Genomic DNA, 57671 nt, shown 5'->3' with positions numbered 1-57671 from the left:
GGAAAGATTGGATAGACAAACGGTGCAATGTAGGGGCTCTATTCAATAAGATAGGATGACCTTTCAATATATTTTCAAGAATATCCCAGATAACATTTTCTTTCCTGTCTACTAATTTCTTGGCAGACTTTACGGTTTTTACAATGCCCCTTTCTATCAGTTTCCTAATAACGAATGGTTTGAAAAGCTCGGCAGCCATATCTTTTGGCAACCCACACTCGTGCATTTTCAGTTCTGGCCCTACCACAATTACAGAACGACCTGAGTAATCAACACGTTTACCCAACAAATTCTGACGGAAACGACCTTGCTTGCCTTTCAGCACATCGCTTAATGATTTCAAGGCACGCCCGCCTTCTGCTTTTACAGCATTAGACTTACGGCTGTTATCAAACAAGCTATCGATAGCCTCTTGCAACATACGTTTTTCATTACGCAAGATTACTTCGGGGGCTTTAATTTCCAACAAACGCTTCAAACGGTTATTACGGATAATAACACGGCGGTATAAATCGTTCAAATCAGATGATGCAAAACGGCCACCATCCAAAGGCACCAATGGGCGCAATTCTGGAGGTATAACCGGGATGTATTGCATTACCATCCACTCAGGTCGATTGGCAATACGGTCGGCACTGTCACGGAAACCTTCCACAACGCTCAAACGCTTCAAGGCATCTGCTTTACGTTGTTGAGATGTTTCGTTGGCTGCTGCATTACGCAACGAGAAGCTAAGCTCGTCTAGGTCTAACCTTTCCAATAAGCCTTGCACCGCTTCTGCCCCCATTTTAGAAATAAATTTCTGTGGGTCTTCGTCAGGCAAAAACTGGTTGTCTTTTGGTAGAGTATCTAATATATCTAAATATTCTTCTTCAGTAAGCAAGTCGCCCGGGGACAAACTTTCTTTTACGCCACCTTGCAATACCACGTATCTTTCGTAGTAAACAATGCTTTCCAATTTCTTAGAACTCATGCCTAGCAGGTAGCCAATTTTATTTGGAAGGCTTTTAAAATACCAGATATGCACCACAGGCACTACCAGCTTGATATGCCCCAAACGCTCACGGCGCACTTTTTTCTCCGTAACCTCCACGCCGCAACGGTCGCAAACAATACCCTTGTACCGGATACGCTTGTATTTGCCGCACGCACATTCGTAGTCCTTTACTGGGCCAAAAATACGCTCACAAAAAAGCCCATCACGCTCAGGCTTATACGTCCTGTAGTTGATGGTTTCTGGTTTCAATACCTCGCCAAAGCTTCTTTCTAAGATGCTGTCGGGAGATGCCAGGCTAATGGTGATTTGAGAAAAAGTTGATTTGGGACGATTGTCTCTTTTAATAGCCATATCTAAAATTGCAATTTTTTTGCTGAATATATTTTGGGCAATAGCACAAACGCACACTACTCCCAAAAATGATTAGGTCGGCAAAGGTACGGGATGAAACTTGAAAATAAAAAGTAAAATTTTGTTAGGATTAAAATATTTCGTATTGGGGACATGGAATTACAGTTTTAGTCGGTATAATTGGAATTATGCAACAAAAAACAACGTGTGCATAAAAGTTTTTAGCTTTTTTAGTAAAAATTCACCCTAGCCCAACCCTGCTACCATCCAGCCCCACTTATCCAGAAAGGTAGAGACAAACTCTTGCACGGGAAAGGGGGCAAGCAGGGAGAGGGTAAAACGAGGACATTTATACAATTTTTATACTATTACTTTTGCTTTGGGTTTTATTAAAATAGTTTCAGTTTTGCCAATTTTAGGCCTTTTATGCCGTTTCTGATTTTTTTTAAAAATCCTCGCAATTTTTGTAAAGGATTGATTATCAATAATATTAGCGAATTTTTAGCAGAAAAAACGTGTTATTTTATGATAATTTACTATCATTTATTAATTATTTATTGATAAGAAACTGATAGTAAACTAATCATTTTATGATTATAAAGTGATAATTTATTGATAAGGAATTATAATACCCAAATTTTTAGAAACTACTATTTTAATATTAGTAAAAAAAGACCTACGATTCTGATGCTTTGGCACTAGCTTTGTAAATGCTTTGTATCAAGTGCATTTATACAACAAAGATAAGGTTTTTATAAATTAGGGCACTTTTCAGTACAAATTAAAAAAGGCAGCCCAAGCGAAAAACTTTTATGCACCAAACAACTAATACATCATTTTTTTACTAATATTGCTTATACATTTATCAAAATAACTCACCAAGATGAAGAAAAATTTATTACTAGCTGCTTTTTGCTTTTTTGTATTCACTTTTGCCAAGGCACAGTTCTATTATGGGGCTGCAAATGCCTCGGTTAGTATAGGCACTTATACCGATTTAGGTAGCAAGCTACTTTTAGATTGTCCTTATATACAATAGATGGCAGGTTGGTAAAAACGGCACAACAAGGCACTCAACAACCAAGGGCGCACCAAGCAGTTTTACACATAAATGACCTCGGGTTGGTAGTTGGCAAATACATATACAGCTCACTGCAAAAGATAACAATGGGCAAACAACTGGTTATCTAAGGTAATGGAGGTTGTAAAATAGCATTTGTTGCTTGTTATATTGTGCAGGTTGTAGAGATTATGCATTGAGTGGCAATTGAAACTCCTAGCAGTCGATGTCTCATCGGCCGCAATATTATTTAATAAATTCGTAATAATTGGTAGGCCGCCAAACATTGCGAAAATAACTTACCCCAAATCAATATTTCATTAAGCAACTAGCCTTCCTCCTGTTTTCTTTGCTCATCGCATGTACTCATTGTTTTGCGCAAGATGCAGAAACAAATATCAATGCCCCTTATGGCAGTGCAGTGGTTTGCAAAGGGAAAACGGTTGTTGTGAATTGTTTTGTTTCGGAGCCAACTACGCCTTGGCAGAAAGAAGAGAAAGATTTGGTTATAGCCAAAGAAACGGCTGGCTTGGCATGGCTAAAAGCACAAGCCGTAAATTGGCGCCAGCCTGTGCCTTCATTCCAGCAGGTAAACTTAGGCTTGGAGAAAGATATTGAAGTGCCAAAAATTCAAAGCGGCACTACTATCCGCGAGATAAAAAAAATAAAAACCTTATGGGCATCATATGCATTGCATTCTACAGGGATAGGCAATATTTACCAATGGTATGATTCTTTAAAAACGCAATACGGGGCTGACAACTTAGTGGTGCTTGTTTTTGCTAATAAACAAGGGCGCAGCTACGCCCAGCCAGCCTCCAAGTCCACACCGCTAGGTTCAGAATGGTTTGTGGAAGGGGCTGTTTTATACAAGAAGATTTCTGAAACGCAGCTAACGCCCGGCAGTGCCATTATCCATGAAATGCTGCATCTTTTTGGGGCATGGGACATGTATCATGATGGGGAAAACGTGATGCGCAGCGGCGAAATGGAACGAAAAGCAAACGGAGCATTTGGAAATAGCGTTATGCTGAACCCCCGTGGGGAGCTTTCAAAATTGAATTGTATAGACCAGCTTACTAGTTGGTGTATTGGTTGGACAACCACCTACTGGTCTTGGTACGAAATGTTCAGGAATAGCCCTGAGCACCAAGTTTGGGAAGAAATACCAATTGGGGGGAACTAGCTTTATTGCCCAAAAGAAACTTCGAGTGGCTATTTCTATAAATTTGGCATTGCCGAAACGTTAAGTAACCGAATATAAAAAATTCCTAAATATGGGGGGCAAGGAGCGACATTAAAATCCTCCCCCTACATCTCATTATCATAAAAAATCTTATAAAACTTCCTTCCTTTTTCATCAACGCCCTGTTCTATTAATTCCGTATTGCCGTGGATATAGATATGGAAATTTTTATCCAGTTTTAAAACGCTTTTAAAAACCCTTGCCTGTTTTTTTACGGCTGTGTTGGAGATAGCGAATGAGTCTGGTACAACGGTATCAAATTCTTCTTCGTAGTTGCTTTTGTAGGTTTTGAAAGATTCTATGGCTTGGGTATTGTCTATTACTTCACGGGCAAATTCGTCCAAATCAAATTCATCCTTCTCCTTAAAATATTTCATGGAGCGGTTCAGCAAATCTATCTGGTCGGTTTTGGAAACGGCAAATTCGCTTTCCATTTGCTGGGTTACAAAGTTTTTATAAATACCTAGGGTGTTTTTGGTTTGACTAAAATTATCGTTGCGCACTTTCAACCGTAAAAATTCATCTACCCAATACAAAGCCTCGGTGCTTTTATTGGTTTGGTCTATCACCGCTATTTTAAAACCTTCTTCCTTGTTCGTGTTGAAAATGATACAGCCCTTGTCCAGCTTTTTAATATTGATAGCTTCCTGCTCGTAACTAACTTGGAAATTAGATTGCTGCGGATATACTTTCAGGTAAGTTTCTTTTGTTTCCGATTTAAACAAACCAATGGCATCCAACAATTCGCCATCAATTTGCAATTGTTTAAAATAGCCCACATACAACTCTCCCGATTTTATTTTGGGATGGGACGATACTTCGTACAAATGTTTGGCAATTTGTATGCTTGTTTCGTGGAAACTTGTGGGATCATCAAAAACTGTTGTTGCAAAATGATACATTTCATTCAGTTCCAAATTATCTGAAGAATGATAAAACTGGTAGGTTTCCACACTTTTTTCAAAAGGGTTCAGGAAAAACTGCTTCAAGAATTGGTTTACCAATTCATCGTCCAGCGTTACTTCTGCATTGGAAAAATGGCAGGGTTCACTTTGGGCTTGGTTGCCAATTTTATGGATAGAAATTTTATCAAGGCTTGCTTCAACATACGTAATCATACCTGCAAAGAAAGGCAGGGAATGGATTAAAGTGCAAAAGTTTTTGGGGATTTACTTTAACCACAAGGAGCACAAGGAATTTACACAAAGGGCACAAAGATTTTAAGTAAATTTTTAAAACTTAGTTAAACCAAAATAAACGTTGCTCTTTAGAACACAAAGACATGCGGCACTCTCCTATTATTAAGGTTTCAGAAATACTTTGTGTACTACAAACGCCTATTTCCTTTGTGTACTTTGTGTTTACTATTCCTTGTGTCCCTTGTGGTTAAGGCCCTTACAACAAACATTTCTCGAAAATCCATTGAATATTGCTATTTTGCCCTTAATTAGTATTTCAACGATTTTAATAAGGATAATATGAAAAATTTGCTGCTTGTTGTAGCCATAGGTCTTGCCAGTTCCGTTACCGCGCAAAACAAAATGACACCCGAATTGCTCTGGAAATTGGGCAGGGTTGGTGGCATGGGCATTACAAAAGACAAAAAGAAAATTGTATTCGCCGTTACCAAGCCCGATATAGATGCCAATAGCAGCAGGACTAAATATTTTACCATCCCAATTGAAGGGGGCAAACCCACAGAAGTAGAAGAAGCAGATACATTGTTGCCCAACGATAAAGTTTCACCAGATGGGCAATATATGTTGACCAGTGAGGATACGTTGGTAAAAAAAGTAAACGCTACAGATTTGTACCCAGATTTGCCAAAGGCAAATGCCTATGTTTATACGTCGCTCAATTACCGCCATTGGGATACTTGGGAAGATGGAAAGTTTAGCCATGTTTTTTTGGCCAACCATGTAAACGGCCGCCCGGCAGATTTGAAAGACATTATGCCCAACGAACCTTTTGACTGCCCACAAAAACCTTCCGGCGGTGGCGAAGATTTTATTTGGAACCCCGATAGCAAACATGTTTTATACGTAACCAAAAAATCTTTCGGGACAAATTATGCGGTAAGCACCAATACCGATTTGTACGAGTATGATATTTCCACAGGCAAAACAAAAAACTTGACGGAAAGCAACAAAGGCTACGATATTGCTCCAGCCTATAACAGCAAAGGTGAGTTAGCCTGGCTGCAAATGAAAAGGGATGGCTATGAGAGTGACAAGCAAGATTTAGTGGTTTCAAACGGCACTACTTCTATGAACCTCACCAGAAGCAGGGATGAAATTCATGTGGAAGGTTTTAAATGGGCAGACGATGGAAAAACAATTTTCTTTTGGGCACCTATCAATGGAACGATACAATTATTTTCTGTAGTATATCCGGGCCTTACTAAAATGTTGCCCGTAATCAGGCAGATAACCAAAGGCGACTTTGACATTACAGGCGTGGTAGGGCAAAGCGGCGACACATTAGTAGTAAGTCGCACAGATATGAACCATGCTGCCGAATTATACACTTTAAACATAGCCACAGGGGCCATGAAACAATTGACCCATATAAACGATGGCACCTATAAAACACTCGGCCTCTGCAAAACAGAACGCAAGTTTGTAACCACAACCGACCATAAAAAAATGTTGGTTTGGGTAATTTACCCACCAGGCTTTGATTCTAGTAAAAAATATCCTACACTCTTGTATTGCCAAGGTGGCCCGCAAGTAGCGTTGACACAATTTTATTCTTTCCGTTGGAACATGCAATTGATGGCTTCGCAAGGATATATTATTGTAGCACCATGTCGCCGTGGCATGCCAGGTTTTGGCACCAAATGGAACGAAGAAGTAAGCAAGGATTGGGGCGGGCAAGTAATGCGTGACTATTTAAGCGCCATAGATGCGGTGAGCAAAGAAAAATTTGTAGACACTAACCGTCGTGGTTGCGTGGGGGCAAGTTTTGGCGGCTTCTCCGTGTTTGCCTTGGAAGGATTGCATCAGGGCCGTTTTAAAACATTTATCGCACACGATGGCATCTTCGATTTTAGGAGCATGTACGGCACTACCGATGAATTGTTTTTTGAAAACTGGGAAAAAGGTGGTGCTTATTGGGAGAAAAATAACCCTGTAGCCCAACGCTCTTTCAGCCAAAGCCCCAGCAATTTTGTAGAAAAATGGAACACGCCTATCATGATTGTGCAAGGCGGTAAAGATTTCCGTGTATCTATAGAACAAGGTCAGCAAGCTTTTCAAGCTGCACAGCTAAAAGGCATCAAAAGCAAATTCCTGTACCTGCCGGAAGAAAACCATTGGGTACTAAGTGCCCAAAACGCACAAGTTTGGCAAAGGGAGTTTTACAAATGGTTAGAGGAAACAATGCCAGCGATTGGGGAGAAGTAATATAACTAAAAATACTTATTATTTCTAGTTTAACAAGAAGTTGAAGGATTAAACTTTAGAAAGGATGAAAGTTAGGAAATTAGTAAAGAGCATACTTTGGTCATTTGTAATGATTTTTGCTTTTATGAACTTGATTGCTTTTTTTCACGCTTATAAGTTTACCCATTACACAGATGAAAAAGTGATTAAAACAAAAGTTGAAAGACTTTCGACTATCAAAAAAATACAAACATTACTTTTTGGTATTGATAACCCAAGACCCGTAAATGGCATATTGCCTAAAGAGGCATTCAATACGTTTAATTTACAAAGTAATAAGGTTATTGAATGCTGGCATATACAAACCGAAAATTCAAAAGGAACTATTATTTTATTTCATGGTTATGGTGGGAATAAGTCTTCATTGATTGGGAAATCTAATGAATTTATCAAACAAGGCTATAGTACGCTGCTAGTAGATTTTATGGGCAGTGGTGGCTCAGAAGGCAATCAAACTACCATAGGATTTAAGGAAGCCGAAGAAGTGAAAACTTGTTTTGACTATTTGAAAAAAACAGGCGAAAATAATATTTATTTATTTGGCACTTCACTAGGGGCAGTAGCCATTATGAAATCAATTAATGATTATTCAATAAAGCCAAAAGGTATTATTATCGAATGCCCTTTTGGTTCAATGTATCAAACAACTTGTGCTAGATTTAGGACAATGAGGGTGCCTATTTTCCCTATGGCGGGGCTTTTAGTTTTTTGGGGAGGCATTCAAAATGGCTTTTGGGCTTTTGGACATAACCCTATTAATTATGCCAATAAAATAACATGTCCAACCCTTTTGCTTTATGGGGAGCAAGATGACAAAGTAAGCAGAGCGGAAATTGAAAATATCTACTCAAATTTACTAGGTAAAAAAATACTTAAAACATATCCACTTGCTGGACATGAAGATTATCTAATTAAGTATAAGCAAGATTGGATAGAAGATGTCTCAGCCTTTTTAAATCAGTGAACCATCTATTCTTATTTTTTCGCTGGGCGGGATGTTAGTGAAGCGCATCCTGCGTGAGCAATAAGCAGGATTTTTAATCTTTTCCCCACATGCTGCTACAACAAACACATTTTTAACCTATACACAAAAAGCCGTTCGCTATGCACCAATGGCTTTTTTAAACATAATGATGTATACTAGATTTATGGAAATAAGCTCAATTAATACACCCTATATATTTAGACCAACAATAAGAGGCATTATCATTTTAATTGCTGGTATATTATTATTTGGAACGCTATCTTATTCTTTATATACAACACGAAAAGAAATAACTGGTGTAGCTAGTTTTATAATTTTCTATAGTATTGAATTGTTTTTTATTCTTTGTTTTGCTATGTGCAACTTTTATGTTTTCAAAATAAAAACTATAATACTTGACAAAGATGGTTTACAAATCAAGTACCCACTTTTAATGTCCAAAATTGAAATTCCTTTTACCAAAATAAATAAAATCAATGCATCACCACAAATTATAAAAACCTCTACAAGAAGTGGGATAATAACAGTCTATGAAGGAACAAGAATCCTTTTGCAATTAGACAACAACAATGAAATAGACATAGATTCATATCAAACCCAAGATTTTGATATACTTTGTGATATGTTAAAAAAATATAAAATTGCTATCTAGGCACTAGGGCTTCTCCACATATAAAATAAACTTCTCCAAAAAATACTCCTCTTGGAATATATCATGGATAGGTTGTAGCCTTGGCCGGGTGGGGCTATCCGCAATTTCTTGGTGCAGGTCGCCGCCTTTCAGGCAGATAAGACCATTGGGTATAGTGGCGGAACTACCCTTCCGTAGTAAGGGTGCAGACCATTGCCACAATTCTTTTAATGGCGCGACTGCTCGGCTTACAGCAAAATGGAACTTTCGGCTTTTAATTTCCTCGGCACGGGTGTGCTGAGTGGTTATGTTTTTAATGCCTGCACCTTCGGCAACAGCTTCTACCACTTTTAGTTTTTTGCCAATGCTATCTACCAAATGGAATTTCACTTCGGGAAAAAAGATAGCCAATGGCACGCCGGGGAAGCCGCCGCCGCAGCCAATATCTATTACTTCCATGCCTGGCTGAAAGCCAGCAATGGTAGCTATGCTAAGGCTATGCAACACATGGTGCGTGTAAATATGGTCAATATCCTTGCGGGAAACAACATTTATTTTCTCGTTCCATTCCTTGTACAAGCCCTCCAATGCCTCTAGCTGTGCAATTTGTATAGGCGTGAAATCTGCAAAATATTTGTATAAAATATCCATCCGAGGGAATTATGAATTATGAGTTATGAATTGTCAATTGTCAACTATCAATTAGTTCCACGTCCTTTTGGGCTTTCTCCATAGCGAAGGCACGGCTACGATGTAATAAAAGAACATCCATATATCGAACAATATAAAAAACGGGAACAAGTCAAACTCATTCAGCTTTTTCATGCCGCCATAATAAACAAAAGCCTGTACTAACCAACGAAATGCTAATACAACCAATGCCATCCACCAAGAAAAGAAAATAGCAGATAAAAAAGCAAGTGGGTACAACAACCCAAAACTAACAGAATACAAACCTAGCCAAAGCTTATGCTTGGGCTGGTAATACTTGGTAGTGGTATAATGGCGGTACTTTTGTTTCAACCAGTCGCTCCAAGTAGCTTTTGCTTCGCTAAGCGTATGCGAGGCAGGGTCTATTAAAATGGCAGTATTGCTTTTGGTTGCTACCCTATTAATAAACAAATCATCGTCACCGCTGGGTATCATATTAATAGACGAAAAACCTTTGTTCCGCATGAACACGTCCCTTTTATAACTTAGGTTTCTGCCCACGCCCATATAGGGTATCCCCGCTAGGGCATAAGAAAAATATTGCATGGCAGAATGAAAGGTCTCGAAACGGATAATTTTGTTTAGGACGCCCTCTTTTTTATGGTATGCCCCATAGCCCAAAACAATTTCTATCCCATCTCTATAAGCATCTTGGAATTGTTTTACCCAATGCTCGGAAGCAGGCACACAATCAGCATCGGTCAGCAATAGCACTTCATGCTTGGCCGTTTTAATGCCCATTGACAAAGGGAACTTCTTACCAATTATCATCTTGGCCTCTTGCTTTAATTGCAAATGCTGCAAGGTGTCAAAAGCCTTCATAAATTCTTCGATAATATACTTGCTCTGGTCGGTAGAATTGTCATTCACCACAATAATCTCGTGCTTGTCAGGGTATTCCTGCACCAATATGCCTGGCAGGTTGTTTACCAAATTATCTGCTTCGTCCCTTGCACAGATAATGACTGATACTGGCTCCTTGTGGTTATTTGAAGGTGGTGGTGCTTGGTAAACTGCCAGCCGCCTGAACAAAAAAACATAGTAAAATACTTGGATAGCAGCAACCAAGCAAAAAATGACAAAACCGATGAGACCAATCTGATGAAAATCTAACTGCATCCTACAAAAGTAGTGTTTATAACAAAAGCTGGGGGCTTTGGTGGGTAAGTTGTATATTTTTTGCAGCTATATAATATGGTTTACACTACATGCCGTTCCTGCTAAGCACCCTGTTTTACGATACAAACTGCAACTTTTGCACAATAAGAAATTATTCTTTTATGATGGCGTCTTTTATCCCCAAAGACAGGCATAACCAGCCCGCTATAAAAAAAACACCGCCGATGGGTGTTAAAAACACCACGCCATCCAACGCATTAATATTATAAATTGTTTTGTAAGTAAGCGCATAAAGAGAGCCACTAAAGAACCCTATACCCAGCATAAACAAAATGCCAGAGGCGCTAATTAACTTATTGGGATAGGTTTTGTACAGCAGCGCAGCCAATGCCAAAGCAAACACATGGTAAAACTGATAGCGTACACCTGTTTCAAAAATGGCAACTGTTTGCTCAGTGGCAATTTGCTTTAGCCCATGCGCTGCAAAAGCCCCTAGCATTACTGACAAAGCCCCGAGGAAAGCAGCCGTTTTAATATAACCTTTGTGCATCGTGAATTATTTTGAATGTTGAATTTTAAATTTTGAGTTGGGGCTTCTTTATTTTGAATTTGCTTGCGCAAAACAAAAGAAATTTTACCACAAGGTTCACAAAGGATTTACACAAAGAACACTAGGTGAAATACGCAAAATATAGGTATTACGTTGCTCTGCCCCCAACTCCCTAAAGGGGGCAAATAAGCACAAGGCTATGCGGAAACTCAGCGGTTTTTCGAGATTGTGCAAATTCATTGTAGCTTAATATGCCTATTGTTTTTGTGTACCTTGTGTTTCCTTTCCCTTGTGTGCCTTGTGGTTAAATAAACAGCTTCAAGAAATCTTTTTCCTTCATAGACGAGTATTCTATTATATGCGTGGCTGTTTCGTAAAATGGCCTACGTTCTGCCAATTTATTTTCTAAAAAGGCATACAGTTCGTCATCGCTTAGGTCTTTTATGAGCGGGCGGTGCGCTTTTTCTGCTTTTAGCCTGTTTACAAGCACTGCCACAGGCTCATTTAGCCAAACAGTAATACCGTTTTGGTTCATCCATTTCATGTTATCATGGAAACAAGGCGTGCCGCCGCCAGTTGCCGCTACAAAAACCTTCTTCTCGGCAAACCAGCGGAGTATCTCTGCTTCTTTTTGGCGGAAATAAGGCTCGCCATCCTCTTCAAAAATCTCGGCAATTGTTTTTTCTTCCGCCAGCTCTATTAGGTTGTCAAGGTCGTAGTGGCTGGTCTTTAATTTCTTAGCCAACAGCTTGGCGCAATAACTTTTGCCGCTGCCCATCATGCCTATTAGGAATATCCTCATGAATCTTATTGTAATTAATTGTTTAACCGCAAAGGCGGCAAAGTTATGCTATGCAAAAAGGAAAAATTTAACCACAAGGCACACAAAGAATTTACACAAAGTACACAAGGTGAAAATACCCAATATTTATTTATTACGTTACACTGCCCCCAACCCCCGCCCCCTCATCCCCCTAAAGGGGGCAGCGAAAAGAGGGGCAAAAAGAAACAAGGCTATGCGGAAACCCCGCCATATATTAATATATTAGAGATTGCGCATACTTCTTGTGCCTTTTTTTTATGTCTATCGCCTTGTGTACCTTGTGTTTCCTATTCCTTGTGTCCTTTGTGGTAAAAAACTCTTTGCCTCCTTCCTTATTGCCTCTTTGCCTCCTCACACCACATTAACTTCCCTTTCCAGTACCACGCCAAATTTCTTTTCTACCGATGCGATGATTTCTTGCGATAATGCAATAATCTCCTCCCCCTTTGCCCCGCCATAGTTTACCAGTACCAAAGCTTGTTTTTCGTGGCAGCCTGCATCCCCTTTTCTATACCCTTTCCAGCCGCATTGCTCTATCAGCCAGCCAGCAGCCAATTTATAATACATTTCATCTACCTGATACGACACCAATTTGGGAAATTCTTCTACTATAACATGCCTTCGAAATTTAGAAACCGTGGGATTTTTAAAAAAACTGCCCGCATTGCCTATTTGTTTAGGGTCTGGCAATTTACTGCTGCGGATATTGATAACTGCTTGTGAAATATTTTTGATAGAAACATCCTGCACCTTCATATTTTCCAATTCCTCCTTTATTGCCCCGTAACTAATATTTAAGACAGGCTTTTTCGGTAGGCGGAAAGTAACGCTTACTATAATATATTGCCCCTTTAGTTCTTGTTTAAAAATACTTTCCCTATAGCCGAAAGAGCAATCATCTTTCCCAAAAATATCTATTGCATGGTGCTGTATATGGTATGCCTCTAATTGGTAAAACACATCTTTTATTTCAACGCCATAAGCCCCGATGTTTTGTATGGGGCTTGCACCCACATTACCTGGTATCAGGCTTAGGTTTTCAAGGCCAGCATAATTATTTTCCACGCAATACATCACCAAGTCGTGCCATACTTCCCCTGCTGCCGCTTTTATATAATAATAGTCTGCATCTTCTTTTATTAATTCAATACCCTTTAATTCATTTTTTAAAACTAGGCCTGCCACATTTTTGGTGAATAGAATATTGCTGCCGCCGCCCAACACTAAAAGGGGGGCTTGCATCCCGCCAACGGACAAGTTGTTGCGGTATTCCAATAGGGTTCCCAGCTCCTCCACACGGCTAAAACTAGCAAAGTATTGGGCAGTGGCATCAATGCCAAATGTATTATATGGTTTTAAAGAAGTATTTTGCTGCATTTGCATGAGGCAAAATAACGCAATATGAAGAAACAAACAGCAGTAATAGTTGGCGCCACTGGGTTGATAGGCAGCAGGTTGATGGAAAAATTGTTGAGCGATGCTGCTTTTGATGTGGTGAGGGTATTGGTAAGAAGGCCGCTTGCCAGCCAAAACCCCAAATTAGAAGTGCAGGTAGTAGACTTTAACAATCTAGAAGACTTTGCCCTGAAACTGGGCAAAGGCGATTGCCTTTTTTGCTGTATTGGCACCACCCAGAAAAAAATGAAAGGCGATAAAGTAGCTTATAGAAAGATAGATTTTGACATTCCCGTACATGCTGCACAACTGGCAAAAGCAGCGGGCTTTACACAATACCTATTGGTATCTTCCGTGGGTGCAGATGCAAAGGCAAAAGGGTTTTACCTGAAATTAAAAGGCGAAGTGGAAGAAGCCATTACAACCATTGGGTTCGGGAGCTTTCATGTATTCAGACCTTCGTTTTTATTAGGCGTAAGAAATGAAGTAAGATTGGTAGAAGGGATTGGGAAATTTGTTTTCAAGGCTGTATCGGCTCTACTAATAGGCAATTGGCGAAAATACAAAGCCATTGATGCCAATGATGTTGCGGGCGCAATGGTTGCTGCTGCAAAAAAAGGAGAGCAGGGAGTAAAGGTTTATTATTATGATGAGATGATGGGGGTTTACTAAGATGTTTTATCTAGCCCCTCATATATCCCATTTAATTTTGCCCCTATTACTTCATAACTAAACAACCCAACTGCTTTTTCAGCAATGGCTTTTCTTTTGTATTTATTTTCAACTGCCATTTGCAACATAGCCTTGGTACAGGCTGCTTCATCAGCAGGTTCTATTAAAATGCCATTTGCATCGTTTACAATCTCGGCAATGCCCCCTACCATTGTGGCTATTACAGGCAGGCCGCAACATTGCGCCTCGGCAATAACGCAGGGCATGTTCTCGTAAAAACTAAACAGTACCAATGCCTGGCTTTGCCGCAATAAACTGGCCACGTCTGATTGGTTTACAATGCCTGTAAACACCACAAAATGTTGAATGCCCAATTCCTTTATATAAGCTATCAATGCTGGCAAGGGATTGCCAATCATGCGGAGGCGGAGGGCTTTGTTTTGTTGAATCGCCGCTGCAAAAGCCCTTAGCAGCCCTTTGGGATTTTTTTGCTCGGTGAGCATAGACACATGGGCAAACCAAAACAAGCCCTCGGCTTCATAAGGCTGGTAACAAAATAACCGAGTATCTACCACATTAAACAGTACAGTGTATGATGTTGGCAGCACCAATTTATTTACAGCTTCGCCTAGATTTTTGCTCACGGGCAAAAAAACATCTGCTTGGCGGAACACTTGCCGCGTTACATATTTAAACCAAAGGCTACGTGTGGCATATTTGTCTGGGGCATTATCGTTGTAAATGCTCCAATGCTCCGTTACCAGCATGGGCAGTTTTAATTTTCTTTTTAACCAAAGGCCAATGCTGCCCGCCTTCACTGGCACATGCACATGTACCATGGCTGGCTGCTGCTGCAAAAGACACCTTTTTACTGCTTTTGTAAAAAATCGGTTATAGTTGTATTGGTCTATGATTTTATTTAGCGGAGCGATGGCATCCGATTGCCGAAGGTAAATAATCGTTTCTGTAAAAAAGTCCTGATCTACATTTTCTACAACGCACAATTGCTGCTGCCAGGTTGCAGGCACCAATTGCAGGTGAATAACATGCAGCCTACAAAAAGGTGCAACAGCCATGGCGTGGCGTTGAATAAAATCCCCATTGTATTGGTCGTACCTGTTTGGGTACCAACTCGCCAGCCATAATACTTGTAGCATCTAAAACCCTTATTATTCAAATGAAAAACGGACTGCACGAATTAAAACCAATTCGGGGTGGTTTCCAAAAAAACTGTGGTTTTGCAATATAAAATACAACATCTGCCGTAGCAACAAAATTATTGCTATTGAAATTGCAATAATTATTTTGCAATAAAATAAATTATGACAATTTTTTTATTACAAATTTGTCATAATATTTTAGTAATAAATAAAATTATTACAAAAGAATTATTACAAATGAAACAAGGATTTAGAAATGAAATTTCATTTTGTTTTATGTATTATCCTAGCTATGCCTTTCCAGTTCTTGTATCAATTCTTGCCTTGGTCATTCTTTCCCTTAATCCTCCTTCATTAATAAATGCCTGTTCCAGCGATTTCATTTGTTGTGCCAAAAGGTAGGTAGTTACTTTTATTAGGCAAATCATCACGTTGGAACATATTTCCGGATCAGTATTTTCTATTGCTCGTTTAAAAGTTTAGTAATTGGCATTGGGTGTTTTGTTTAATTCGCTGAATCGTAAAGAATGGCGGTTGTCCCTTTCCCATTTATTTAATTTATTGGTCCTTAAAAAATCTTCATAGTCAATTAGTAGTTCCTCCAAGCTGGCACGGGCAACATTGGTTAGTTTTATTTCTGTTTCTTTTACGTGGCAGATGCCATGCTGGCTTCCGCAATATTTTGTTTGCCCGAGCGGGTTGCCTGCACCATTTGGCCGATAGTCGTGTCGTATTTTTGGAAAAAGTGGTTTGTAAAATAAACGGTGCCGTCGTAAATAATCTCCGACTTTTGGAAAGTTAGTAAATTGCGATAGCCACCGTGCGGAGGGATAAAACCTTTGTTGTTGTTGCTGCTGTCGTTTTCCATGGGTATTTTTTTAGTTTGTATTCTTTTGGGGACTTTTGGGACACCAGCGACAAAGGTCATCCAAGTCCTAAATGTCCCCAAAAAGCTCATGCAAAATAATACAATCTTTTATTTCTTTTAAGGCAGATTTTCAGTTAAACAAACATCAATGAATAAAACGGAGCTATTACAGCTAATAGAAACCATCACCCCTTTTGATGCAGTGGAAGCAGGTTTTGTAAACCAGATGCGGTGTTACCTTTTGCAAACAGAGGATTATTTTGATAGGAATAACCCGCTTGGGCATATCACTGCCTCTGCTGTGCTTACCAATAGTGATGCTACAAAAATATTATTGCTATGGCACGAAAAATTACAACGGTGGCTGCAGCCTGGCGGGCATGTGGAAGCCGGGATAGACAGTTCTATCCAGCAAGCGGCTTTGCGAGAATTGCTGGAAGAAACAGGATTATTGGCGCATCAGGTAAGCTTGGTTTCGGAAAAGGTTTTTGATTTTGACATCCATTTAATACCCGCCCGAAAAACCGAAGCCGCACATTTTCACTATGATTTCCGTTTTCTTTTTACTTTAACCGATGAGCCAATAGAACTATCTGGTTTTAAATGGATTGACATTGCAGAGATAGTTGAGTTTACTGATGATTCGATGAGTAGGTTTGGGAGGAAGTTGTTGGAGAGGAACGAAACAAGAAAATTATGAGTATATTTAGAGTTCAAGTTTTCAAATAGACTTGACAATAGCATAATATAAAAACTGTCATTTTAATTTTAAAAGCTAAATGAGACGACAAATTATTCTTATTGCATTTCTTTTTTTTAGCAATTTTCTATTTGGGCAAAAACATTTTTGGGAAACAACCCCACAAGGAGTACCTACGGAGAAAGAAATGAAAGCCGAGAGCAGAAACCATCACTGTGTTAAAAAAACAAATACCTCTTTAACGCTTCGGCTTAAACATTATCCATTTAACCTAGCTACGCAAATACAACTCGTTTCCTTTAAAGGAGGCGTGGATACTTCAAAATGGCACGACATGGCAGGCTATACTGATAGCTTACCACGTTTAAATGACACCGTTTGTTATTCTAAATTGATTGAGATAAAACCAATAACCTTTCACCAAGTGGATAAGTTAACAGATATACTTTATAACTATGGTTACGCCGGACCTATACATGTTGGCAGCATCCCCCTTTGCCATAACCCAAGAAATGCAATTTTATTTTTAGATACAAAAGGTAAAGTATTTGCCTATGTAGAAGTTTGCTTTGAGTGCAGTAATACAAAAGAAAGTTCGCCAAAAATATCTTTAGGTCAAATGTGCGATGAAAAAATGAGGATGTTAAAAAACTTTTTCAAATCGGTTGGCATTGAATATGGTATTTTAAGAAATGATTAGATAAATCAATTTTAACCCCCACTTACCCCATCCATCCCTCTATCAATGCATATCCTTTTGGCAATTGTTTTCCATCCTCATCCATAATCCCTTGCTTCAGCAGCCATTGCTCAAATTCAGGGGCGGGGCGAAGGCCTAGGAGTTTCCTTAGGAACAAAGCATCGTGGAAAGAGGTAGATTGATAGTTGAGCATAATATCATCGGCACCGGGAATGCCCATTATAAAATTGCATCCTGCTGTGCCTAACAATACCAATAGGTTGTCCATATCGTCTTGGTCGGCTTCGGCGTGGTTGGTGTAGCAAATATCTACGCCCATAGGCAAGCCCAACAATTTAGCGCAGCAATGGTCTTCTAAAGCAGCACGGATAATTTGCTTTCCATCAAATAAATATTCAGGGCCAATAAACCCCACGACAGAATTCACGAGCAATGGATTGAATTTCCTAGCCACTGCGTAAGCCCTTGCTTCGCAGGTTTGTTGGTCTATACCGTGGTGTGCATTGGCCGAAAGGCTGCTGCCTTGTCCGGTTTCAAAATACATCAGGTTGTTGCCCAAACTGCCACGCTGCAAGCTTAGGCCTGCCTCGTAGGCTTCCTGCAACATATTCAAATTAATCCCGAAACTGCTATTGGTTTTTTCCGTGCCACCGATGGATTGAAACACCAAATCGACAGGTACATTTTCTTGTATCAATTGCATAGATGTGGTTACATGCGTCAACACACAAGACTGCATAGGGATTTCGTATTTTACACGCAAATCGTCCAGCATATACAATAATTTGGCCACCGCAGCTGGGCTGTCGGATGCGGGGTTAATGCCTATTACCGCATCGCCGCTACCATACATCAAGCCATCCACAATGCTGGCGGCAATGCCTTTGGCATCGTCAGTAGGGTGGTTGGGCTGCAAGCGGGTAGAGAATCTGCCTTTTAAACCAATGGTATTTCGGAATTTGGTTACCACTTCGCATTTTTGTGCCACTATTATCAAATCTTGGTTGCGCATCATTTTGCTTACAGCGGCCACCATTTCTGGGGTTAGTCCCGGGGCTATTTGCTGAAGGGTGATAGTATCTGCCATATCGCTTAGCAACCAATCCCGCAATTGCCCTACCGTAAAATGGCTGATGGGTGCAAAAGCATTACTGTCGTGGCTGTCAATAATCAATCTCGTTACCTCATCTTCCTCGTAAGGAACGAGCACTTCGTTTAAAAAAGTTTTCAATGGCAAATCTGCCAAAACCATTTGCGCCGCCACCCGCTGCTCATAAGTAGTGGCCGCCACGCCTGCCAAAGCATCGCCACTGCGGAAAGGGCTGGCTTTTGCCAGCAAGTCTTTCAAGTCTTTGAAATGATATGTGTGATTGTTTACGGTAAACTGCACTATTTACTATTTTGAATTTTGAGTTTTAAATTTTGAATTGGAACAGCTTTTTGCCACTAAGGCTAGAAAGCTCAAAGTAGCAAAAAGGAAAGAAAGAAAGAAAAAAGAATTGCTCATTTTTATGGATTAAAGAAAGGTGGTACTTATAGGACGCCTGCGGCACTTAAAAACCCATCAATTTCCCATGTATTTTTTGTAGAGTATTTTCTACAACAGCTTTCATTTACCGACATGTTTCTAGATGCAAGCCCCCTAGGATTTTGGCTACCATCTGCTTGCAGGTGAGGCATGATATTGGTTTCACTAAAGTGCGTAGTTGCACTAGGGATTGGATTTCCACTAAAAGCTTATTTGTACAATGAATTTATTCGAAAAAAACAAACCTTCACGCAAAATCAACATCACTGGCATCCTGCCCTATGCGTTTGCTAGCTTGAAGAAAAATATCATTGCCCCCATTTTTGGGGGCAACCTGCTGGATAAGTACAAGGATGAACTCCCCCCCTTCCGTGCCGATTTATTTACACTGGAGCAAATAGAGCAATATGCCCAGAAACTGGCCAAAAGCCATGTGCTGATTGAAGGCAAACCCTCCGAGCATTTGCTGGAAAGGCTTTCGGAAAATGAAGGTATCCTGTTGGAAGTACACCAACTGCTCACGGAATCTGTAAAGCAAAGCCATCCCATAGTGCCTGCGGGCGAATGGCTGCTGGATAATTTTTACTTGATTGAAGAGCAGGTTTATACTGCCAAGAAGCATTTGCCCAAAGGCTATAGCAAAGGCTTGCCCCAACTGGCAAAGGGTGCATCGGAAGGTTTACCAAGGGTGTATGACATGGCCATAGAAATGCTGTCGCACACGGATGGGCGTATTGATTTGCAAACCCTAAACCGATTTATAGAAGCGTACCAGAAAGTAACAACGCTACGGATTGGGGAATTGTGGGCATTACCCATCATGTTCCGCTTGGCATTGTTGGAAAACCTGCGCCGCTTGTCTACGCAGATTGCTACGAATATCCTGAACAAAAACCTAGCAGACAAGTGGGCAGACGAGATGACGGAAACAGCCGAGAAAGACCCGAAAAACCTAGTGCTGGTGATAGCGGACATGGTGAGAAGCAACCCGCCAATGGATAGTTCCTTTGTAGCTGAGCTAACTAGGAAACTCCAAGGGAAGGGGCCTTCGCTTGCGTTGCCGCTAAGCTGGGTGGAGCAAAACCTATCGGAAAATGGGCTTACAAGCACAGACCTTGTGCAACTAGAAAACCAAAAGCAAGCGGCAGACCAGCTTTCTATAAGCAACAGTATCGTGAGCCTGCGTTTCTTGAACACGACTAACTGGCGCGACTTTGTAGAACAAGGCAGCATAGTAGAAGCAATTTTGAAAAAAGACCCAGCCAATGTTTATGCCAGCATGGATTTTTTTACCCGGGACAAGTACAGACATGTGGTAGAAAAAATATCAAAGCATAGCTTGCTATCGGAGCAGGACGTAGCCAAGCTGGTGGTAAAATGTGCCGAGAGGCAGGAAGAGGAAAACGCCCCGCTCCGCTGCACGCACGTGGGTTATTACTTAATAGACAAAGGGCTGGCACAAGTAGAAAAAACAACAAAAATAAAGCTGCCTTTGCTGGATAAACTTAAAAAAGTTTTCTGCAAAAGCCCTCTGTTTTTTTACTTGTCAGGCATTGCATTGCTTAGTTTTTTGTTTACCAAAATACTGGTGCATCAGGCATATATAGATGGCCTGCATGGCAAGTATATTTTTGTACTTGCTGCTATTTGCCTGATAGCCGTTAGCCAAACGGCGCATACGCTTATCAACTGGCTAGCTACGCAACTGGCAAACCCGTCTTTGCTGCCCAGCATGGATTTTTCAAAAGGGATTGCGGAAGATTTGCACGCCTTGGTAGTAGTGCCAACCTTGCTTACAAGCCTAGATGACATCGATGGTTTATTAGAGGACTTGGAAGTGCGTTTTTTGGGCAACAGGGACAAGAACCTGCATTTTGCATTGCTTACAGACTTTAAGGATGCCGACAGCGAAACGCTGGCGGAAGACAGCAACCTAGTAGGAACCCTTAGCAATAAAACAATTGCCCTGAACAAAAAATACGGCAGTGAAAACAACGGCTTTTTCTTTTTGTTCCACCGCCCACGCAAGTGGAACGCACAAGAAAAAAAATGGATGGGCTATGAACGAAAAAGGGGCAAATTATCGAATTTGAACGCATTGCTAAGAGGCATTGGGCGGGAGAATTTCATAACTATAATAGGCGATGAGACCATTTTTCCATCCATAAAATATGTAATAACCTTAGATACAGACACCAAGCTACCAAGAGATTCGGCATGGAAGATGGTAGGCACCATGGCACATCCACTAAACCATCCCTTGTATTCAAAAGAAAAACAAAGGGTGGTAGATGGCTATACCATTTTACAGCCAAGGGTTTCCAACAGCCTGCCGGATGCAAGCAGTTCTTTTTATGCAAAAATACATGGCAACGAACCCGGCACAGACCCCTATACAAGGGCGGTATCGGATGTGTACCAGGATTTGTTTAAAGAGGGTTCGTTTATAGGCAAAGGCATTTATGATGTGGACGCTTTTGAGCATTCGCTAAACGGCCGCTTCCCGGACAATAGGATATTGAGCCATGACTTGATAGAAGGCTGCTATGCACGCTCTGGCTTTATAAGCGATGTGCAGTTGTATGAAGCATACCCATCCAATTATAATGCAGACATCAAACGCCGCCACCGCTGGATAAGGGGCGACTGGCAAATTGCCAGGTGGCTGCTGCCCAAAGTACCTGCACCTGACAAGGAGTTTAGGAAAAACCCATTGACTGCTCTTAGCCGCTGGAAAATATTTGATAACCTTCGCAGGAGCATGGTGCCGCTGTGTATCACGTTTTTGCTGCTGTTTGGCTGGGTTACGGGTTCGTCATGGTTCTGGACTGTTAATATCATTCTGCTGTTTATCATTCCTGCTGGCCTCAATTTTGGGTGGTCGCTCTGGCGTAAGCCAAAAGAAATGGTGATGTACCAGCACCTAATGTACACTGTGAGGGGCAGCATGGAAAGTTTGTTCCAGCAAATACTAGACTTTGCTTTTTTGCCTTACGAAGCCTACATTAATACAGATGCCATTTTGCGTACCGCTTGGCGGATGATTTTCTCCAAAAAGAAATTATTGGAGTGGAACCCATCTACCAATACCATTAATACCATCCCCAAAAAAATTGTTTCCACTTTTGGTGCCATGTGGGTAGCCCCATTACTATCCACTGGCACTTTGTTTTACCTATTCTGGCACGCTTCTGTTGCATTGATTATACAGTTGCCCGTATTGCTCCTATGGTTTTTTTCGCCCTTGTTAGCATGGGTAATTAGCCAAAATGAGAAAAGCAAGGATGTTGTACTTGACGAGAAACAAACCATTTACCTGAAAGCACTTGCTAGGAAAATATGGGCATTCTTTGAAACTTTTGTAGATGCAGGCGACAACTGGCTGCCGCCAGACAACTACCAAGAACATCCTGTACAAAGGATAGCACACCGCACATCGCCCACCAATATCGGGCTTTCGTTATTGTCTAATTTAACAGCTTATGATTTTGGCTATATTTCCATAGGCAAGTTTATTGAACGTACTACCAATACCTTCAATACCATACAAGCCTTGGAAAAATACCGGGGGCATTTATACAATTGGTATGATACTGTTTCTTTAGCACCCTTGAATCCACGCTATATTTCAACGGTGGATAGTGGCAATTTTATTGGCCATCTGGTAACCTTGAAACAGGGCTTGCTACTGCTCCCGCAACAAAAAATATTTAACCCAAGGGCATTTGACGGCTTGATGGACACAGTGAATGTATTGATGGAGGCTCATGACAATAACAAACTGATAGAATCTTTTAAAAAAGAACTGGAAGGCATTATGTCATCTTACCCCGAGACATTGCCCGATGCAAAAGGCTGCTTGCAATTTTTGGGGGACGAGTATGCAAAAATTGTAGCTGCTTATAATTTTAAAGAAGTAGCCAAAGAAGAACTATTGCTATGGATTGATTTGCTGGGCAGGCAACTAAACGATATACACAACGACTTGAACTCGCTAGCACCTTGGGCATCGCTGGCTTTGCCTTCTGCAAAATTCAACGATATACTATCCTTGGTATCCAACATCCCAACGCTTCAAGAATTGGCTAGGGTGCATATTGAGTTATTGCCCCATATCAAATCTAAATATTCGCCCGACAATACACAAGTGGAAACGCAATGGCTGGATGCGTTTACAAACGCCGTGATTGAAGCTGGCAGACGGGCAAAAGACAGCATACAAACGATAGAAAGGCTGGTACAAAAGTCAACGGATTTTGTCACTGTTGACTATGACTTTTTGTACGATAACAAACAGCATTTGTTTACCATTGGCTACAGCACCGTGGACCACAGGCCAGACAATAGCTATTACGACTTATTAGCTTCCGAGGCAAGGTTAGGCATTTTTGTTTCCATTGCACAAGGCAAAATACCCCAGGAAACATGGTTTGCACTGGGCAGGCAGCTAACCAGCATGGGCAGTAGCCCTGTGCTGATTTCTTGGAGTGCATCAATGTTTGAATATTTGATGCCCATGCTGGTAATGCCTTCGTATGAAAATACCTTGCTGAATCAAACCCACCATGCCATTGTACAAAAACAAATAGACTATGGCAGGAAAAGGGACGTTCCATGGGGCATTTCAGAATCGGGGTATAATATTGTTGACTCTAACCTCAATTACCAATACCGTGCGTTTGGCGTGCCGGGGCTGGGCTTGAAGCGTGGATTGGGCGAAGACTTGGTCATTTCCCCCTATTCTACTATCATGGCATTGATGGTAATGCCTGAAGAGTCGTTCACTAATTTAAAGCGGATGAAAGGGGATGGTTTTGAAGGTAATTATGGCTTTTACGAAGCGGTTGACTATACTGCATCCCGCTTGCCAAGAGGGCAAGAAAATGTGGTAATCCGTTCTTTCATGGCTCACCATCAGGGCATGAGCTTTCTTTCCCTAGCTTATTTGCTTTTAGGAAAGCCCATGCAAAAAAGGTTTGAGGCAGACGTCCAAATACAAGCTACTTTGTTGCTGTTGCAAGAACGCATACCAAGGGTTTCTACCTTCTACTCCCCAGGCGTGCATGTGTCCGATACCAATATAAAGGAAGAAACCAACGAAGTGCCTATACGGGTTATCACCACGCCGCATACGCCCGTGCCAGAAGTGCAACTATTGTCAAACGGCAGGTACCATGTGATGGTTACCAATGCAGGTGGCGGCTACAGCCGATGGAAAGATATAGCCATAACAAGGTGGCGTGAAGATGCAACAAAGGACAACTGGGGCGCATTTTGTTTTATAAGGGATTTGGAAAGTAAAGAAGCATGGTCCACGGCCTATCAGCCTTTGTTGCTAGAAGGCGATGGGTACGAAGCGGTGTTCTCGCAAGGCAGGGCAGAATTTAGGAGGAAGGATTACCAATTGGAAACGCATACCGAAATAGTGGTTTCGCCCGAGGACGATGTGGAATTGCGGAGGGTACATATAACCAACCGTTCCCGCAAGAAAAGGACAATAGAAGTAACCAGCTATGCAGAGGTAGTACTGACCAATCAAAATGCAGACGTGGCCCATACTGCGTTCAGCAACTTGTTTGTACAAACAGAAATTGCAGAGCAGCGCAATGCCATTATCTGCACACGCCGCCCACGCAGCGAAAGCGAACACCACCCCACGATGTTCCATTTGATGAAAGTGCATAATGCGAAGGAACAACACGTAAGCTACGAGACCAACAGGGCAAAATTTATAGGAAGGGGCAATACCATCCACGCACCATATGCTATAAAAAATCCTGAACCGCTGTCAAATTCGCAGGGTTCTGTGTTGGATCCTATTATCAGCATCCAATACAGGATAGAAATTGAACCCTACCAAACAGTAATTATAGACATGGTAACCGGCATAGCCGAAACCAAGGAACAAAACAACCTGTTGATAGAAAAATACCAAGACAAGTTTATGGCCGACCGTGCCTTTGAACTGTCATGGACACATAGCCAAGTAGTATTGAGGCAAATAAATGCAAGCGAGCCAGATGCGCAATTGTTTGGCAAGCTGGCAAGTTCTGTTATTTATACCAATGCTGCCATGCGAGCGGATGCCAGCATTATCAGCCAAAACACCCGTGGGCAATCTGGGTTGTGGAGTTATTCCATTTCGGGCGACCTCCCAATAGTGTTGCTGCAAATAGAAAGCCTAGGCAATATACAACTGGTAAAACAAATGATACAAGCGCATGCTTACTGGCGTTTGAAAGGGCTAATAGTTGACTTGGTAATCTGGAACGAAGACCATGGCGATTACAGGTTTACCCTGCAAAACCAAATAATGGGCTTGATAGCCCCAAGCCTAAGCATGGACATGAAAGAACAGCCGGGCGGCGTGTTTATCCGCTCTGCCGACCAGATTTCTCAGGAAGACAGGATATTGTTCCAAGCAGTGGCAAGGCTGGTTATCAGCGATAAATTTGGCACGCTGGATGAGCAATTGAACCGCCGTTCAAAATTAAAAACAATTATACCTTATTTCACGCCAACCAAGTTCCACCCATCGGTTGCAACATCTGTAAAAATACCTGACGATTTGCAGTTCTTCAATGGCATGGGTGGCTTTGCCAACAATGGAAAAGAATATGTGATAGTAACCAAGCCCAACCAAATAACCCCTGCCCCTTGGTGCAATGTGTTAGCCAATGCCAATTTTGGCAGCATTGTTTCCGAAAGCGGGCAAGCCTACACATGGATAGACAATGCCCATGAATTCCGCTTGACACCATGGAACAACGACCCTGTAAGCGACCTTGCAGGCGAGGCATTTTATATAAGAGACGAAGAAAGCGGCAAATTTTGGTCGCCCACGCCATTGCAAGCCCGTGGCAAAACGCCCTATATTACCAGGCACGGCTTTGGGTACAGCAGTTTTGAGCATAGTGAAGACGGCATTGGTAGCCAAATGACCGCTTTTGTAGATGCGGAAGTGGCGGTGAAATGTATCATACTCAAATTGTACAACCAATCTGGCAGGCTAAGGAAATTATCTGCAACAGGGTATGTAGAGTGGGTAATGGGCGAAATAAGGCCAAAAACGCAGATGCACACCGTTACAGAAACCGATATGCACCTATCTTGCCTTTTTGCAAGGAACGCTTACAATACAGAGCTGGAGGGCAGGACTGGCTTTTTGGAAGTAGACGACACAGTAGCTAGTTTTTCTGCAGACAGGGCATTGTTTATAGGCCGCAACGGCACTTTGCAAAACCCGGAAGCAATGTACAAATCGAAGCTATCGGGAAGATCCGGTGCAGCATTGGACCCATGTGCTGCCCTGCAAGTAGTTTTTGACATAGCTGATGGCGAAGAATATGAAATTATCTTTAAGCTAGGGGCTGGCAGGAACAAGCAAGACGCAATAGAAATTATCCAGCAGTTTAAAGGGCGTGATAAAGTATATGCAGCCTTGGAAAAGGTAAAAAATTACTGGCAGCAAACATTAAACGTGGTGCAGATAGAAACACCCGATGCCGCATTGAATATATTAAGCAATGGCTGGCTGAACTACCAAGCGTTGGCCTCCCGTATTTGGGGACGAAGCGGGTTTTACCAATCTGGCGGGGCATTTGGCTTTAGGGATCAATTACAGGATGTGTTGTCTATTATGCACAACAAGCCTGAAATAGCAAGGGAACAAATTTTGCTAAATGCTTCACGCCAGTTTAAAGAAGGCGATGCGCAGCATTGGTGGCACCCACCAGTGGGCAGGGGCGTACGAACAACCTGCTCGGATGATTACCTATGGCTGCCCTTTGTAACCGCAAAATATGTGCACCATACGGGCGACGTGGCTATACTGGATGAAAATGTACATTTTCTTGAAGGCAGGCTGCTGAACCCGGGCGAGGAGTCTTCTTATGATTTACCCTCCAAATCGCAACAAACAGCCAGCTTATATACCCACTGCATGAAAGCCATAGAAAATGGACTAAAATTTGGCGTGCATGGCCTGCCGCTGATGGGTTCGGGCGACTGGAACGATGGCATGGACAAAGTGGGGGAACATGGCAAAGGGGAAAGCGTATGGCTGGCTTTTTTCCTTTATGATACTTTGATGCGTTTTAGCGAAGTGGCCACTATGAAAAACGACTTGGTTTTTTATACCCATTGCATAGATGAGGCAAAAAAATTGCAAAGCAACATAGAGCAAAATGCTTGGGACGGCAACTGGTACAAAAGAGCGTTTTTTGATGATGGCACACCATTGGGCTCCGTGATAAACGATGAGTGCAAAATTGACTCCATTGCCCAAAGCTGGAGCGTGCTTTCCAAGGCTGGCAATGAACAGCATTCTATGATAGCCATGAAGTCAGCAGCAAAGTATTTAGTGCGGAAAGAGCAAGGCTTTATACAATTGTTCAACCCGCCATTCGACAAATCGACACTGAACCCAGGCTATATAAAAGGCTATGTGCCTGGCGTACGGGAAAACGGGGGGCAATATACCCATGCCGCCATCTGGCTAATCATGGGTTTTGCAGCACTTAAAGACAGGCAAAGGACATGGGAATTGCTAAAAATGGTAAACCCTATCAACCGTGCTATTGACCAAGGCAGTGTGGCAATGTATAAAGTAGAACCCTATGTAATGGCTGCAGATGTATATGCAGAGCCATCGAACCTTGGGCGTGGTGGATGGACATGGTACACTGGCTCGGCAGGGTGGACTTATCAATTGATTATAGAGTATGTGCTAGGCTTGCAACGCAAAGGCAACGAACTGCATTTTGAACCTTGCTTCCCAGAAGAATGGGCATGGTACAAAATAAGCTACCAGTACAAAACGGCTACCTATCATATCCATTTTATCCAGCAAAGAGAAACGGATAAAAAAATGACTATTTCAATTGACGGGATAGAACAATCAGAAATTTTTGTTACCCTGTTAGATGATAATAGCACCCATGAAGTAGTGGTGAGCTTAGGAGATGGTGGGTAAGGATTGGGATAGAATACTATGGAGAGGGACTAACCATAGGTGATACACCGTCAAATAGCTAGTGCTAAGTTTAATTTTTCAGCCCACATTGCTTCTAAAATGGAAATTGCATACATTTAAGTTATCAATTACAATATTATGTTAGCAGAAAACTGCGTTTTTAAAAACGGAACAATAAAAATGGGCAATGGCTACTCTTCTCAGAAACCCGAGAAAGTAATTTCCAAATTCCTGCGGATAGAGGTATGAGTCATGGTTTCCCAAAAGCTAGTCGCTTTCTACGAACTCTTTCTTGAGCATGTTTTAAAAATGTGTTTATTACAGATGATTATAGGGAAAAAAGATTAAAAATATTGCATACCCATAATCATTAGTATCAAATATTAAACCTAACGCACTCCCTTGCCCCCCACAGGAATATGCGGCTTTTTCTCATATTGTACTTTTACTCTTGCCCCATATGCTTCTACCGAATCGAATAGTATTTTCATTTCCAACGGGTGCATCTGGTAGTATTTGTAGCTATTGTAAAATTGCTCACGGGTAGTATTGTTATGTTCAAACACTTTTTGGTAGAGGGCTATATTTTTTTTCTGCGGCCTGGCAAGCGAGTCTTTTATGGCCATTTGCCCAAATAGGTTATCGGCCATTACCATATCCCACATTACAAATTTCATGTCGGGTATTTGCAGCACCGTATTGTTTTTATTGCCGCAGGCAATGCCAAATAACAACAATAATAAGGTGCAATTTATAAAGCGTTTATCTAATTTGTAATTCAAAATTTAAAATTTAAAATTCAAAATTACTTAGTCTCATCTTTGTAGCGTTGCGCATTCGTTATATCTAGCTTGGCTAAAATATCCACAGCTTTTGCTTTATCATCTGGAGCGGCTTTTTTAAAAACCCCTATCAGCTCGTTTGTTTTGCTCTGCATAAAAAACTGGACAATAGCAGTATTTGCATTTTCGTTATTAAAAGCCTGGAGCTGGGTGATGGACTGGAGTATATTTTTCCTTGCTTCTGCATCGCTGGCATACAACTTATCCAACCCAGAACGATAGTAAGAGTAAAACACATCATGCACAATGCTGTACTTGGTGTTTACCAAGTTTTCATTCAGCCAATACCTGTTCCGCAAGCCATCAAATAATTTCCATCCATTTATATTACTCGATTCTGGGGCGTTGTTCACAATATTCAATGCTTTCTGATAATACTTGTCGCCGCCCTTGGGTGAATAAGAATCATAATCCAAGCCCAAAATGGTATAGGCATAATATGCAAAAACTGCAGACAAGTTGCCAATCATTGGGTCGGAACCTTGTACCCTGCTTTCATTAAAATCTATAGGTTGGTACTCTACATACTTAAATGATATGTCTGGATCCTGTAAATTTATCAGGGCAGACTGGTAGCTGCTGCTGTGTACAGGCCTTCCTGCTTGTATAATCAATGACCCTTTGTAAACATTTGTTTCTACAATACTTTCTACATTCAGCAGAAAGCTACAGGATATTTTTTCGTTCTGCTTAAAATCGTCACCTGTCCATTTACGGTTATTCATAAAGTTATTCAACTGGTTTTGCAGTGTTACGAATACCTTTTTGTCCACCGTACTGTTGATACGGCTAGCATTCACGGTTACTTTTACCTGCAACTCTTGTGCATGTAGAAGCACGCAAAAAAGTGATGATAAAATGCTTATGGCTATTTTCTTACTCATTGATTTTTTGCAATATAAATGATACAATGTCTTTTGCAACGGCTGCTTTGCTTTTCAAGCCAAATTCAATCATCTCGCCCGACTTATGCAATAATGTTATTTTATTAGTATCGTGTCCAAAGCCTGCCTTTTCGTCTCGAAGTGAATTCAAAACTATGCAATCTGCATTTTTTGCCTTCAATTTTAGCAAGGCATTTTCTTTTTCGTTATTGGTTTCCAACGCAAACCCAACCAAAAATTGCCCTTGATGCTTCTGCAGGCCTACTTGGTACAAAATATCTTTTGTTTTGTTTAGCTCTATTTGCCAAGCAGCCTCTTTCTTTTTTACTTTTTCAGTAGCTACTGTTGCAGGCGTATAATCGGCCACAGCAGCACTCATTATTATGATATTGCTTTCAGCAGCCGGCCCCATGCATGCGTTATACATATCATTTGCCGATATTACATCTATCCTTTTTATACTAGTATAGGGCAATTTTTCCTTTGATGGCCCCGAAACAATTGTTACGTCAGCACCCTTTTCAAACAATTCCTTTGCGAGGGCAAAGCCCATTTTACCAGAAGAATGGTTGCCGATGAACCGTACGGGATCAAGTGCTTCGTACGTTGGCCCTGCCGTAATCAGTACTTTTTTGCCAGCAAATTCGTTTGTCCTGCAAAAATGTTCTTTTATATAAACCAATATTTCTTCGGGCTCAGCCACTCTGCCCTCCCCTACAAGGCCACTTGCAAGCTCACCGTTTTTCACAGCAATTACCTTGTTGCCATACGCTTTTATAGTAGCTATATTTTTCTTTGTGGCAGGGTGGTGCCACATATCTTCATCCATTGCCGGGGCAACCACAATAGGGCAAGTAGCCGAAAGATAAGTGGCCATCAACAAATTATCGCAAATGCCATTTGCCATTTTTGCCAATGTATTGCAGCTAAGCGGCACTATTACAAAAACATCTGCCCACCTGCCAAGCTGAACATGGTTTGCCCACTCATCGTTGGTGGCCAAATCCTGCAATACTTTGTTTTTAGAAAGCGTGGCCAACACCAATGGCGATACAAATTCTTTTGCAGCAGTAGTCATTACTATTTTTACTTCTGCGCCTTCTTTTACGAATAAACGGGTAAGCAGTATGGTTTTATAAGCCGCAATGCTGCCGCTAACCCCTATTAATATTTTTTTTCCTGCCAGCATCGTTTAGAAAATTTTAAATTTTGTATTTTAAATTTTAAATTTAAATACGTTGCTACTACTAAATACCTAAATGGTGAAATTATACCCGATTAGTAAAAAATACTTTCTACTAATTGCCTTATTATGATTGCTAATTTATTGAAAAGATGAAAATAACAAAAAACGACAGTATTGCTACTGCCGTTTTTTGTTAAATATCTTCACACATTTAATTATCTAAATAAGTCATTGTCATTTTTACGATAATATATTTTATCATCCATAAATTCATATAGTGCCAAAATAGGTGCGTTGGGTATTTTTTCATACACTTTAGAGATTTCAATTTGCTCTTTGTTCTCATGTATCTCTTCAAGGCTGTCTGTGTGGCTTGAAAATTCTTCTAGCTTGTTGTGCAATTCTTCACGGATTGATATATTTATCTGGTTGGCCCTACGTGAAGCAATAGCGATTGATTCGTAAAGATTGCCAGTTTTGGCTTTAATATCTATCAAGCTTTTGGTTTCAATTACTGCTGGCATATTGCCAACATTGAAAGGTTTTTTTGATTTACTCATTTTTTTATACTTTTTAAAAAATTATTTGCCTGCGATTTATACTCGTTTATACTACTTAACAATTTACTATCTGGGTAGCGCTCTTTAAAATCTGCACATTCTGATACTACTTTTTCAAACCGTTCTTTTTGTTTTTCCTCATAACTAAGCTCGGCATACTTATAATATGCTTTTATTGCAGTCAACTTATACTCCTCCCCATGCTTTGAATCGGGGTAATTTTCTAATAATGTGCCGAAGGAAACTGCGGCACCCTTGTAGTAGCCAAGGCTATAATACAATTCTGCTGCTTTATAATCTTTCAACTCCAGCTTTTCCCTGCAGGCATCTATTAAATCAGTTGCTTCTTTTACCCTTGCTGATGAAGGGTGGGTACTAATAAAAGCCTGAAAAAGGCCTGCCGCCTTTGTTGTGTTAGCCTGATCTAAATCTACTTTTGGCGATTGCTTATAATATGTATAAGCACGCATATAGTCGCATTCTTCCGTTCTATTGCTTGCAGGGAATGTTTCGGTAAATGTTTTAAATAAATTTTCAGCATTCACATAATCTTCCTGGTAATAATAACTATACGCTAGCATATAAAACAACTCCTCATATTTTGCCGTACCCCTAACATAAGGAGTTAGCGATTCAAATAACTGTTGGGCGAAGGTGTATTTTTTTTCTTTGTAATATTCCTCAGCCATTTTGTATTTATACTCAAAATCATTGCTTTTTTGAATCCTAGCAAACTTAGAAGTACAGCTGCCTAAACAAATTACCAGACTAAAAAAAATAAATATCCTGAGCATATTTTCAAAAAATTCAATTGGCTGCAATGTATCATTCTTACAAAGAAATAAACATTACCGATGGTTAATGATATGCCAAAATGCAAAGTTATACATTTCAAGCTACTTTATTTCTTAAAATATTTAAACCTAACAAGTACTAAAAAAAGCTGCTTGGCAAATGCCAAGCAGCTTTTAACTATTTCACCTAAAATATATTATTTTTTAGATTTTAAATTTGGGTGTGGTGCTGGTACTGTGTTAGGTCCTTCTTCTGTAGTTCCTTGAAGATCTACAGTATTTGCATCGCCATCTTGACCATAAACAAATATTACCCTGCTTTCAGAAATACCGTTTTTCTCAACTAAATATTTAATTACAGCACTTACTTTTTCATAGCTCAACTGCTGTGCAGCTTTGCTAGAAGCACCATAACCAATTACTTTTACTTTACAACCTGGGTTTGCTTTCAATTGAGCAGCAGCAGATGCTAAAATCGTTTCTGCATCTTTAGTCAACTTAGCACCATTTTTGAATTGCACGCTTGGCAATGAAGTGATATTGCAATCGCCGCTACCGCCTTTCAACAAACCTTCTTTTTTAAGTTTTTCCAGTTCGTTCCTTACATCAGAGCAGCAAGTTGATTCTGGGCAACTGCCAACACCGTCTGCATTTACAGGGAAGCATTTAGAAGGTGTCAATAATTCTTTGTCTTTATAATCAGGTACACCATCACCATCCGTATCCCTTGCTACACCACGCGAATCTACTGGAACACCAGCCGGGGTATTTGGTTCCAAATCAAACTGGTCTGGTATGCCATCCTTATCCGCATCTGGAAGTGTAACTTTTGGCATTTTCATGTGCGTAGGATTGTTCAACTCACTATATACATAGTCGTTGGGGTTAATCCACCACAATGGCTCGGTTTTTTTTGAGCCAATTGTTTTTTGTGCAAAGGAGCTAATTGAAGATAATGCAATCAATCCTGCAATTAAGAGTATTTTTTTATTTGTCATTTCCTTGAAATTTAAATTTAATAAATTGAGTTAAAGTTGTAAATAATGATTAAATCAATATTTTACAGGTTATAATTTATCTTAAGTGCTGAGTAACTATAAATATCGCTTCCACCTCCTTCAGTATGGTATGCATCAATGTAATCAAATTTAAGTAGAGGTGCTGTAAAGCGTTGTTCTACACCAATGTTCCATTTTGTATTTACCTTGAAAGCTAAGCCAACTCCATAGCTATATCCTAAGAACCAAGCCTCATGACCAGTTTTGCTAGTCCAAGGCAATAAATTTCTACGTGGGAAGTTTCTAAGATCTTGGTATTTACCGGTAACTTCATTTTTAAATTGTGTAGCAGAAGCTATCATATCAAGCCCTCCTAAAACGTAAATATTTGCTTTTGGATCACCACGATAATTGCTAAAAGTATTCAAAGAAGCAAGAAAATCAATTGCAATTGAGTGAGTAATATTTTTGTAATCATGCGTGTAGTAGCTTGGCGTATTTCCAAAACCAAGATCATTGATACTGGCATAATTGTTTTTAGATGCTTTACCTGTGTTATATGAACCAAAATAACCCAACCTGTAGGAAAAAGTGTTATTGATTGCTTTCCTTAGTGTAAGGCTTCCACCCAAACCTAAGCCAAATTTAACATCTCCAAATATTACAGATGGTCCACCTGCAAGACTAAATTCCCAAGCATTGCGTGGCTTTGGAGGGAACGGGTTTTTGTTTTGCAAAAACTCTGTAAATTGTGTTGTGCTGTTTGGATCTACAACAGAAGAATCTTTCCAATCCCAACCTGATGTTTGTGCGAAGCTTGCTACTTGTAATGTTAGCAACAAAGCTACTAATACTGCGTACTTTTTGTTTACCATAATTATTGTTTAAAATGTTGAACGTATAAATTTTAAAAAAACTGGGCGAAAATATATAAATCAATGTAATTAATAAGTTTCGAGCCAGTGTTATACATTATGACAAACAGAGAACTATAAATGCTGCTTTGTTTTATTTATTCTTTTTCACAAGTATATTGCACCCATTATTTTATATGGAATTAGCCAAAAAAATCATATCGAAAGAGTTGGGTTTGTTCGAAGCGCACTTCAGGGATGCAGTACGGAGCAGGGTTGCATTGCTAGACCGCATCATGGAATACATCGTGAAACGCAAGGGGAAGCAGCTAAGGCCTATGTTTGTGCTGCTATGCGCCAAAATGGGTGGCCCCATCACGGAGGCAAGCTATAGGGCTGCATCACTAGTGGAGTTGCTACACACTGCCACACTGGTGCACGACGACGTGGTGGACGAAGCAGACGAAAGGCGTGGCTTTTTTAGCATCAATGCCCTTTGGAAAAATAAAATTGCAGTATTGGTTGGCGACTACCTGTTATCGAAAGGGTTGCTGCTTTCGCTGAACCACAAGGATCATCAAATATTGCAAATACTTTCAGAGGCTGTAAAGCTGATGAGTGAAGGGGAGTTGCTACAAATTGAAAAATCACGCAACCTAAACCTAAAAGAGGCCGTTTATTATGACATAATCAATGGCAAAACAGCTTCTTTGCTTGCTTCTGCCTGTGCAGCAGGAGCTTGTAGCACGTTTGACAAAGCCGAGGATATAGAAAAAATGCGGCTATTTGGCGAAAAGGTGGGCATGGCTTTCCAGATAAAAGACGATTTATTCGATTATGGAAATGCTGATATTGGCAAGCCTACCGGTAATGACATCAAAGAAAAGAAATTGACCCTGCCCCTGATTTACACTTTGAACAATTGTGAACCCCTTGTTAAAAAGAAAATTATTTATATCATTAAAAATCAAAACACAGACAAGGAAAAAGTAGCGTATATTATTAATGAGGTAAAAAAAGTTGGGGGCATTGACTATGCCACTACCAAAATGTTTGCGTTTAGGGACGAGGCACTTGCCCTATTGCATAGTTTTGAGAAAACAGAAACGAGGGAAGCACTCGAGGAACTGGTACGCTATACTACCGACAGGGCTTATTAAAAAATTGGTTGAGTTTATTTTTTTGTTATTATTCAATACCTTGTTTTAAATGGTGAAATAATGCCTTAGACCTAAAATGAGGCGGTTGTTGGCATTGCTGCCATCGGCTTCTTATAAAACCAAACCACACCTACAAAACTTACATTTACGTGGATTGGAAATCCATTTTATCTCTTTACACGACATGCCCTGCTGAAGATTTTTCCCAGCGGACTAAACCTGGATTTTGCAGTTAAAATCTATTGCAAGCCCCAACTACTTTAAACACCAGCATTTGCTTGAGTTTTTGGCCTTGCAATAGTACACTATGTTTTCGACCAAAAATTCGGCTCAAATACTTGTCTTTATTGCATTTGAGCCTTTCATAACGAAGTCAACTGCAAAATGCGGGTTAAATCAATCATTTTTTGTTTTGCTAAAAATTCTCCCAACTCCACTTGTAATAATTTTTCTGTAATAAAACCAACTATTACAAAATTTTTATTACAACTTTGTAATGAAATATCGTGAATAAATCAAATTATTACAATAAAATTATTACAACATGAACTGGTTGCAGGAATTGCGGGAAAAACATGGCTTATCGCAGGAAAATTTAGCGTTTTACTTATCTGTTTCGCAAAGCACAATTGCCTTGGCCGAGAAAAACCTACGAGAACTACCCACGGCTGCCATGCTGCAACTAGCGCCTCTTTTGAAAGAAGAGGAAGCAGGTGCATTATCTGGCATCCTAGCGGCTTTAGTAGCTTCGCAGCAAGCTGATGATGAGGTTTTGGCAGCTAAAATATGGTCAACACAAATGCAAGAAAGCAAAATGAAACTAGACAGGGCAAAAAGAAAATTGGCTGCCATGCAGCAAAAATGCCTGCAGGCCAGCCAAGCCTTGCTATTGGCCAATCGCTTGGCTGGCCAAGCTAGCAAGGAGCAGCGCACGAAGGCTTTTGTAGATTTGATAACGATTGATGCTTTTGAAACCTTAAGCAAAAATGGCAAGGCAGAGCAGGCAAAACTGCAAATAGACATTAAAATGCACGAAGCAATAATTGATTAATAATTGATAGTAACATGCTTAGAACACAGCTAGTAAAAAAAGAGTTATTACCTAGGTGCAATTGATGACAACATACCAGTAAGTAACTTTTTCAAAATAACTTTCCCCATTATTGGCACTTAACTATCATGGCTAAAGCCATTTAGCCAAAAACAAGATATTATTTACATCGGGGAAAGTTATTTTGAAACTATTACTAAGAAACAAAAGAGGCTCAAAATTTTAAGGGAAAAGAAAAATAAAGCGTTTAATCCTTTTTTGTTTGTGTACCCTAGTGCTTTCATGCCTTTGTGGCTATATAAATGGCTAGTAGCAACAAAAAGGCTAAAGTTGTTTGAAAGTTTCACTTACTTTGTTGCATTCAGGAAGCATTTTGTTATTTTGCCCGCCCTATATAGTTTCAACCCATCTAAACCCAGTATCGAGACTGCTTTTTGGGCAGTTTTGATAAAAATAAAGCAAAATGCAGAAAAAATGGAACATACTTGCAAGCAACCACAGCAAAACCCAAACACTGTTTGAGGTGCTGAAGGTGAGCAAAACACTATGTGCCATACTGGTGCAGCGGGGCATAGATGATTTTGAAAAAGCAAAGCAATACTTCCGCCCGCAATTGGCAGGCTTGCACAGCCCATGGTTGATGAAAGACATGGAAAAAGCAGTGAACCGCATATTGAAGGCGTTTGAACAAAAAGAAAAAATACTGGTCTTTGGCGATTACGACGTGGATGGAACCACAAGCGTGGCCACCGTTTACCAATTTCTAATTCATATATACAATGAGGTAGCCTATTATATACCCCACAGGTACAAAGAGGGCTATGGGGTAAGCAAAATGGGCATTGATTATGCTAACGAACAAGGCATCACCCTTATTATCTCGCTTGATTGTGGCATTAAAAGCATTGAATTAATTGATTATGCCCAAACATTGGGGATAGATTTCATCGTGTGCGACCACCATTTGCCCGATGCAACCCTGCCAAAAGCAGTGGCCATTTTAAATGCCAAGCAAAAAGAATGCAACTACCCTTACAAAGAATTGTGTGGCTGCGGCGTAGGTTTCAAGCTATTGCAGGCATTAGCCGAAAAACTGCAACTTCCAGCTGAAAACTATCTGCAATACCTAGACTTGGTTGCCACGGCCATTGCTGCCGACATAGTACCTATAACGGGCGAAAACAGGATATTGGCCTATTACGGCATAAAAAAAGTAAACGAAAACCCATGCCCAGGCATCAAAGCACTGCTGCAACTGTCTGCCATTAAAAAAGAAATGCACGTAACCAACCTTGTGTTTGTAATTGCCCCCCGCATCAATGCTGCTGGCCGAATGGACGATGCAAAAAAAGCCGTGCAGTTATTTATTGAGCAAGACATTACAAAGGCTTTGGCCATTGCAGAGCTATTGCATAGCGACAACACAGACAGGCGGGAAGCTGATGCAAGCATAACGGAAGAAGCGCTTGCCATGCTGGAGGCCAATGAAATAGGGAAAACGAAAAAATCGACCGTTGTGTACCAGCCGCATTGGCACAAAGGCGTGGTGGGCATTGTAGCCAGCAGGTTGATAGAAACTTATTACCGCCCCACGGTGGTGCTTACCCGCAGTGGCGACTTGGTTTCTGGCAGTGCCAGGAGTGTTACCGGGTTCAATTTATACGAAGCCGTACACGCCTGCAAGGAGCATTTGATAGGCTATGGGGGGCATTTTGCTGCCGCGGGCATGACATTGCTACCAGACAATGTAAACCCTTTTATACAAGCGTTTGAGCAGGTAGTATCCAGCACTATCTCGCCCGACTCGCTTGTGCCAGAAATTATTATCGATGCAGAAATAAAACTAAACGACATCACGCAAGGTTTTTTTAAACTAATTAACCAGATGGAACCTTTTGGCCCAGACAATATGCGGCCCGTGTTTATTACCCGCAAAGTAAGCGAGACAGGCTTTAGCAAAATAGTAAAAGAGCAGCATGTGCGTTTTGTGCTGAAACAAGGAAACGTAATAATGAATGGCATCGGCTTTAACATGGCAGAAAAATTCACCTTGTTGCAAATGGACGAGCCTGTTGACATTGTTTATACCTTGGAACTGAACGAATGGAACAACGAAACCAACATCCAGCTAAAAATGATAGACGTTAAATTGAGTTTTGATTAGGAGCAATGAATTATAATTGAGACGTAGGATTTGAGGTTTGTGAATAGTTGCTATTTTATTGTTACAAAGTTGAAAACACATGGCTCTCATTTCTTTTTTTGCCACATTTCATTTAATTTTATACCATGAAAAGAATATTACCTTCTGCTTTGTTGCTGGGTCTTTGTTTTGCTGCCTGTATCCATCACAAAGCAAATGCAACTAATGCCGCTATAGTTGCTGGCAACAAAAAAGACACAATACCTCTGGCTAAACAAGCTAGCCATGCTCAAAGCACAAGCCCTGTTTTAAAAGATACCATAACGCCCCAGTACATGGGCTTGGCCTTCCCCGACTTTCGTATTTTGCAATCGGTAAACAAAAAAAGCAAGGACAGCACTTGGTTTAGCCCTAAGGATTTGCCTACAAAAAGGCCATTGGTTATTACTTATTTCAGCCCAGAATGCGGCCATTGCCACCACGAGATGAAAGAAATACTGAAAAACATGGACAGCCTGAAACAAGCTTTCTTTGTGTTTGCAAGTTTTCATGATTTAGATTCTATCAAAGGGTTTGCAGAAAAATATGAGCTAAGCAAGTACAGCAATATAGCCATGGGGCGGGACACAAAATATTATCTCCCGGTTTTCTATCATGTAAAGTTCACTCCGTTTGTAGCTGTTTACGATGCCGACAGGATGCTTGTTAAAGTGTATGAGCAAGGGGCAGATATGCACGAAATGATACAATTAGTAAATGCGGCACCTGCCGGGAACGCAACCGATAAAAAAAGCAAAAAAAAGGCTGCCACCAACTAAATGCACATTACTTTTGCACCGCAAATAAAAATGTTCATTTAACTAAAGATTATTGTATGAAAATTACTGTAGTTGGTGCAGGTGCCGTGGGTGCAACTTGCGCAGACAACATTGCCCGCAAAGAGCTGGCCACCGAATTAGTATTGCTAGACATCCGTGAAGGTTTTGCAGAAGGCAAAGCACTGGATATGACCCAAACGGCTGCCCTGCTAGGGTTCGATACCAAGATTACAGGCAGCACCAACGACTACTCCAAGACTGCTGGCAGCGATGTAGTGGTAATTACTTCTGGCTTGCCCCGCAAACCCGGCATGACTCGCGAAGAACTGATTGGAACAAACGCAAACATCGTAAAAAGTGTTGCTGAAAATATTTTGAAATATTCGCCCGATGCCATCATCGTGGTTATCTCTAACCCAATGGATACCATGACATATTTGGCTTTGCAAAGCACTGGCTTGCCAAAGAACAAAATCATTGGCATGGGTGGCATCTTGGACAGTGCAAGGTTTAAATGCTACCTAAGCGCAGCTTTGGGGGCTAACCCAAGCGATTTAAACGCTATCGTAGTAGGTGGCCACGGCGACACGACAATGATACCTTTAATCCGTTACGCAACTTGGAACAGTGCTCCTGTTACTGATTTCTTGACGGAAGAACAACAACAAAAAGTAGTAGCCGACACAATGGTAGGTGGTGCAACCCTTACCAAATTAATCGGTACTTCTGCTTGGTATGCACCAGGTGCTGCCGGAGCTGCATTGGTAGAAGCAATAGTACGTGACGAGAAAAAACTATTCTCTTGCTGCGTTGCCCTTGATGGTGAATACGGTCAGTCTGATATTTGCTTGGGTGTACCAGTAATCATCGGTAAAAACGGTGTTGAAAAAATTATCGATTACAAACTGAACGAAACCGAACAAGCTGCCTTCGATAAGAGCGCCGCTGCAGTAAGGAACATGAACGATGTATTGAAGACTTTGTAATTAAATCTTTGATTTGCATATAGTAAAAAGCCCCTAAGCCAAAATGGTTTAGGGGCTTTTGTTTATATCCAATTTTGTATAAAGAAAGCAAAAAAAGAGTAAATAACTATCCTATGGGGTTATTGGGTTCTTAGCTGCTACTACATGAGCCAAAATTTCTTGGTCTAATCCTTTCTTGTGCTGGTTTAATAAATTAATAAGCATTTGCAGGTTTGGTTCATGGATAAGGGCTAAGTTGAAATTTATTTTTTGCTGGTTATAACGCTCCTTATTGCCGTATTCTTTTAAAAGTAGTTCTATATTTTCTGGAATGAAGAATGTTGCTTTTTCCTTGAGATGCTTTTTAAATTCGGTTACATAAATTCCAATCCCTGCAAAGTCGTAATCGCCAAAGTGCAAATAGGTGTTTGGGATGCGTTGCAACCATTTTATTAAATCCTTGCTTTGGTTTTGAGGGTATCGGCTAATGAACAAGGGGGTAATGTTTTTAAACAGATATTGCTGCCGCTTAATATACCTGAAATTTTCCGGGTTCTCAATCCCTACGATGGTTGTTTCTATTGAGGGAATGAAGGTTTCAAAATCATATACAAAGCTAAAACTACCTTCTTGAGGATGAATGGTAAAAGGTTTGTTGTTTAGGGTTGCTTGTATGGGCAAGTAGCTATTTACCAAAAAGCCTTTAAAAGTCCTTACTGCCTTTAATTTTGAATCTGCCGAGACAGTAACAAAGTCTGCCCGGGAGGCGTTTTCATTTTTTAGCGTTTCAATATAAGTAGCTAGGTCTGTAATGGCGCATTGGTTTTGCAGGTACAAATGCAATGACTGGCTGTTTCGTAGGGTTAGTGTTTTTTTAATCCGGCCTTTTCTTTCAAGGATGGCTTCTGTTACCAAATCGTCTATCAAAATGTGCCTTGCCTCGCTTCCATTAATGGCTTTACCATTTAACAATAGCAATAATTTTTCAGCAATATGCAAGGGTATCTTCATAACAATGTTTGAAAGGTTATAGCTATATTTTCTTGACTAGCCTTTTTACCAAGGTTGCATTTTTTGCATCCTTGGCTAATAGATAAGTATATTTATAATCAATAGCGTTGTAAGATGTGGGAGAGCTATTGATAAGGTAAATATTGCGGTCGTTTGCAAATTTCAAAATGCCTTTTACGTTTGTAGGGTGCAGCTTCCCTATTTCGTCCATCATGCAATGCAGTATAAAATCATCCTTTTGTTTTTTAGATGCCCGCTCTTTAAACACGTTTAGTAGCATGATATTGATCATGGCTTTTACCAGCACATCCGTCCCGTCCGAACCTACGTTTGATAATTTTTCTACCCAATCTGTGTCGTTGTCATTCTCCACGATACGGAATTGCAACTCAAAGGAATCGGACAGTGTCATTTTTTTTTCTTTGGTGGCGGACATTTCTTTTATCAGTTGTTTCAATAGGCTGATGGCTTTTTCGTTCTTGCTTGCTTGGTTGCCAGACGAAAAAAGGTTGGGCTGGCCAAGTTCAAAGGCATTTTCATCATTGAATATTTTGATTTCTTCCAGCAACTGGAAAATTTTATTGGCACTTTTTACCGTTCGTAACTCCATCCTTTTGATTGCACCTACAAAATTTCGGGAAACAAAGTCTTTGTTGATGTCTGTGATAACCCCATGTATTTCGCCCTCTTTTGCTATTAACTCATTTGTTTCCTTGCCTATCTGCCGGATAATGTGTGCAAACCTTTCCTGTACCCTTTTTACATATTCGCCAATTTTATCTTCTTCCATGAATATTTTCAATAGCTCGGCAAATGCAAAATATTCATCCTCGCTACTGAATTTTGTTTTGAAATTGAAAATGTTGTTTTCCTGAAAATTCCCGGCAAATTTGTTTATGGCTTCCTTTAACTCATCAGTTCGACTGATACCGTCATAATATTTTTGAGTAAGTTCCTCTATAATGGCTTTGCACCTTTTGCTGGTTTTATTGGCTTCGCTAAATGTGTCAATATAATTACTAATGGGTTGATAAGCTTTTGAACGTTTGAATTCCTCATAAAGCGCCACATCTTCCTGAAAAGCATTTAATATATTGGCAAGCCTGTTTATTTTTGCTGTTGTTTCATTGATACTATTTTGCAACTCCCCTTTTGTTTTATTGTAGTTGGCAAGTTCAGTTTCCAGTTTATCTTCTGCTAATTTCTTTCGGATTTTAAATTCGTCAAGATGGTCAAATAATTCACTCTTGTCTTTCTCATAGTTATAAACTACTCTAAGATTCGCGTCAATATAGGCCAACTCTTTTTTGATTTCAGCCAGTGCTGTTTCTATTTGGCTAATCCTTTTGGTATCAGCACCTTTGTTATCTAACTCAGCCTTTTGTTGTGCTTTTAATTCAGCAGCCCTTTTTTCTATTTCTATCCTTTTTTCACGGATGTTGTTGTCAATTAAAGCAACGATTTCTGCCAGCTTCTTTTCTTCGACCTTTATCTTGCTTTCTTTCTCTTTTTTCTTTGCATCTATCTGCTTGTTGATGTTGCCTTCTAATTGGGCTAGGTTCTCCTTTGCTTTTATCAATGCCTCGCTTGCTTCCGCAATGGCATTTTCTATTTTTTGGAGGGCCTCTTTTTTCTCCGTTTCTGCACGTTTGTTCCAATCCGCTAATTGCACCGTATAGCTATCCAATTGTTGCTGGCTTTGGCTTATGCCGTATTCCTCTGTTTGTATGCTTTCTTTCAACTCCCTGATCTTGGGCTGGAACTTCTTTTTCAGTTTTTCCAAGTTGTCGTTCAGTGCTTCATCCAGCGAGGCAATGTTTTTTCTTCCGGCAGCTATTGCTTCGTTTAGCCCTTCTTTTTCACGCTGGTAGTCCGCAACTGTTTTTACGGTTTTGCTTATCTCTACTAGGTCAATGTTTACGCCATAAAAGTTGGCTTCGCCCGTTGTTGCTTTTTGGGGGCTTAGGCCGGGATGGAACAATACATTTTCCTCATCTATTATTTTCCCAATATTGTTTTCCCAGCCAAGCATTTGCTCATTTAGCCAACCATATAAGGAATCCTTGCTATTTTCAATTTTAAGGTCAATTGCGATTGCCTGTTGCTTGTATTTTTCTAGTGCCTCATTTTGTTTGTCTATGTTCCTGTCAAAGTCGGCTTTGGTTTTGGTTTCCTCCAACCCCCATTCCCTTTCGGTATTTTTGCATATTTCGCCATTTTGGCGGATGGTATGCTGTGCTTCTGCAATGCTGGCTTTTTTTGCAGCTATGTCCGCTTCACATTCTTTTATTTCATTTTCATAATGCCGCTTATGCCTAGCTTCAGCTAGTTTAATTTTAAGGGAAGATATAACCGAGTTTTTTTCATCAACAAAGACCCGTGCAGTTGCCAATGCTTCTGTCTGTTGGCTTCTTATTTCCTCATAAATACCCTCATATTGTTTGCCAAGCCTTTCTTTAAATGTGTTTAGCTGGCTTTGCCCGTTATTCTTCTCTGTTTGTTTTTCGTTGGCAAAACTTGCCAAACTGTTCTCCAATTGTTGCAATAATGCACTATACCGTTGGTCTATTTCCATGAAATTGGAAGTAAGGATAGTTTTTTCCTGCTCTAGCTGTTGCTGCTGTGCCACCCAGCTATCTTTCCTGGCAACTTTGGCTATTATGGTCTCAATATCTATTGCCTTATATTCAGTTTGTTTGGTTCTAATCTCTTTTAGTTTGCTATCAATTATATTAAGTTCCTTATTTATCTTTCCTTCCTTTTCTTTGAAAGCCTCACCTATTTTGTATAATCGTTCTTGCAGTTGTTGTTGCTCATCTTCCCTTTGCCTTTTTTCTTTTGCATATTTTGGTTGTTCCACTTCCATGTTGGCTAATGACCAGCCGAGTTGCCCGGCCAGTTCATTTTTCTGGTTATTCAAATATCGCAGTGCTAAAAAAACAGTTGAAACGGCATTTGCTTGTTTGTGCAATTGATTTTCGGCATTCCTGTTCTTGTCTGTCCAAAGCCTGATGTCGTTCAGGTTTGCCTCAAAATCTTTTAGGTGCGTGTGCGAATACGTGGTGAGGTCTATGGTGGTTTCCTCCTCGTTCAGCGATTTGATGATGGTTTCTTTAATAAACTCAGCATCCAGCTTCGCATTCAGGAATACATTTTGGATGGTGCGGGGTATATTTTGGTACTGCTTGCTTTCTAATATGGCATATTTCCTATATTCCGGTGGCAGCCCTTTGTTGTTGCCATACAAGATGTTGCGGTATTCCTCGTAACTATTGATGATTTTGGTGTAATTGATATGCTTGCCAAAAATATCTCTTGTTTTGTCCCATGTGGCAAATACCATCCCCTCACTATCGATAAAAAAGGCTGGTGAGTATGCTGCATCAAAAAAACGGAACGCTACCCTGCCTTGCGATTTGAAAGCCAATATGCAAAAGGACCCAGTATCTTTCATTACTTCATAAATGATATAGGAGTTGGGGTAAGGGAAATAATGCTCGTCAAAAGTTTTCTTTTCTTTCGGTATGCCCAGCCGCAGCTTGTCTGCATTGTAAAAGAATAAGATTGCTCGCAGCAACGTGCTTTTTCCTACTCCTTGTGTGCCAATAAAATGCACGTTCCCGTCCAATTCCACCTCGGCATAGCGGATGGAACCATTGGCACTATTGATAAAAATGATTTTACTTAGCGATGTCATTGATGATTTCTTGAGGTATATGAATGCACATTATCAATTCTTCCATGTACTTAAAGGAAGCCAATACCTTATAAGTTCCCGAGTTTGCGTTTTCTATTTCTATAAAACAATCCTTTTCCAATATGTCGAAAATCTTTTCCAGTATTTCGGTATTCTTTTCTTTGTCGGTAATTTTTTTGAGCCCATATAGTTTTGTTTCCAATTCTGCATCCGTTTTTAGCCGAACGATTATCTCGGCAATGGAAACCCGGTAACCCGAGCTAAAGGCATTGTCGTAGGTTTTTAGGAAATCTAGTATATCAATCCATTTTTCGGCTGTTTTTATTTTTCTTTCCAAATCTGCTTTCGATTCCTCCCTGCTGAAATAGAAATATTCATCGCCTTTTTCCAAGGCAAAATTGATGTGCTTGAAATAGTTGTACAATACCTCATGGTTTTCTTCTTCCTCAATAATGGAATAAAGTTTCCTTTTGGTACTGTCTGTACTGTTGGAGCATATAAATTGCCCTTTGCTCAGTATGTCAAAAATATCGGCTGTTTGTGGCGGCATTTGCATGTTCAAATCATTTATTTGGGGTAAACCATCGTCAATTCGGTTTGGTTCTTAGTTTCTATTTGCTGCGATATTTCAAAAAGGGCTTCAAACTGCGATACCATCTGGCAATAAATGGTTACGCTTTCGTCAAATGAAACCTCTTTTGCAAAAGTGTAGCTACTAATGAAATCGAACAAGTTATTACCCGATGCAAGAAAGCTGTTTTTTACTTCTTCCAAGTTTATGAAAATTTCCTCTGCTATTTGTGCCCCTAGGTATTCAGGGGCAATATTGCCTGCAAGCGCTTGTTTTATGGTTGCCCCAGTTTTATTCCGGGAGGCAACTTTTTCGATGATCAGGCGTACTTCCTCATCCGATAGCAGGTAACCAATCGATAATCTTAATGGATAAGAAGGGTTTGGTTCAAAAACAAGGGCATTTTGTTGTGCCAGCACCATTTTAAAATTAGTATTTGCCTCAAGGGTAAACTGGTCTTTCAGGTATTTAACTTGCCGTAGTTTTTCTATAATGCTACTTTGATATTTTATTTGGTTCAGGAAGTCTATAATTTGCTTTTCTATATCTATTAGGTTGTGCGTGCATTTGCCCAATTGCAACCTTAACTGCGTAATGATGCTGCCCAATTCCTCGTCCAATGCCGACTTGAAAAAGGTAACTTCTTCATTCGTTACTAGTTGCTCGGTTTGTTCTATTAAGGCACTAATGTCCAACCGCTTCCTGTCCAAGGTTTCCAGTTTCGCCTTTTTTATTTTATAGTTGGGCTCGTTTTTAAAAGTAGTTTCCAGGTTCCGCTTCAAGTCCACCACATTTCGCAGTGTGATAGCCCCTATTTTCCTGAGTGTGTTTTTAATGGTGCGCAGGTAGTTGTACTTGCGTTGATCGTTGTTTTCCTCTAAATAATAATTGATATTTTGTTGTACGCTCTGGATATTTTCATTGATGTAGGAAACATTTATTTCGTCGTTCACTTCCAATATTTGCTCAAAGAATTGTAGGAACTGGTCGTCAATTTCCAGGAATTGCCCATTTTGCCTAATAACGGCATGGTCAATCAGGTAATCCAGCCTTTCTTGTTTATGCTCTAATAGTTCGAGTGCAAAATCTAGCTTATAGGAAAGGGACGTGCGTTTTTTAAACATTTCTGCAAGTAAGTCCCGCTCCCTGTATAAGGCTGATAATAATTCTTTTATATTGGAAAAAGTATTCATTTAATAAGTCACAAAATAAGGAATTAGATTGGATTTAAGAACTTAAAGGCATTATGTGCTTGTTACCTACATTTTTATGATGCTTATTGAATATGATGGTTTATCCATTAGTAATGATTAAACTATTTGTTACTACTCACAAAATTGAATATGCTTTTTTGCACGAAAGGCACAAAAACACGAAGAGGTAGGTTAAAAGGTATTGCTAATATAAATCTTCTTCTTTTTTCTTCTTCCCTTAAAACTTCGTGCCTCTTTTTGCTTTCGTGCCTTTGTGGCAGATAAACCAAATTTGCATCAAAGTACTAACCACTATTTAAACTGCATCGACAATGAAATGATATTGGACACCAACTCCGTTGATTGCGTATAATGCCCATACCTCAACTCCAATGAAGTTAGATGCGTTTTCAAAATACCATCGGGTGGCGTAAGCTTTATGCCCGCACCCATGTACTGGCTAGTTAAAGCCGATAAGGCATAATTGCTGGTGAAATAGGTGTCTGTAGCTAAGTGCTTGCCATACGCCGCAAAATAGTCTACTGCTGTTTGGGTATAAAAACGGTAAAAAGGCGATACGGAAAAGAAAGGGGTAATCTTTACTGGTATTTCTACCTCAGCGGTATGGGCGGTTAATCCCCAATCATCCTTGTAAAAACGGTAGTAACTACGTATAATAACCCTATCCCCCGCAAAATAATTCAGGCGTAGCCCTATGGGTACTTTCAGCCTATTGGAAGGCAGATTTTCTACTCTTTCTGAATTGTCAATAAAAAATACCCTGTGGAAAGGCAAACCCAAGTATCCGTTTTGCTCCACTACATCCACATTAATACTGGCCTGCATCCGTTTATTGATAACCTGCGAAAAGGTGCCCGATGCCGAAAAAGTATTCCGAGCAGAAGATGGGATATTGCTTTTTCCTTCTCCTCCACTGCTGGCGGAGCTAACTACTGTGCTTGCAGGTACCAGTTCCGATGGATAAATCATTTTTACCTGGTCTAAGTAGGCATTTACTTTACCATCAAACTGACCATTATGTTTGTTCTTTTTAGAAAAAGACATATCCAAACCAAAGGAGTGGTAATTGTATTCTGCTGAATAATAAGCGCCAATACCAAAGCTGCTGCCTTTGTCCTCATTTTCCCGCAACCATTCCAAAGAAGGGTATACCCTTGTTCCATCTTTTTTAGATGCCCCTGTTTTAGATACATAAGCCTGCGAAGCAGCCGTATGGTGGTCCAGCCCAAGTCCCGCAGTAATAGTATGCTTAATATTAGACATATCCCTGCCCACAAACTTCACACTAATCCCATTCGCCAAATCTGTTACATGCTCATTGCCAATCCCACCAGTAACGGCAGAGTGTATACCTTCCTGGGTATAATAGCTGGAAACCAGGTTTACTTCTTCCAGTTTTAACGGCTTCGATTCGTATATGGTATCAGGCAAACTTTGCCCAAAACCCCTAAACATGGAAAAATAAATACCCACCAGCGCCAAACATATTTTCTTTTTAGACATAATGAATTTGTATCAGGATTGAAATAATCAAGAATAAAAAACAACTTAACCAAGGAATGCTTCCTTCCAAGCGAAGGCTTCCATAAGCGTACAACTTAAAACGTATAACGTACCACTTACGCCTTATCCCTTATGCCTTACGCCTCAATTACACCCACACCCCCCGCCACTCTTCCCCCCATTGGCACCCGAAGCACCTTCACGGTAAGTCATGGCATTCAGTTCGTTCTTTTGTACCGCTCTTGCGGACAAGGTCATTTCAGAATCATTGATCCTGCTTTTCTGATATTCTTTTACCTGACTACAAGATGAGGCTGCAAGGGCTGTACCTGCGGTCATGAGTGCGAAGAATAAGGGCTGTTTTTTGTTCATGTTGCTTAATTAAAATGGATGTTTTTTGAGGTATATATCTTATTGTTGTCGTCTATCACAATAGCTTCTATGTTCTTGATTTGATTAATCATATCCAACCCTGCACGGATGCCCATGATGGTTACCGGGGTAGCCATGGCATCGGCAATCTCGGCATTGGTGGAAATGATGGTAACACTCTTGATGCCTTTAACTGGCAAGCCAGTGCGGGGGTTGATGGTATGCGAATATTTTTTGCCTCCTATCAATACATATTTTTCATAATTGCCCGAAGTAGCCACCGCCATATTGGTAATATCCATGTAAGAAAAAACATGCGCTGAAAAATCTGGGTTGGCAATGCCGATTGTCCACCGCGAACCATCTGGCTGGTAGCCCCAAGCGGTAAGGTCGCCCGAAGCATTTACTATGCCACTTGCCACGCCCGCTGCCTTCATTGCATCTTTTGCACGCTCGGCAGCATAGCCCTTGCCAATACCTCCAAAACCTATCCGCATCCCCGGTTCTTTTAAAAAAATACTGCACTGTTCATTGTCCAATATGATATTCCGGTAATTAATCAGCCGTACCATTTGTTTGGCAGTCTCCTTATCGGGGAGTGCTTGCATGGAAGTATCAAAATTCCATAGCTTCTTATCTACTGACCCATAACTAATATCAAACGCCCCTTGCGTCACAGATGATATGCGTAGCGACCGCTCCACCAATTGAAACATTTCCCTACTTACCGCCACGGGCGCAATCCCAGCATTGGCATTAACCATATTGGTTTCGCTATCATCGCTATAGGTGGTTAGTAACGTTTCTATCCGCCTTATTTCGGCAACACCTACTGCTATCTTTTCATTCGCCCATGCCTCATCATCTGCCACCACACTTATTTCAAAATGGTTGCCCATCAGCTTCATGCCCTGCTTATATGTTTGCAATTGGCTCATTATTGTGGGTGCTTGTCATTGTCTATGGCCTTGGATATATCCAGTATAAAATCATCTATCGTACCTTTGGGAAAGCCATCCCATTGTTTCACCACCTTGCCGTTTTCATTGGTAAGCACCGTAAGGGGGAAACTGCCTTTGGCATTGTATGTATCCGCCAGCCCATCGTTTATTTTCTGTTGCGCTTCGCTCAATTGGTTCTTCTTCTGACGGGGGAAGTTGGCATTCACCATTACCAGCATGGTATCGGCAAACTTTTGGAAGCCATCGCTGGCAAAAATTTCCTTGTGCATCCTAATGCAAGACCCACACCAGTCAGACCCGGAAAAATTCAGCAAGATATATTTATGCTCTTTTTGGGCAAGCTGCTTGGCTTCGTCAAAATTGTAATGCCAGTTTACAAAAGACGAAAGGAAAACAAAAAGGACTAGGACAAAAGCTATTCTTTTCATACTAAGTAAGGGATTAGTGAACAATCTTATTATTAAGAGGTTCAAGGTACAAACATTGATGCCTAGGGCAACGTTAAGAATTACTTAAGTAATTGACATTTCTGATATTCCGTAAAAAAATAACCCAAAAAAACCTCGCTGAAATACAATCATTCATCGTTACAATTCAGTGTTTTTTTGCATTATAGAGTAAGCATTCCCCGATATGAAAAAGTTATACTTCATTCTTTTATTCATTACCACAATTGTCAAAGGCCAGCAAGCCGACATCCTCATTAAAAATGGTAAAATAGTAGATGGTACAGGCAATTCGTGGTTATATGGCGATATAGCTGTGACGGATGGGAAAATAATGGCAATTGGACATCTTGAAAATTGGAAAGCTACCAAAACCATAGATGCCACTGGCCTTATTGTTGCTCCAGGTTTTATAGATGTACACACGCATATAGAAAATCAGGAAAAGAAAGACCCAGAAGCTAAGAGTTTTATCTATGATGGCGTTACTACTGTTATAACGGGCAATTGTGGCGATTCGCATACCAACATCAAAAAATATTTTTCCTTTTTGGATAGTTTAAAAACCTCTATTAATGTTGGTTCTTTTATTGGTCATAACGATGTGCGAAAGGCTGTGATGGGTACCTCTAACCGGACCCCTACCGAAGCAGAAATGCAGCAGATGGAAGGCATTGTTGAACAAGCGATGAAAGATGGTGCGGTTGGATTTTCCACAGGCTTAATTTATATACCTGGCACTTACAGCAAAACGCCTGAAGTAGTTCGCCTTGCCAAAGCAGCAGCCAAATATCATGGTGTGTATGCCAGTCATATACGCAACGAAGCTGATAGCGTAGTCGCTGCTATAAATGAAGCGCTGAACATTGGTCGTGAAGCACATATGCCCGTGGAAGTTTCCCACTTTAAATTGGTTGGCGAACAAAACTGGGGCAGAAGCAAGGAAACGCTGCCGCTGATTATAAAAGCAAGGGAAGAAGGTATTGATGCCACCATAGATCAATATCCTTACACTGCCAGCAGTACTACAATAACAACTATGCTTCCTTCATGGGCATTGGCAGATGGGCAGGACAGTATAAAAGCCCGCTTACAAAACGAAAACAGCCGCAAGCGGATTATAGCTTTTGGTATTAAAACTTTAAAGAAACGAAGTCTGGAACATTTCAGCTATGCCGTGGTGGCCAATTACAAGGCAGATACTAGCTACAACGGAAAATCAATAGAAGAAGTGAACCAAATGATAGGCCATCCGCATACCGCCGAAGAAGAAATGAAAACCGTGATGGATATTGTTATAAATGGTGGCAGCAGTATGGTTTTTCATGGCATGTGCGAGGAAGATGTGCAGAATATTATGAAATACCCGTTCAATATGTTTGCAAGCGATGGTGGCATAAGGGTTATTGGCGAAAGCGTACCGCACCCCCGCTCCTACGGCACCAATGCACGGGTTCTGGGAAAATATGTAAGGGAATTGAAAATAATACCTTTGGAAGAAGCCATCAGGCGTATGACGAGTCTACCCGCCCAAAAATTCCAACTAAAAAACATGGGCCTTTTGCGTGAAGGGTACAATGCAGACATTGTACTATTTGACGAGAAAACAGTAAGCGATATTGCCACTTACGACAAGCCGCACCAATATTCTGTAGGTTTTAAATATGTGATTATCAACGGTAAACTAACTGTAGAAGATGGCAAACATAATGGGACAAGAAGTGGCAGGACGATAAGGAAGGGATAAGTATAAAAATATTGGCATTTCCTCTTGGATAAAGTCACTTGCTATCTATATGGATTTTTAGAAGGATTAATCCTTGAATCGTACATATTCAGCAATACAAGTCTGTTTTTAGATACTTTATAATATAGCCTGTTGTGTTTTGTTATCAAAATACCTCTAACATTAACTATTTTGGGCGACGCAACCCCTAGATATGGTTGTAATTTTAGAATATCTATCTTGGAATAAATTGTTTTAAGAAAATTGGCAGCCACAACTTCCCCCCATTCTTTTTCCAGATATTGGAATACAGCTTCAAAACTCTTTAAAAATTGTTTTTTATAGATTACTTCATAAGCCATTTGGCAGTAGCTTTTTTAAATTCATTTTCAGATAGGGTATCTTTGTCATCTGGCTCATTTGCTAGGTTTTTAAGTTCCTCAAGCTGATTAGGTGTTAAACCCACCGTAATATCACTACCATTATGTTTAAAATAATCAATATCATTTTTTAATACCTGTAATAATGCCTCGTCCTCAATGTCCTCTACCATCCCAATCACTATTTCTTTTAATCCAGATGTCATAACTATTGTTTTTAAATATGAACTGCTTATAGCAAAAAGTATTTACTAATACAAATATAATACAATGACAAAGATTATTTATAGCCTTTTAAACAAGCTTTAAATCCAAAACTACTGTTTTGCAATCAACCCCAACAACGCACTAAAATCAATATTGGCAACAGCTTTGTCCATCAAATCCTTTCCTCCTTCCATTTTTATAATGATGTTATATACGGTTAACTTATTGGCATTAGCAGGGTAAACAGCATTGGTTGTTTCTGCATCAAAGCCACCGCCAGATTTGCCCATTAGCGGGTTGGTAAATTTACCTAAATAAATGGCACACCTACTCTTTGTCCAGTTGCCATCATCTTCCTTAATAATAGGTGAATAGATTTCAAAAGCAGCCCCATTAATGGCGTGGGTAACTACTGTTTTGTCTTTGTCGGCTAGTTTCAGTTCCGTTTCTGTATTGTTGGATGGGTTGATAATTACGGTAAGGTACAGGTTGCTTTCTGCTTCCAGTTTCTTGAGGTCAGGGGCATTTTGATTGATATTAGCTGCAAAATCCTGTACAGCCTTAGTGTATTCCTGCATGGATATTTTCTTTGCCTGCATTAATTTGCTGATGGAATCTATCATTGTCAATTGCTTTTTCCTGTTGGCATCGGCATCTTCCGTGAAGCCCATCTGGCTGTTGTCGGGTATTTTTATAAAGCGTAAGCCGTAACGGTCATCGCTGGTAAATAGCTTTTTGTGCGCATCAATACCTGTCAACCAGTTATGGTAATAATCCGATGAGCAGTAAGGTCGTTGCTTTACCGGCACATCAATATTTGTACATCCCGCCATCATTGTAATATTGATGGCACCTGCTGGTAGAGGCCTTTCCGGGCTATTGTAATTTACATTGGTAAACAAACCAGACATTGACTTTTGCACAGCATCAAATATTTTATTGTTCAATGCTGTTTCACAAGCGGAGGTTGTCCTTACATTATTTTCTTGGTCATATACCGTAGCATAAATGGTAGGGTCGCAATTACAACCTGGCAATATATCAGACTTAATGAATTTAGGTTCCCGATAAAAATGCCCTGTGCCTGTAATAGTACCAAAACCCAGCTTTTCGCCATTGCCTATTGAGTTGCTCATTTCTGCAGTGCCACTAAGTGCAAATGAAATTTCAGCGTTGGTAAAACTATTGATGTGTACATGCAGCGGTTTGTTTTTATCGCCTAGTTGCACATTGTAAGCGGGTGCGGTAATATAATAACCTGCATTTTGCAGCATGATTGCATCCGAGTCGTTGGATGTTAAGGTATAAAAGTCAAAATCATTGGCTGTTTCGTTGAAAGTGAGGAAGCCCACATTAAAATTGGGCACATCGCCATAACCTTGGTCGGGCATAGTGTTAAAATGCCTGGCACCTGTGTAGGGGTTTACAAACCAATAGCCATGCGGATTATCAAACTTAAACAATGGTTTTGTAAAAGATATGGTTACAGGTTTTACGCTGGTGTTTTGCGGCGTGAAAGTAGCAGTGAAGCTACCCGTTTGTGCCATGCAGGTATTGCACAGCACAATTACCAATAAGCAAAAAAATATAGGATTAGGCAACAATCTAAACTTTCCCATGGCTTTAAGGTTTATTGTATTCGTTAATGATATTCCACCAAACTTTTAAACGGTGGTCGTCTGTAGAAAAAGCGGCATAGAAAACGCTTTTGTCTTTCTTTTTAATCTTTGCTGCCAGGTCTGGTTTATCCTGCACCATCAGGCTAACTTTTTCATCAAAATGCGGGCAGAAAATATTATCCTGAAATCCGTACAACACATCTTCTTTACCACTAGGCAGCGATAAAAGATATAATAGCTGCGTTTTTAATTCCTTTTTGCCAGTAGTGGTATTAGGTTCAAGCGTTTTGCTTTCGTATAGGTACATTTTAATTCGGCTATCCGGCGAAGTAAGCAATTTTACAATCGCCTTTTTATTCGTGCCAATGGCTATGCCGGGTACATTAATAAACTTGGTTTCAAAAAAATCGTCACCAATCTGGAAGTTTTTTACATCTTCTGGCTTGTAATAATCAAACTTGGGAGAATCGCCTTCGGCAAAGCGGATACATACATCATTGTTAGGATTGTAAGGTTGTTTTTCAATGCTAAGCCAGCCGTCGTGTTTTGTATTGTCGTTAAAATACAAGGTTGCTTTTTCTGCACGCCTAGCACTTATTGGATATTGATTATTATTCCCTTGTCCACCATATTGGGTGTTACTATTGGCTTGCCAGTTTGGGTCATCAAACTGGTAAATCTTAATCGTACTGGCATCTGCCGGTAAATGTTGCTGTGGGATAAAATTGGCGCCATACTTTACTGAATTAGACAATCTGGCACTTCCAAAAACAGCTGCGGAAGGGAAGTTTGTATTGTTGTACGCATTGCCTGCCCAAGCAAAACCCATGGATACTGCCCCAAAAGCTAGGGGTATTTTATCCGTAATCAATTGCCTACCCGAAACAAGCGAGCCTATCTTTTGCCCATCTACAAACAAGTTTACGTTGATGCCATCGTTTACTGCGGCAATATGATGCCATTGATTATCATTTATTCGCACCCTATCGGAAAGGAAAATCTGGTCGCTATTGTTGCTGGAAAAACCTTCCCACATGCCTATATAGCCATAATTAGTATTGATGGAGAAATCGCCGGAGTTATAGCCATCGGTGATATTGCCAAACAAAGCAGGCCGCTGCCAGTAAGTATTGCTGCCGCTGTTTTCTGTTGTTTTTACCCAAAACTCGAATGTAAAAAAGCTAGCCCTATTAAATAACCCAGTTTCGGTTATAATGGGCTGCGCATCTGCTTTATTGTATTGCGCAGATGCATTTATCAAACAAAGCATACCAACTATTGAAAAAAGGACAACCGCCATTTTCTTCATACTTGTACATTGTTCCATAACAAACGTTTTACCAAATTTATAGGAAATTATAGATATTGTTATTTTTCTTAACCCAAAAACTTTCGTTTTTATCGGCCTTGGTTATGCATGCTCCGTCAACGAAGCGAGGGGTACGCGCCATAAGCACGCACCAGCAGCACGAAGTTTGACGTGCGCAAGCGGGGAACTACAGCCGAAGGTTTCAACGTCCTGCCACACTTGTAGCAATACCCCTGTTGTGTGCTATACTTCTCTCTTACATGAATAGCTGTTATATTTTGTCAACCACCCAATTTTTAAAATCCTCTATGGTATAGAATAATTGATCTGGTTCTAGCTCTTTTAATTTTTCAGGCTCAGCAGTGTTAGCCCATGCTGCTGCAACAATCGGTACTCTAACTTTTTTACTGGCTAAGATGTCACTGGGTGCATCTCCTACATAAATTACTTCATTGCTCTTTATGTCTTTTAGTAAGTTTAAAATAATCTGAATGCCTTCTGCTTTTCTTGCTCCACTTGGCGAACCAGTTTCAATGATTTCAAAAAAATGAGTAAGGTTAAAATATTTTAAAGAAATTTTTGTACTGTGTTTTCCTTTACCCGTTACCATTGAAATATGAACTCCTTTACTTTTCAAAGCCTCCAGGACTTCTTTGATGCCATCAAAAGGAACAGGACACATTTCGTGTAGATTTTCATAGAAATGCAAATAGTCTGAAACTCCTTTGTCGTAGTGATTAGGTGCCAATGCCATAATCGTCCCCTCTTCAGAAGGTCCAAAGGTTGCAATAATTTCAGCGTCAGAAATAGAACGATTAATAAGAGGTTCAACCGATTGTCGAAATGCCTGAATGCAAAGAGGCAAGGTATTACCTAAAGTTCCATCAAGGTCAAAAATTACAGCTTTAATTTTTTGCATTTGATTTTGAGGTTAATTTTAAATAGAATATGACACCAGATAATGTCGCCGTAATGCCATTGGCTATCATTAAGGGTGTGTCTTTAATAAATATACCGTAAAAGAACCAACATATAGTTCCAAAAAAAAGCATTGAAAAAGTGCTTATCGAAAGGTCACTTGTTGATTTTGTTTTTATTGTCTTGTAAGCTTGGGGTATATAAGCACCAGTCGTTAAGATAGCTGCTATTATTCCTAAAATTGAGATAGGGGTCATATAAATTATCAAAAGTTTGAGATGTCAAATAGTATAGCACACAACTAAAAAGGCTTGGCGTTTGTTGGGGAATTAGAATTCCGTCAGCCCATAACCGAAGCCCAATGATTGCAATATTGCTGATGTTTTATTCATAAGCCAAATTTATAACGTCAAGCCCGAACTGAAGCACAATAATGAACAAATGTTGAAGCTATATTCTTCAAGCCCCAATAATGCCAAACCTAGTTATTGGCTGCAGCCCTTCGTTTTTTGTAGGTTGTTGTCAATTATAATACTATTCAATGTCAATATTGTATTTCATAAGTAAGCCAACAATGCCAGCTGATGAAAATTTGGCTTTCTTTATTTTGTTTAACTCAGGGTCAAACGAATAATTTAATGCACTCCGAAAATCAGTTTTTTCAAGATTTGTTCGCATAAAAGAGGTATTGAGAAGGTCACAATTTTTAAAAACTGCCATTGATAAATCTGTTTCAGAAAAATCAACTTCTTTTATAGAACAGTCAATAAAACTTGTCTTCTTCATTTTCATTTTGAAGAAAGAAGAATAGTCAAGATGACAGTTCAGAAACCCAACTGACAAAAGGAAACTATTACATTTGCTAAAATCTATACCCATTAATTTACAGCCAAAGAATTTTATATTTTTTAGTCCTGCATCTTGCAATATTGTTAGAGAAAAATTACAATTTTGGAAATTGCAATCCATAAAATCATTATTACTCAAATCACTTTTTGTGAAGTTACAATTTATAAATTCACAGTTAAGAAATTGTCGATTAGATAATTTCTTTTCAGAATAGTCAATATTTTCAAACTTTTTGTCTTCGTATAATACTATTTCCATTATTAAAATTAAAAAAACAATTTTTTAGTGTCCAAATGGGGTTGCATCCAACTCATAAATATACGCACCTCAATTTCGCCAATCATCCAAAAATAAGTGTATTGCTGCATCTTTTAAAAATCTGCACCTTATTATTTTAATATCTGTTACTTGCTGCCAACTCTTCGCAGCGTACCCTCAACCCTTCACCGCCCACTTCCAATTATCGGCAGCGTTTCCCCAACAGTTCGCAGCTAACTTCCAACCATTCGCAGCACCCTTCCAGTCATCCGCAGCCCACTTCCAACCGCTGGCAGTACGCTGCCAATCATTCGCAGCGTTTCCCCAACAGTTGGCAGTACGCTGCCAATCATCGGCAGCCTTTCCCCGTTTTAGCCACGTGCACTAGCTGGGATTTAAACTTTTTTATTTCTGTGCTTCTACAACTTGTGAGCGACCTAAGCGAATCCACACGCCACAGG

48 protein-coding genes (1 of these 48 running past the window's edge) are annotated in these 57671 nt (G+C 40.2%); 15 read left to right on the top strand and 33 right to left on the bottom strand.

What is annotated here, in order from left to right; genetic code table 11:
- A protein-coding gene (gene rpoC, locus ACHFIY_RS08220; RefSeq protein ID WP_410845597.1) for a DNA-directed RNA polymerase subunit beta' crosses the window boundary here: on the bottom strand, positions 1-1348 show its beginning. 2936 nt of this gene lie to the left of the window's left edge; only the first 1348 of its 4284 coding nucleotides appear in the window; the start codon lies at positions 1346-1348; its stop codon lies off the left edge, out of view.
- Positions 1349-2231: 883 nt separating this feature from the next.
- Between rpoC and ACHFIY_RS08215 the strand changes: the two genes are divergently transcribed.
- Together ACHFIY_RS08215 and ACHFIY_RS08210 are read left to right on the top strand one after the other, a co-directional pair.
- Positions 2232-2387, top strand: coding sequence for a hypothetical protein (locus tag ACHFIY_RS08215; protein ID WP_410845596.1), 156 nt, complete (start codon positions 2232-2234; stop codon positions 2385-2387).
- 370 nt (positions 2388-2757) lie between these two features.
- Positions 2758-3594 carry a hypothetical protein gene (locus ACHFIY_RS08210; RefSeq protein WP_410845595.1) on the top strand — a complete coding sequence of 279 codons (837 nt, stop codon included), beginning with the start codon at positions 2758-2760 and terminating at the stop codon, positions 3592-3594.
- Positions 3595-3719: 125 nt separating this feature from the next.
- Here the strand turns inward: ACHFIY_RS08210 and ACHFIY_RS08205 are convergent, their stop codons facing one another.
- Positions 3720-4772 carry a nucleoid-associated protein gene (locus ACHFIY_RS08205; RefSeq protein WP_410845594.1) on the bottom strand — a complete coding sequence of 351 codons (1053 nt, stop codon included), beginning with the start codon at positions 4770-4772 and terminating at the stop codon, positions 3720-3722.
- 360 nt (positions 4773-5132) lie between these two features.
- On the opposite strand from ACHFIY_RS08205, the gene ACHFIY_RS08200 reads away from it, so the two are divergent.
- The 3 genes from ACHFIY_RS08200 to ACHFIY_RS08190 all read left to right on the top strand — a co-directional run bounded on the left by ACHFIY_RS08200 (position 5133) and on the right by ACHFIY_RS08190 (position 8734).
- A complete protein-coding gene (locus ACHFIY_RS08200; protein ID WP_410845593.1) occupies positions 5133-7058 on the top strand; it encodes a S9 family peptidase in 1926 nt (641 codons plus the stop codon).
- A gap of 64 nt (positions 7059-7122) precedes the next feature.
- Positions 7123-8061: an alpha/beta hydrolase gene (locus ACHFIY_RS08195; RefSeq protein WP_410845592.1), complete on the top strand. Its 939-nt coding sequence runs from the start codon at positions 7123-7125 to the stop codon at positions 8059-8061.
- A gap of 184 nt (positions 8062-8245) precedes the next feature.
- Positions 8246-8734, top strand: a complete 489-nt coding sequence (locus ACHFIY_RS08190) for a hypothetical protein (protein WP_410845591.1) — start codon at positions 8246-8248, stop codon at positions 8732-8734.
- Between the two features lie 3 nt (positions 8735-8737).
- On the opposite strand, the gene rsmG is transcribed toward ACHFIY_RS08190, so the two are convergent.
- The 5 genes from rsmG to murB form a co-directional block, all read right to left on the bottom strand.
- The gene (rsmG, locus tag ACHFIY_RS08185; protein WP_410845590.1) at positions 8738-9364 is read right to left on the bottom strand and encodes a 16S rRNA (guanine(527)-N(7))-methyltransferase RsmG; all 627 of its coding nucleotides are present in this window, start codon (positions 9362-9364) and stop codon (positions 8738-8740) included.
- 51 nt (positions 9365-9415) lie between these two features.
- The gene (locus ACHFIY_RS08180; protein WP_410845589.1) at positions 9416-10543 is read right to left on the bottom strand and encodes a glycosyltransferase; all 1128 of its coding nucleotides are present in this window, start codon (positions 10541-10543) and stop codon (positions 9416-9418) included.
- A gap of 151 nt (positions 10544-10694) precedes the next feature.
- Positions 10695-11093, bottom strand: a complete 399-nt coding sequence (locus tag ACHFIY_RS08175) for a DUF423 domain-containing protein (RefSeq protein ID WP_410845588.1) — start codon at positions 11091-11093, stop codon at positions 10695-10697.
- Between the two features lie 304 nt (positions 11094-11397).
- Positions 11398-11895 carry a shikimate kinase gene (locus tag ACHFIY_RS08170; protein ID WP_410845587.1) on the bottom strand — a complete coding sequence of 166 codons (498 nt, stop codon included), beginning with the start codon at positions 11893-11895 and terminating at the stop codon, positions 11398-11400.
- Positions 11896-12267: 372 nt separating this feature from the next.
- Positions 12268-13293 (bottom strand): UDP-N-acetylmuramate dehydrogenase, encoded by a 1026-nt coding sequence (murB, locus tag ACHFIY_RS08165; protein WP_410845586.1) that lies wholly within the window; start codon positions 13291-13293, stop codon positions 12268-12270.
- Positions 13294-13317: 24 nt separating this feature from the next.
- On the opposite strand from murB, the gene ACHFIY_RS08160 reads away from it, so the two are divergent.
- A complete protein-coding gene (locus ACHFIY_RS08160; protein ID WP_410845585.1) occupies positions 13318-13983 on the top strand; it encodes an NAD(P)H-binding protein in 666 nt (221 codons plus the stop codon).
- Here the strand turns inward: ACHFIY_RS08160 and ACHFIY_RS08155 are convergent.
- The 3 genes from ACHFIY_RS08155 to ACHFIY_RS08145 form a co-directional block, all read right to left on the bottom strand.
- Positions 13980-15140, bottom strand: a complete 1161-nt coding sequence (locus tag ACHFIY_RS08155) for a glycosyltransferase (RefSeq protein ID WP_410845584.1) — start codon at positions 15138-15140, stop codon at positions 13980-13982. The two genes, ACHFIY_RS08160 and ACHFIY_RS08155, sit on opposite strands and share 4 nt — an antisense overlap.
- A 293-nt stretch (positions 15141-15433) precedes the next feature.
- Positions 15434-15571, bottom strand: a complete 138-nt coding sequence (locus tag ACHFIY_RS08150; protein WP_410845661.1) for a four helix bundle suffix domain-containing protein — start codon at positions 15569-15571, stop codon at positions 15434-15436.
- Positions 15572-15789: 218 nt separating this feature from the next.
- Positions 15790-16011, bottom strand: coding sequence for a hypothetical protein (locus ACHFIY_RS08145; protein ID WP_410845583.1), 222 nt, complete (start codon positions 16009-16011; stop codon positions 15790-15792).
- Between the two features lie 148 nt (positions 16012-16159).
- Between ACHFIY_RS08145 and ACHFIY_RS08140 the strand changes: the two genes are divergently transcribed.
- Both ACHFIY_RS08140 and ACHFIY_RS08135 read left to right on the top strand, forming a co-directional pair.
- Positions 16160-16711, top strand: a complete 552-nt coding sequence (locus tag ACHFIY_RS08140; protein ID WP_410845582.1) for an NUDIX hydrolase — start codon at positions 16160-16162, stop codon at positions 16709-16711.
- A gap of 334 nt (positions 16712-17045) precedes the next feature.
- The gene (locus tag ACHFIY_RS08135) at positions 17046-17411 is read left to right on the top strand and encodes a hypothetical protein (RefSeq protein ID WP_410845581.1); all 366 of its coding nucleotides are present in this window, start codon (positions 17046-17048) and stop codon (positions 17409-17411) included.
- 22 nt (positions 17412-17433) lie between these two features.
- Here ACHFIY_RS08135 and ACHFIY_RS08130 read toward each other — a convergent pair whose 3' ends face one another.
- On the bottom strand, positions 17434-18801 hold the full coding sequence (locus ACHFIY_RS08130) for an ethanolamine ammonia-lyase subunit EutB (RefSeq protein ID WP_410845580.1): 1368 nt from the start codon (positions 18799-18801) through the stop codon (positions 17434-17436).
- A 358-nt stretch (positions 18802-19159) separates the two neighbouring features.
- On the opposite strand from ACHFIY_RS08130, the gene ACHFIY_RS08125 reads away from it, so the two are divergent.
- A complete protein-coding gene (locus ACHFIY_RS08125) occupies positions 19160-27913 on the top strand; it encodes a GH36-type glycosyl hydrolase domain-containing protein (RefSeq protein ID WP_410845579.1) in 8754 nt (2917 codons plus the stop codon).
- A gap of 389 nt (positions 27914-28302) precedes the next feature.
- Here ACHFIY_RS08125 and ACHFIY_RS08120 read toward each other — a convergent pair whose 3' ends face one another.
- From ACHFIY_RS08120 to ACHFIY_RS08090, 7 genes are all read right to left on the bottom strand, one after another.
- Positions 28303-28695 carry a DUF4296 domain-containing protein gene (locus tag ACHFIY_RS08120; RefSeq protein WP_410845578.1) on the bottom strand — a complete coding sequence of 131 codons (393 nt, stop codon included), beginning with the start codon at positions 28693-28695 and terminating at the stop codon, positions 28303-28305.
- 23 nt (positions 28696-28718) lie between these two features.
- Entirely contained in the window at positions 28719-29639 is a 921-nt protein-coding gene (gene porD / locus ACHFIY_RS08115) for a type IX secretion system protein PorD (protein ID WP_410845577.1), read from the bottom strand.
- Positions 29632-30828, bottom strand: a complete 1197-nt coding sequence (gene coaBC / locus ACHFIY_RS08110; protein ID WP_410845576.1) for a bifunctional phosphopantothenoylcysteine decarboxylase/phosphopantothenate--cysteine ligase CoaBC — start codon at positions 30826-30828, stop codon at positions 29632-29634. Before coaBC ends, porD begins: the two co-directional genes overlap by 8 nt.
- Positions 30829-31040: 212 nt before the next feature.
- A complete protein-coding gene (locus ACHFIY_RS08105; protein ID WP_410845575.1) occupies positions 31041-31385 on the bottom strand; it encodes a DNA-directed RNA polymerase subunit omega in 345 nt (114 codons plus the stop codon).
- Positions 31382-32179 carry an outer membrane protein assembly factor BamD gene (locus ACHFIY_RS08100; RefSeq protein ID WP_410845574.1) on the bottom strand — a complete coding sequence of 266 codons (798 nt, stop codon included), beginning with the start codon at positions 32177-32179 and terminating at the stop codon, positions 31382-31384. Before ACHFIY_RS08100 ends, ACHFIY_RS08105 begins: the two co-directional genes overlap by 4 nt.
- A gap of 197 nt (positions 32180-32376) precedes the next feature.
- Positions 32377-33177 (bottom strand): OmpA family protein, encoded by an 801-nt coding sequence (locus ACHFIY_RS08095; protein ID WP_410845573.1) that lies wholly within the window; start codon positions 33175-33177, stop codon positions 32377-32379.
- Positions 33178-33239: 62 nt separating this feature from the next.
- The gene (locus ACHFIY_RS08090; RefSeq protein ID WP_410845572.1) at positions 33240-34052 is read right to left on the bottom strand and encodes a hypothetical protein; all 813 of its coding nucleotides are present in this window, start codon (positions 34050-34052) and stop codon (positions 33240-33242) included.
- A gap of 176 nt (positions 34053-34228) precedes the next feature.
- Here ACHFIY_RS08090 and ACHFIY_RS08085 point away from each other — a divergent pair, with 176 nt between their 5' ends.
- The 5 genes from ACHFIY_RS08085 (at position 34229) to mdh (ending at position 40189) form a co-directional block, all read left to right on the top strand.
- On the top strand, positions 34229-35191 hold the full coding sequence (locus ACHFIY_RS08085) for a polyprenyl synthetase family protein (protein WP_410845571.1): 963 nt from the start codon (positions 34229-34231) through the stop codon (positions 35189-35191).
- Positions 35192-35735: 544 nt separating this feature from the next.
- The gene (locus ACHFIY_RS08080) at positions 35736-36242 is read left to right on the top strand and encodes a helix-turn-helix domain-containing protein (RefSeq protein WP_410845570.1); all 507 of its coding nucleotides are present in this window, start codon (positions 35736-35738) and stop codon (positions 36240-36242) included.
- 463 nt (positions 36243-36705) lie between these two features.
- Positions 36706-38406 (top strand): single-stranded-DNA-specific exonuclease RecJ, encoded by a 1701-nt coding sequence (gene recJ, locus ACHFIY_RS08075; protein ID WP_410845569.1) that lies wholly within the window; start codon positions 36706-36708, stop codon positions 38404-38406.
- Between the two features lie 125 nt (positions 38407-38531).
- Positions 38532-39203 (top strand): peroxiredoxin family protein, encoded by a 672-nt coding sequence (locus tag ACHFIY_RS08070; RefSeq protein ID WP_410845568.1) that lies wholly within the window; start codon positions 38532-38534, stop codon positions 39201-39203.
- Positions 39204-39259: 56 nt separating this feature from the next.
- Positions 39260-40189 (top strand): malate dehydrogenase, encoded by a 930-nt coding sequence (gene mdh / locus ACHFIY_RS08065; RefSeq protein WP_410845567.1) that lies wholly within the window; start codon positions 39260-39262, stop codon positions 40187-40189.
- Between the two features lie 111 nt (positions 40190-40300).
- Here mdh and ACHFIY_RS08060 read toward each other — a convergent pair whose 3' ends face one another.
- The 8 genes from ACHFIY_RS08060 to ACHFIY_RS08025 all read right to left on the bottom strand — a co-directional run bounded on the left by ACHFIY_RS08060 (position 40301) and on the right by ACHFIY_RS08025 (position 49926).
- Positions 40301-41179 (bottom strand): DUF7281 domain-containing protein, encoded by an 879-nt coding sequence (locus ACHFIY_RS08060; RefSeq protein WP_410845566.1) that lies wholly within the window; start codon positions 41177-41179, stop codon positions 40301-40303.
- A 22-nt stretch (positions 41180-41201) separates the two neighbouring features.
- Entirely contained in the window at positions 41202-44876 is a 3675-nt protein-coding gene (locus tag ACHFIY_RS08055) for an ATP-binding protein (protein WP_410845565.1), read from the bottom strand.
- Positions 44860-45426 (bottom strand): condensin complex protein MksE, encoded by a 567-nt coding sequence (locus tag ACHFIY_RS08050; RefSeq protein ID WP_410845564.1) that lies wholly within the window; start codon positions 45424-45426, stop codon positions 44860-44862. Before ACHFIY_RS08050 ends, ACHFIY_RS08055 begins: the two co-directional genes overlap by 17 nt.
- Positions 45427-45443: 17 nt before the next feature.
- On the bottom strand, positions 45444-46640 hold the full coding sequence (locus ACHFIY_RS08045; protein ID WP_410845563.1) for a hypothetical protein: 1197 nt from the start codon (positions 46638-46640) through the stop codon (positions 45444-45446).
- 312 nt (positions 46641-46952) lie between these two features.
- Positions 46953-48164 (bottom strand): DUF3570 domain-containing protein, encoded by a 1212-nt coding sequence (locus ACHFIY_RS08040; RefSeq protein ID WP_410845562.1) that lies wholly within the window; start codon positions 48162-48164, stop codon positions 46953-46955.
- Between the two features lie 144 nt (positions 48165-48308).
- On the bottom strand, positions 48309-48503 hold the full coding sequence (locus tag ACHFIY_RS08035) for a DUF4266 domain-containing protein (protein ID WP_410845561.1): 195 nt from the start codon (positions 48501-48503) through the stop codon (positions 48309-48311).
- 38 nt (positions 48504-48541) lie between these two features.
- The gene (locus ACHFIY_RS08030) at positions 48542-49474 is read right to left on the bottom strand and encodes an FAD:protein FMN transferase (protein WP_410845560.1); all 933 of its coding nucleotides are present in this window, start codon (positions 49472-49474) and stop codon (positions 48542-48544) included.
- Positions 49474-49926, bottom strand: a complete 453-nt coding sequence (locus ACHFIY_RS08025; RefSeq protein WP_410845559.1) for a thioredoxin family protein — start codon at positions 49924-49926, stop codon at positions 49474-49476. Before ACHFIY_RS08025 ends, ACHFIY_RS08030 begins: the two co-directional genes overlap by 1 nt.
- A gap of 205 nt (positions 49927-50131) precedes the next feature.
- Here ACHFIY_RS08025 and ACHFIY_RS08020 point away from each other — a divergent pair, with 205 nt between their 5' ends.
- Complete coding sequence (locus ACHFIY_RS08020; RefSeq protein WP_410845558.1) at positions 50132-51691, top strand: N-acyl-D-amino-acid deacylase family protein; 1560 nt, start codon at positions 50132-50134, stop codon at positions 51689-51691.
- Positions 51692-51732: 41 nt separating this feature from the next.
- Here the strand turns inward: ACHFIY_RS08020 and ACHFIY_RS08015 are convergent, their stop codons facing one another.
- From ACHFIY_RS08015 to ACHFIY_RS07985, 7 genes are all read right to left on the bottom strand, one after another.
- Entirely contained in the window at positions 51733-52032 is a 300-nt protein-coding gene (locus ACHFIY_RS08015) for a type II toxin-antitoxin system RelE/ParE family toxin (RefSeq protein ID WP_410845557.1), read from the bottom strand.
- Complete coding sequence (locus ACHFIY_RS08010) at positions 52017-52256, bottom strand: hypothetical protein (protein ID WP_410845556.1); 240 nt, start codon at positions 52254-52256, stop codon at positions 52017-52019. The genes ACHFIY_RS08015 and ACHFIY_RS08010 overlap by 16 nt, the downstream gene beginning before the upstream one ends.
- A gap of 111 nt (positions 52257-52367) precedes the next feature.
- Complete coding sequence (locus ACHFIY_RS08005; RefSeq protein ID WP_410845555.1) at positions 52368-53876, bottom strand: hypothetical protein; 1509 nt, start codon at positions 53874-53876, stop codon at positions 52368-52370.
- A 4-nt stretch (positions 53877-53880) separates the two neighbouring features.
- Complete coding sequence (locus tag ACHFIY_RS08000) at positions 53881-55203, bottom strand: LamG-like jellyroll fold domain-containing protein (protein WP_410845554.1); 1323 nt, start codon at positions 55201-55203, stop codon at positions 53881-53883.
- 253 nt (positions 55204-55456) lie between these two features.
- Positions 55457-56104 carry an HAD family hydrolase gene (locus ACHFIY_RS07995; RefSeq protein WP_410845553.1) on the bottom strand — a complete coding sequence of 216 codons (648 nt, stop codon included), beginning with the start codon at positions 56102-56104 and terminating at the stop codon, positions 55457-55459.
- Positions 56091-56360 carry a SemiSWEET family sugar transporter gene (locus ACHFIY_RS07990; RefSeq protein ID WP_410845552.1) on the bottom strand — a complete coding sequence of 90 codons (270 nt, stop codon included), beginning with the start codon at positions 56358-56360 and terminating at the stop codon, positions 56091-56093. Before ACHFIY_RS07990 ends, ACHFIY_RS07995 begins: the two co-directional genes overlap by 14 nt.
- Before the next feature lie 277 nt (positions 56361-56637).
- The gene (locus ACHFIY_RS07985; protein ID WP_410845551.1) at positions 56638-57210 is read right to left on the bottom strand and encodes a pentapeptide repeat-containing protein; all 573 of its coding nucleotides are present in this window, start codon (positions 57208-57210) and stop codon (positions 56638-56640) included.
- Positions 57211-57671 lie beyond the last annotated feature (461 nt).

Source organism: Parasediminibacterium schistidii, assembly GCF_046546515.1.
Taxonomy (GTDB): Bacteria; Bacteroidota; Bacteroidia; order Chitinophagales; family Chitinophagaceae; genus Parasediminibacterium.
Note: the sequence above shows the minus strand (reverse complement) of the source record. Positions and strands in the feature narration are given on the sequence as shown.

Bases quoted from the DNA above. Each gene is read 5' to 3' on its own strand.
- ACHFIY_RS08215 (WP_410845596.1), top strand. From the start codon at position 2,232: ATGAAGAAAAATTTATTACTAGCTGCTTTTTGCTTTTTTGTATTCACT.
- ACHFIY_RS08205 (WP_410845594.1), bottom strand. From the start codon at position 4,772: ATGATTACGTATGTTGAAGCAAGCCTTGATAAAATTTCTATCCATAAA.
- ACHFIY_RS08200 (WP_410845593.1), top strand. From the start codon at position 5,133: ATGAAAAATTTGCTGCTTGTTGTAGCCATAGGTCTTGCCAGTTCCGTT.
- ACHFIY_RS08195 (WP_410845592.1), top strand. From the start codon at position 7,123: ATGAAAGTTAGGAAATTAGTAAAGAGCATACTTTGGTCATTTGTAATG.
- ACHFIY_RS08190 (WP_410845591.1), top strand. From the start codon at position 8,246: ATGGAAATAAGCTCAATTAATACACCCTATATATTTAGACCAACAATA.
- rsmG (WP_410845590.1), bottom strand. From the start codon at position 9,364: ATGGATATTTTATACAAATATTTTGCAGATTTCACGCCTATACAAATT.
- ACHFIY_RS08180 (WP_410845589.1), bottom strand. From the start codon at position 10,543: ATGCAGTTAGATTTTCATCAGATTGGTCTCATCGGTTTTGTCATTTTT.
- ACHFIY_RS08175 (WP_410845588.1), bottom strand. From the start codon at position 11,093: ATGCACAAAGGTTATATTAAAACGGCTGCTTTCCTCGGGGCTTTGTCA.
- ACHFIY_RS08170 (WP_410845587.1), bottom strand. From the start codon at position 11,895: ATGAGGATATTCCTAATAGGCATGATGGGCAGCGGCAAAAGTTATTGC.
- murB (WP_410845586.1), bottom strand. From the start codon at position 13,293: ATGCAGCAAAATACTTCTTTAAAACCATATAATACATTTGGCATTGAT.
- ACHFIY_RS08160 (WP_410845585.1), top strand. From the start codon at position 13,318: ATGAAGAAACAAACAGCAGTAATAGTTGGCGCCACTGGGTTGATAGGC.
- ACHFIY_RS08155 (WP_410845584.1), bottom strand. From the start codon at position 15,140: ATGCTACAAGTATTATGGCTGGCGAGTTGGTACCCAAACAGGTACGAC.
- ACHFIY_RS08150 (WP_410845661.1), bottom strand. From the start codon at position 15,571: ATGATTTGCCTAATAAAAGTAACTACCTACCTTTTGGCACAACAAATG.
- ACHFIY_RS08145 (WP_410845583.1), bottom strand. From the start codon at position 16,011: ATGGAAAACGACAGCAGCAACAACAACAAAGGTTTTATCCCTCCGCAC.
- ACHFIY_RS08140 (WP_410845582.1), top strand. From the start codon at position 16,160: ATGAATAAAACGGAGCTATTACAGCTAATAGAAACCATCACCCCTTTT.
- ACHFIY_RS08135 (WP_410845581.1), top strand. From the start codon at position 17,046: ATGGCAGGCTATACTGATAGCTTACCACGTTTAAATGACACCGTTTGT.
- ACHFIY_RS08125 (WP_410845579.1), top strand. From the start codon at position 19,160: ATGAATTTATTCGAAAAAAACAAACCTTCACGCAAAATCAACATCACT.
- porD (WP_410845577.1), bottom strand. From the start codon at position 29,639: ATGAGTAAGAAAATAGCCATAAGCATTTTATCATCACTTTTTTGCGTG.
- coaBC (WP_410845576.1), bottom strand. From the start codon at position 30,828: ATGCTGGCAGGAAAAAAAATATTAATAGGGGTTAGCGGCAGCATTGCG.
- ACHFIY_RS08105 (WP_410845575.1), bottom strand. From the start codon at position 31,385: ATGAGTAAATCAAAAAAACCTTTCAATGTTGGCAATATGCCAGCAGTA.
- ACHFIY_RS08100 (WP_410845574.1), bottom strand. From the start codon at position 32,179: ATGCTCAGGATATTTATTTTTTTTAGTCTGGTAATTTGTTTAGGCAGC.
- ACHFIY_RS08095 (WP_410845573.1), bottom strand. From the start codon at position 33,177: ATGACAAATAAAAAAATACTCTTAATTGCAGGATTGATTGCATTATCT.
- ACHFIY_RS08090 (WP_410845572.1), bottom strand. From the start codon at position 34,052: ATGGTAAACAAAAAGTACGCAGTATTAGTAGCTTTGTTGCTAACATTA.
- ACHFIY_RS08085 (WP_410845571.1), top strand. From the start codon at position 34,229: ATGGAATTAGCCAAAAAAATCATATCGAAAGAGTTGGGTTTGTTCGAA.
- ACHFIY_RS08080 (WP_410845570.1), top strand. From the start codon at position 35,736: ATGAACTGGTTGCAGGAATTGCGGGAAAAACATGGCTTATCGCAGGAA.
- recJ (WP_410845569.1), top strand. From the start codon at position 36,706: ATGCAGAAAAAATGGAACATACTTGCAAGCAACCACAGCAAAACCCAA.
- ACHFIY_RS08070 (WP_410845568.1), top strand. From the start codon at position 38,532: ATGAAAAGAATATTACCTTCTGCTTTGTTGCTGGGTCTTTGTTTTGCT.
- mdh (WP_410845567.1), top strand. From the start codon at position 39,260: ATGAAAATTACTGTAGTTGGTGCAGGTGCCGTGGGTGCAACTTGCGCA.
- ACHFIY_RS08060 (WP_410845566.1), bottom strand. From the start codon at position 41,179: ATGAAGATACCCTTGCATATTGCTGAAAAATTATTGCTATTGTTAAAT.
- ACHFIY_RS08055 (WP_410845565.1), bottom strand. From the start codon at position 44,876: ATGACATCGCTAAGTAAAATCATTTTTATCAATAGTGCCAATGGTTCC.
- ACHFIY_RS08050 (WP_410845564.1), bottom strand. From the start codon at position 45,426: ATGCCGCCACAAACAGCCGATATTTTTGACATACTGAGCAAAGGGCAA.
- ACHFIY_RS08045 (WP_410845563.1), bottom strand. From the start codon at position 46,640: ATGAATACTTTTTCCAATATAAAAGAATTATTATCAGCCTTATACAGG.
- ACHFIY_RS08040 (WP_410845562.1), bottom strand. From the start codon at position 48,164: ATGTCTAAAAAGAAAATATGTTTGGCGCTGGTGGGTATTTATTTTTCC.
- ACHFIY_RS08035 (WP_410845561.1), bottom strand. From the start codon at position 48,503: ATGACCGCAGGTACAGCCCTTGCAGCCTCATCTTGTAGTCAGGTAAAA.
- ACHFIY_RS08030 (WP_410845560.1), bottom strand. From the start codon at position 49,474: ATGAGCCAATTGCAAACATATAAGCAGGGCATGAAGCTGATGGGCAAC.
- ACHFIY_RS08025 (WP_410845559.1), bottom strand. From the start codon at position 49,926: ATGAAAAGAATAGCTTTTGTCCTAGTCCTTTTTGTTTTCCTTTCGTCT.
- ACHFIY_RS08020 (WP_410845558.1), top strand. From the start codon at position 50,132: ATGAAAAAGTTATACTTCATTCTTTTATTCATTACCACAATTGTCAAA.
- ACHFIY_RS08015 (WP_410845557.1), bottom strand. From the start codon at position 52,032: ATGGCTTATGAAGTAATCTATAAAAAACAATTTTTAAAGAGTTTTGAA.
- ACHFIY_RS08010 (WP_410845556.1), bottom strand. From the start codon at position 52,256: ATGACATCTGGATTAAAAGAAATAGTGATTGGGATGGTAGAGGACATT.
- ACHFIY_RS08005 (WP_410845555.1), bottom strand. From the start codon at position 53,876: ATGGGAAAGTTTAGATTGTTGCCTAATCCTATATTTTTTTGCTTATTG.
- ACHFIY_RS08000 (WP_410845554.1), bottom strand. From the start codon at position 55,203: ATGGAACAATGTACAAGTATGAAGAAAATGGCGGTTGTCCTTTTTTCA.
- ACHFIY_RS07995 (WP_410845553.1), bottom strand. From the start codon at position 56,104: ATGCAAAAAATTAAAGCTGTAATTTTTGACCTTGATGGAACTTTAGGT.
- ACHFIY_RS07990 (WP_410845552.1), bottom strand. From the start codon at position 56,360: ATGACCCCTATCTCAATTTTAGGAATAATAGCAGCTATCTTAACGACT.
- ACHFIY_RS07985 (WP_410845551.1), bottom strand. From the start codon at position 57,210: ATGGAAATAGTATTATACGAAGACAAAAAGTTTGAAAATATTGACTAT.